This is a genomic window from Anaeroglomus insulsum (assembly GCF_050689095.1).
Taxonomy (GTDB): domain Bacteria; phylum Planctomycetota; class Phycisphaerae; order Sedimentisphaerales; family Anaerohalosphaeraceae; genus Anaeroglomus; species Anaeroglomus insulsum.
Genome location: NZ_JBOGCL010000014.1, coordinates 1 through 57,671, shown reverse-complemented (window position 1 = coordinate 57,671; position 57,671 = coordinate 1). Strand labels below are relative to the sequence as shown.

The following is a 57,671-nucleotide window of genomic DNA, read 5'->3' as shown; positions in this document are numbered from 1 at the left end:
ACCGATGATGGCATGCCGGTTCCAGCGAAACTGACATACCTCTGGACGCAAGTGACCGGACCTCTTTCGGCAGTGATTCATTCTCCTAATACCGAGGACACGACGGTTACCATTACCGAACGCGGCGATTATCGGTTTATGCTGACGGTTAGTGATGGTGAAAAGGACAGTTCCGATTCACTTCGTATTGTGGTTGGGGATACCTCCTGTGATGCATCCCACATCGAGACGGGAGCCGGATACAATATCGGGGATCAGAATCATGACTGCATTGTGGATTTAGCGGATATGATGATACTGATTGCCGCCGATTGGCTCAATTGCACGGACACGCTTGGGCTTTGCGGCAACTGATATGTGGAATCGTGTCGGGAAACGAATCATGTCGGCCCGTTCTGGCTTTCGGTGCGGGTCCGACAACACGGAGTACACCATAAGCGGAGGGTGTAAATAGACAGGTATCCAAAACCTGTGGTGTGTCCATGAAATCAAAGGATTGAACATGAGAACCAAGAAAAGACACGCATTTACACTGATTGAACTGCTGGTGGTTATTGCGATCATTGCATTGCTGCTGTCGATTTTGATCCCGGGTTTGAAAAGGGCCAAAGAGTATTCCAAACGAGTGGTCTGCGGGACCCGTCTTAAGCAGATCGGCACGGCAATGAAGCTGTATGCGGATGCATTCAAAGAGTATCTGCCGGATGAGTTTGATTTGTCCAGCCCGCCCAAGGCGGAGACACATCGCTATACCCTCTATCGCGATAATCTCCGATATGCGGATGGCAGGCTTAAGCCGCTGCGATTTGCCTATTTGTATGAATTGGACTATATTGATGTGCCTGAGATTTTTTACTGTCCGGGGAATCGACTCAGCGGGTATAAGTATGAATCCTATGTTAAGCCCGGACCCTGGGGGTCTCTGCCGCAGGACTACAATACCGCCAGCGGAAGCAACCAATGGGTTCGGATGGGATTTACCTATTATCCTGTCGAACGGAATGCCAAACTCAATTCAGCCACGCATGCTCCACAGGACATGGCGACCAAATATGTCCGCCTGCATCCAAGTCTGCCTTATACCACGGATATTATCCATAATCGTGCTACGATCAGCCATCAGAATAACAAGCTCTATGGACTTAACGGATTATACAGCGACGGACATGTGGCATATTGCAACGATCAGGCTGTATTTACGGATCTCAAAGATCCTGCCGGGCGGGATATCTGGACGACTCTGGATGCCGGAGGGTTCGATTTGGGGTTTTACAGTACTGCCATCTATACAGTATTCCGAGCCATGGGGCCCTGAGCTGAACTTTGGCAGCACCATCCAACGGCAAGCCGTTATTTCATATCCACAGTGGCTGTCTATGAGCTTCGACGAGAACAAACGATAGATTACAGCGATGGGAATCAGGCGATGATAAAATGTTTTTGGTATGTTGCATGGCTGATATTCGGGGGTATTTCAAGCGGGGCAGTATTGGAACATCCTGCCGGGATGTATGAGGATATTCTGTATGGCACGCAAGGGGGGCAATCGCTTTTGCTGGATGCCTGTGTACCGGAGGGAAAAGGGCTGGGCCCAGCGGTAATTCTTATCCATGGGGGAGGATGGTGCGGCGGTGACAAGAAGGATATGGCGTTTCTATATAAGGCATTGTCTGAGGCGGGATTTGTATGGTTTTCCATCAATTACCGACTGGCCCCGCAGCATCGCTGGCCGGCCTGTTTTGAGGATGTGCGTTCGGCAATTCGCTGGGTTCGTGCAAATGCAGCAGCATATCGGGCGGATGCCGAACGAATCGCCCTGATTGGATATTCGGCTGGTGGGCATCTGGCATGTCTGGCCGCAGTTCAGTCTGACCCGGCCGAACGTGTGCAGGCGGTAGTGGGAATAGCACCGCCGACGGATCATGAAGCGGATTCGGAACGACGAGGAGGATTAAGTTCTTCAATGCAAAAACTGCTGGATCGGTCCGCTGAGATGAATGAGGATGCCCGAACAATGCTCCAGCGGATATCACCGATTCAGTATGTCAATGCGGGACTGCCTCCGTTTTTACTACTGCACGGAACGGACGATAACAGTGTACCTTATTCGCAATCTATCAATTTTAAGGCCAAATTGGATCATTATTGTGTCCCGTGTGAAATCATCACGATCGAAGGTGCAGGACATCGCATCAGCGAATGGGATCAGGTTCGTCCCCAGTATGTCAAAGACATTGTGGATTGGCTGACTCAGGCTGTTCAGGCGGGGCGCCGACAGCCAGAGGCGGTTTCGGCAGGAAAGATGCCTGTCGAGTTGACGGTAAGTGCCGATGGCAGGGGCCGGTTTACATCGGTACAGGCGGCGGTGGATGCAGTGCCCGATGGCAATCTTGAGCCGGTGGTGATTCGAATTGCCCCGGGCGTCTATAAAGAGCGGATTGTTGTGCCGCGGTACAAGCGGTTTATTCATTTCAGGGGACTCGATGCCCAGAATACAATTCTGACTTTTGATTTATATGCTGGGATTAAGAATGCCGATGGCAACGAAATTGGCACGTTTCGGACGCCGTCGGTGACAATTGAGGCGGATGATTTCAGCGCCGACAATATAACCTTTGAAAACTCTGCCGGGCCGGTGGGACAGGCGGTTGCGATCGCGGTTTTTGGGGACCGGGTGAGTTTCCGAAACTGCCGTTTTCTGGGCTGGCAGGATACGATTCTCGATCATGTCGGGCGGCATTATTATGAAAAGTGCACCATTCTTGGGCATTGTGATTTTATCTTTGGCGGCGGGACAGCTTTTTTTGAGAAATGCAGGATTATTTGTCTGAAAAATGGGTACATTACCGCGGCATCTACGCCGGAATTTGAGCCGTTTGGGTATGTGTTCTCACATTGTACCATAACTGGCCAGTCGCCGGAGGTCAGGACTTATCTGGGCAGACCCTGGCGGGATTATGCGAATGTGATTTTCCTGAATACAGAGATGACCGAGGTAGTTCGTCCGGATGGCTGGCATAATTGGGATAAACCCTATCGGGAGACTACCTCCCGGTATGCTGAATTCGGGAGTACCGGCCCCGGTGCCAATCCCAAGGGACGTGTTCCATGGGCCAGGAAATTAACTGAGGAACAAGCCCGCGAGATAACGGTACAAAAGGTATTGGCCGGAAAAGATGGATGGAATCCGGCCTTGAATAAGCAATAATAATATTGTTGGATTCAAAAGGGATGTTTATGATCCGAGATAGAGCCGCGATGAATACGTGGATTATTCTGGCATCTGTGTTTATTGGATTGGGCAGTATCTGCTGTTCGGAGCCGATGACGGCTGAGCAGGGCTGGGCGATGCTGCCGGGGATATTGGAACGGATTGTGCCGCCGGTGTTTGCGGATCGGGATTTTCCTGTGACAAAATACGGGGCAGCGGGCGATGGAAACAAGGACTGTACTGAGGCCTTCAAAAAAGCGATTGATGCATGCAGCTTGGCGGGAGGCGGCAGGGTGGTTGTTCCGGCCGGGACGTATTTGACGGGACCGATTCATCTCAAAAGCAATGTGAATTTACATCTTGAGAAGGATGCTGTTATCCACTTTTTTACAACGACGGAGGATTATCTGCCGGTCGTCTTTACGCGTTTTGAAGGGACTGAATGTATGAATTACTCACCGCTGATTTATGCATTTGAACAGGAGAATATCGCCATCACCGGCAGCGGTACACTTGATGGGAATGCGGATATTACCAACTGGTGGCGATGGAAATGGACGCAGAAGGCCGATGTGAGTGCCCTGGTGGAACAGGCTGAAAAGCAGATTCCGGTCGAGCAGAGGATTTATGGCAAAGATCACAAGCTCCGTCCCAATATGATCCAGCCATATCGGTGCAGGAATATTCTGATTGAAGGAGTGACCATCAAAAACAGTCCAATGTGGCATATCCATCCGGTGTTGAGCCAGAATATTACGGTTCGAAAAGTCACTGTTGTCGGTCATGGACCGAATAACGACGGATGCAACCCTGAATCCTGCAGGGACGTTTTGATAGAAGAGTGTTTTTTTGATACAGGCGACGACTGTATTGCGATTAAATCAGGACGCAATGCCGACGGCAGACGGGTGAATACGGCATCAGAAAATATTGTGGTGCGCAAGTGTACGATGAAAGAAGGGCACGGCGGTGTGGTTATCGGCAGTGAGATATCAGGCAGTGCGAGGAATATCTTTGCCGAAGACTGTCTGATGGACAGTCCCAATCTGGAGCGGGGCTTGCGTATCAAAACCAATTCCGTCCGGGGCGGGGTGGTTGAAAATATTTTTTTGCGGAATGTAACTATGCCGCAGGTGCGTGAAGCGGCACTGCTGATTGATTTTTATTATCAGGAAGGCGATACAGGTAAATTCGATCCGATTGTCCGCAATATTTTCATGACCCATGTTCGCTGTCAAAAGAGCAAGTATCCATGGCTGGTCAAGGGGTATCCCCGCAGCCCCATTCAGAATGTTGTCTTGGAAGGGTGTGTATTTGAAGCCATGGAGAAGGAAGGTGTTGCCGAAGCGGTGGTCAATTTTGTGGTTCAGAACAGCAAGGTCAATTTGGCCAAAACACCTGCGAAATGAGGCAGGCACAGATGCTCTAACGCCTTGCAAGAGAATACCTGCAAGGCGTTAGAGGGTTGTGATTAATACGAATCCTGCTTGAAATTTCCCGTTTTGTCACGGCGAAGTACAGCAGCTTTAACCACGTGCTTCTTCTGCTCGCGGAATCATCATACCCGTTGGGAATATCGAGCTTATTCGGCTCAGGCTGACAGAGCGCCGCCCAGAAATATCTCCACACGATCGGAGCCGGTAATGGTATGAAGGTTTTTGACAAATTCCGTACGATTGAAGTCTGCTTTTTTACGGAATTGGTAATGCAGGGAGACCCGTCCGTCCATCACGGAGACAGTTTTGACGCTGACGTTGTCCAGCTGCTGATTCATGAAACGGTTGAGCGCGTCTTCAATGCGGGAATACGTGTCTGATTCAAGAGACAGGATAAGGTTGGTGAATCGCCGCAGTGAAATGCGGTTGCGTATCAAATATTGGACGGTTAACGCCAGCAAAGCTGCGGCAAACAAGACAATCACAATGGCATAGGTCTTGGTTGCGATGCCGATGGAGGAGGCAATCAAAAGCAGCAGAAAGCCGATTTCGGCAGAGTCCTTGACCGGGGTACGAAAACGTACAAAGGACAGGGCTCCCAGCAGACCCAGTGACAGGGGGATAGAACTTTGGATACCGAGAAACAGGGCGGTGATAGCCGGACCGCCGAGAATGAAACAGCGATCCACGCCCGCACCGATATTACGGGAACCATAAAACAAATGATACATCAGATAAACGACGACTGAGGCCGCCAGGGAAATCCCAATAGGAATACACAGACTAAGAAGATTCGTGTCAGGGGTTTGAAAATTCAATTGAGTGGGCATGCTTGTTCTCCTGCAATAACGTGTTGGTTCAGCTATTTTCGCCGCGGCCTGACGGCAACAAACGGCCGAAAGACCCGGTTTTTTCTAATTGAGACTGCATACAGGTGGCGTATTTGGAATATCGGCTCCAGTCGGTGTTCAGCACCTGGAGCGAACGGAGTGTCAGGGGAATCTCATTGGAAGGGCCCTTGATTTCAATGACTGCCCCTTCCATCGTCAGGGACTGTTCGCCGCGATTGAGCAGCGGATACACCAGGGTTGAACGGATATTCCAATCCAGAGAAATCCGCGATCCAGTCAGCGGATCCAGAAAACGAAGCCGCTGATAAGTGATCAGCAGCATCGGGTGAAGTTGATTGTGCGGATGATAGTCAAATTCAGCAAGAGCGTTGACAACGTGCGTGTAAGGTACCGGCCCATGTCGCAGGGCGGACATAGCAAGCCGCTGTGTGGACACAACGTGTTGTTTTCGCTGTTTGCTTCCGGCAAAGCCGTTTTTGGACTTTAATTCGATAAATACCGTCACCGTGTCGGCGTTGTGCGAATCATCGTACCACCGTACCCGAACTTTGTTGCGAATCCGCTGGCCTTGCTCTGATTCATCATAATAATCCAGATTATCGGTGTCATAATAAACCGAATGGATCGTGCCACGGGCATAACGTCGGTCTGCGGGGCAGCAGTGGGCCAGCAAATGAGCCGCAAACGGGACCGCGGATGATGGCAGATAGAATTTGCGTTCAAATCGTTGTGAGCCAGACAAGACAGGCAGGGACTTGCGGATGCCAGACCATGCAATCATTACATCATTCCTCCGGGCCCGAACATCATGGGCCATTGATTATTTTGCTGACGCTGCTGGGCGGTAGGTCGGGAGGGTAATTCTCCATCCAGTTGTTTGCGGACGGAAATGCGGCGTTTGGCGATAAAGGATTTCAGTCCGGGAGCTCCCATACCCATACCGCCAGGACCGCCGCCAAACCCGCCCATTCTGCCCCGATTGTTACCCATTTGGGCACGCTCTTGTCGGCCAAACGGGCCGAAATTGCCGGGACGGATGGTCTGATTTTGCTGGCTGTTGGCGGCAGGCTCCTGGGGTTTTTCGGACATCTCAGGGGCCTTTTCCATCGCCATAGCCGGTCGTCGTTCATTTAAATTGTTCATATTCCCGGGGCCAGGCATTCCCATTCCCATAAAATTCATGTCTGCACTGCCTTCAGTGAGTCCTTTTTCGAATTGCTCCATCGTGAAAAATTTCAATTCGTCTTTCTCCACATACGGGCGGATCAGACTCACCCATTGATCAATACGTTTTTCGAGAACCCCCTCGGCGAAATCTCCAGCCAATAGCTGTTCATGATATTGATGGTAGCGCTCAAGATAAGGGGGGTAGGCCAGCAGGCGTTTGACCAGCGGGCGACTATCCAGGCCGCTGGTAACAGGCTCGTCAATATAAAATTCAGCTATATCGCCCTGTGGGGCCCCCATCCGAAAAGTTCCAAAGGCCATATTCAGATCCCACGGGATGATTGTAAAATATCCGTTGGTTTCGTACAGATAATAGTTATGCCCCATACCGGTGTAATTATCCAGGTGAACCAGCATTGAGGATACAGCCAGATAACGCAAAACCTGATCAACGTTAAGAACCTTTTCAATTTCCGCGGGAAAGCTGTCATCCGGAGTATTGTTCAGTACCTCCAGAAAATGCAGCAGGGCAGAATGGTTCTGATAATTTTCATTGGTCTTAAGGCCCATGGTTTCCAGCAGATTTCCTCCCCGTCCAAATCCAGGCATTCCCGGGCCTCCAGGACCGCCCTGAAAACCGCGTCCTCCCTGACCGCCGCGATTACCATCGGCCATAAATCGCTGAAATTGATTGGGATCAAACGGTCTGCCATCCGGCCCCGGCCCCATCGGGGCAGGCCCGCCGGCTATTCCGGGAGGGAATGGTTGTGGTGAATTGGCAAATAATCCATTTGGATCGCCAGGCCGGCCGGCAAAAGGTTGTCCTCCCGGGGGGATTGACATCGGGCCTCCCATGGGCCCTGCCGGAGGAAATGGCATATTGCCGCCCTGGGGAAACTGGCCTGGATTGGGGGGAAAACCACCCTGCGGGCCGGGGAATGGCGGCATCCCGGGGCCAAACCCCGGACCACCAGGAAACATGCCCCCGCCAAAACCGGGATTTTGTTCCGCCGCAGGGGAATTGCCGGAACGTTCCCGTTCCATAAGACGGAGTAAATCCGCCAGTCGTGTGCCGCCGATGTTTAATGCCAGATTGAGCTGATTTTGCTGCTGTGGCTGTGGCGAAGAATTGCTTTGCTGACTTAAGTCTTTGGCAGTCCAGTTCAGTGTCGCTGCGCCGATTTCCGGCTTATATAGATTGCCGTTGGGATTATCAAAATGCCGAGCCAGAAATGATTTGTCGATCGGTTCCACCTGGGTATAAAGTCCAAGATGAGTGTCGTTGACATACACATCAACGAAAGCCGTTCGAGGGGTAGGCAGCCCCATATTTTTGAATATCTCATAGCCAAGGACTTCGCGAATATATGTTGGGTCGGAAAAGCCATTATTCAGGTTCAGTTTTTTAAGGCCCCGAAAGGTGCGGGCGGAATTGAAGAAATTAAAATCCACCTTCAGACTCAGCCGAGATGACCCGCTGCCTGCTACAGACATTAGCGAAGAATTGCCTTTTGGCCGGACCGCGACATTAGGATATTGATAGCCATCAAACCAAAAATCAGCACGAACATATTGTTCGCTCCTGGCTGAGGAGCGAAGCCACTGCCAGTCTTTTTCATCCATGACGATTCGGACCGTAACAACCCGATCAGGTATAAAAGGCTCCAGTTTTTCTTTATTTAAGAGATCGTATTTGTGATAGGCGCCGCTAATGAGAAAGAGCATTAAACCAGCAGCCAATACACAGATCCCGCTCCATATCCATTTTTCTTGTTTATCCATTTTACAATGCTCAAATAACACAGATGATTTTTAAGTAAATACTGTGTTAGGGGTTAAAAAATTGCAGAAAAGATTAAAATTTTATTAGGAAAGCTTTTGGAACGGGGCGCATAAAAAAACCGCCTGTGGCAGAAGGAGGAGGAAGTCGGTGTACTTCCCAGGGCAACCACAGGCGGCAGAAGGAGCTTAATTATGAATATACTCATTTTGGCCTTATTTGTCAACCCCGATGTTTTGGGGTGCGAAAAAATATTTATAAGTAATTTCATTACATTGGCTTACAGATGATTTGGGTGGCCTGTAAGGGGATGTCAGGAGAAGTGAAGAATGTGGTCATTTTTTTTAAAAATCCAACTCCAATTTTTAAAACATAAGACATTATCTTTACCAAAAGATACTTATTCTGGTATAAATATAGATTAAATATATCTGAAATGAATGACATAAAAGAAGTAAATCTGGATCCCAATGAACAACTTGTCAGTCTGCTTTTGAAGTATCATAAGCGGATTTATGGGTTTATTCTGACTTTAGTCCCCAATCTTTCGGATGCAGAGGATATTTTGCAGGAGTCGGCCCTGGTGATGTGCCGGCGATTTCGGGAATTTCAATCCGGGACCAGTTTTTTGGCCTGGGCTATCACCATTGCCCGCAACCAGATTTACAATTATCGCAAAAAACACTACGGTCACGCCGCACTGCAATTCAATGAGGATGTAACCAGCACGCTGATCTCGTATGCTTCCGAAAAAATCCAATCGATGGATAAGCGGATTCACGCCTTGGAAGAATGTCTGCAAAAACTCAATCAAAATGACAAAAAAATGATCGAACATCGTTATGAAACGGGTGCCAGGATACGGGATATTGCCAGACAAATCGGACGTCCCGAACAGGGAATGTACAAATCCATGGCCCGTATTCATAATCTGCTTCGTTTGTGTGTGGAACGAACGCTGTCTTCCTGGGAGACAATCTAATGGGATCCAAACAAGACGATATTCGCCTGAGTGAGTTGATTCTGGCATCGCTTGAAGGCACAATTCAGCCGGATGCCTTCGAAGAGCTGCAGCATCGAATTCAGTCGAGCCCGGAAGCAGCCAGGGCGTATGTGGATTTTGTATTGAACCATGCCATCATTGCGCCTCGTGCGAAAACACCTTCATTGGGGGCTTCCAGTTCTGATAGCGCCGTAGTCAACTGGCAGTTCTGGAATGAGCTGGCCGAAACTGAAAAGAGTTCACCTGCGGTTGCAGAAACCGAGCCGGCGCCGGAAGAAAACAAGCATTTCTCGGTGCGTGATAGCCAGGTGGAGCGAGTCACCCATTCGGTGAACCGGGTTTTCCTGCTGACTGCTGTTGTATCCTCTGCGGCCTTAATTCTGCTGATTGCCCTGGCATATCTGAATCCTGCCAAATCCCTGCTGCCGGCCGCTACGATTATGGATACCTACCATGCCAAATGGGTTAATTCGGCATCCAGTCTGGCTGAAGGAGATATTCTATACGGCAAAAACGAGCCATTACATCTGCTTTCAGGTGTTGTCAAAATGGAGTTTGCCTATGGAGCCAAAGTCATTCTTGAGGGTCCGGTTACGTTTAAAACAGTTTCGCCCGACAAGCTGGTTCTGGAGTCAGGACGTATGTATGCCAGTGTGCCCGTTAAGGCCACCGGTTTTACTGTGATGACACCGTCATCCAGTATTATTGATTTGGGGACGGAATTTGGTGTCGAAGTGGATTTTGCCGGCTCGACCAATTTGCATATGTTTCACGGCAAGACCTCGCTGCTGGCCGGAGTACTGGGTAATGTTCAAACCAGCTGTATTCTGGAAACGGGGCAGGCCAAGCGGGTCAGTCTCGCTGGCAAGCTTCAGGATATTCCCCTCAATCAAAACGGCTTCGTTCGGGCCCTGGATTCACGTGCCAATTTTGTCTGGCATGGTGAGAAGGTGAATTTGGCGGACATTGTCGGCGGGGGAGATGGCCTGGGTACAGGCACTATCAATCAGGGTATTGATGTCGCAACCGGCAAAGCCAGGCTCTTTGAAAAAGCCACCACATCCCTGCAGGGTAAATCCCAGTATGTGCCGGTGGCGGAGAACCCTCTGATTGATGGGGTTTTCATTCCGATTGTCCAGAACGGAACACTGACCATTTCTTCCAAAGGACATACCGTGGATCATTTTCCGCAATCCGCCGGTGATTACTGGAATGGGATATTTAACGGCGGCTGGCATGAAGCTGCCAATTTTTCCGTCCCCCGTCATCATCTCAAATTGCGGGGAACGGAATATGGAAACACTGAAAATCCCTCTATTTATATGCACGCCAGTCAGGGGATTACGTTCGATTTGAACGCCATCCGGCAGCGTTTTCCTGGGCTTGCTATCCATCGATTTGAAGCGGTCTGCGGGATTTCAGAATCGATTCTCGATTACATTGGCAATATACGCCAAAAAAGGCCCAATGAGCCGCTGCCGATTGCCGGATTCCATGTCTTGCTGGACGGGCAGCTCAAATTTTCCAAAAATATTCCGGCCGGACAAAGTGACGTGGTTCATATCCCCATTTCCAGTCAGGATCGCTATTTGACTCTGATTACGACGGAGGGGCCCGATGGGACGCATTTTAATGACTGGGCATTGTTTGCAGAGCCTTACTTGTATCTTGAACCTTAACCTGTGCGTGTATGCAGACAGGGTTTCATCTTAGCGAAAAAGTGAAATTGAGAAATCTTTAATGTGGAGGATGTAGTATGAGAACATGGCTGCTGGTTGGTTTTATAGTGTCTGTTGTTGTGTCAAACACTCAGGCTGCTGCGGTCGGCCCCTATCCGGTTGACGCAAAGACCCTGCACTTATGGCATTTTGATACTTTAAGCGGATCAAATGTGCCAGACATGGTAACAGTCAACCCACTTCATTTGCCGCTTGTTAACGGGGCGACATTGTCCTTGTCTGTGGATGGATACGGAAATGCCTTGAACACCTACGACGGCAAGACTGGAGTTGCTCCGTATGCCGGCGATGCGGTGAATGCAATCGCCCTTTCACGGCTTATGGGGGCAGATGGTGCTTTCACTTTTGAAGCCATTGTCAGGCCGGATATGGAGCCGGGTGCTGAATTGACCCACATGGAAATTATCTGTGCCGAATCCGATGGCGCCAACGACGTACGGGGATTTCAGTTCCGCATTCAGGATGGCGGCACGATGCTGCGATTCCAAAGTCTGGCAGGAAGCGTGTTGTCATTTGACGCCCCGATTACCTATACCGCAGGCCGATGGTACCATGCTGCGGTTACCTATGATGGCAATGCCAATACCCCGGGCAATCTGAAACTGTATTGGACCGAGCTGGGAACGGCCACGGCAGCCCAGCAGGTGGGAAGCACCACGTTTAATCTGACGGCGGATTTGACCGGTACGGTGATGTCCAAGTTTGCCATTGGCAATGAGCTTCGCACTACCGGAGGGATCGGGACGGAAAACTTTGAAGGCTTAATCGATGAGGTCCGCATCAGTAATATTGCCCGGACTGCTGGTGATATGATGCTCCGCTCCTCCACTCCCTGGGCTCGAAATCCGATTCCAGCCAATAGTCAGAAGTTTGTCAATCCCGCTGTCACAACAAAACTTGTCTGGAATACCGCCGAGCTGGCCGGAGTGACTAAGCACTATCTTTACCTGGTGGAAGGTGAACCGAATATGGCTGTCAATCCGATGGTGATTACAGATACGACGGAACCGATTGAGGCTTCCATTTCAGGCCTCAAGACGGATACAATTTATTATTGGCGGGTTGATGAAAGCATTCACAATTCCACCCCCGCGGATCCTAACACGGTAACAGGTCCTGTCTGGTTTTTTGAAACGGTCAAAAGTGTTCCCGTGATCACGGCTAATCCCCAAAATGTCTCTGTGAAAGTGTCTGAAACGGCCGTGTTTTCGGCTGCCTTTGAGAGCCTGACCATGCCGACGGTGAGCTGGTATAAAGCGGGGACACCGGATATCCTGCTGGTTTCTCAGACGGGCCCCGGTACCAGGACCAGCGGGGATTTGACTGTGACAGTGGCCAGTCTTGGCAGTGGTTCCTTTACGGCCACCCTGTCTGTTGCCAACACCAAAATTTCAGATGAGGCTTATTATTACTGTTCAGTGACCAATAGCAGTGCAGAAACCCAGACCACCCTGTCTGCGGGCTTGACTGTTCAGCGGCTGGTGGCATATTATCCCTTTGATGGGAACGCCAATGACGCTGCGGGAACGGTGCATGGCACACTGAGAGGTGAGCCGAATAATATCTTGCTGCCGGGATTTATTACGGGGGTACCAAATCTTGGCCAGGCAATCCAGTTCAATGGAACACAATATGTGCAGCTAACCACCGAAGCCTACCCCAAGAGCAGTCTGGGAGGGGGGCTGGAAGCCGGCACAATCGCCTGCTGGGTACGCGTAGACAGTATCAATGCCCCTGCAGCCATGATTTTGGGGACCCATAATGATGGTACAGGACCGGGATGTCAGATGTGGCTTTCAGGAACGAATGGGCAGGAGATTCATTTCCGCCTGCGTCAAAACAGTGGTGATGTCGATATGCCTGACGTCAGCGGTACCGCGGCTGCCCCGCTGGCCGGAGACGGCCAATGGCATCTGATTGCGGCAACCTATGAAAAAGGCGCTGTCGCTCAGTTGTATCTGGACGGCAAGCCCCTCGGGGCGACTGATGCCTATACATCCAGTCCGACATTTGAACCGTGGGATTACCCGATGATTATCGGCGCCAACAATAACCGCGGCGTCGTGACGGATTTCCTGACTGGCGCCATTGATGATGTGAAAATATATAATTATCGGTTAACCGGACTGGAAATTGCAGATATGTATCTGGTTGGCAAGCCGGATGCAGCGCTGTGTCTGAAGCCTTATGCGAATGCTTATGATTATGACGGCAACTGCCGCGTTGATCTGGCTGATTTTGCCACGTTTGCTTCCCATTGGCTCAGTTGCGGTCTTTATCCGCAAACCGCCTGCGGCGAGTAACCAGGTTGAATAATAACGCTTTACCGGCAGGTCTCACAGGCCTGCCGGTAAAGACACTATGCCGGGGGACTGGCTAAACATCTCATCCGGCGTCTATCTATTAGGGGGGTGGGTTGGGTGGCCTCAAGACTGGATAATCTACCCCTGTTTCTGAAAGAATTCAAATCCTCGAACTGCCTGACAATGCCCGGTATATGTGTTGTTTTTGCATCGAGGGTCACCAGATGAAGGTCAATTTGATTATGCGGGATTTACGCATCGAAACCGTAGCTCTGAAAGACCGGTGGTATTTGCGGTGGCATAACAATGATCAGACGCCCGATGTGGAGCCGCGTCTTCCTGCACAATAATAGGCTTCCGCAGCGCCTTAAATAATCAGCATTGCATCGCCATAGGAATAAAACCGGTATTTCCTGTCAATAGCGTGGCGATAAGCATTCAGAATCCTATCCAGCCCGGCAAAGGCAGCCACCAGAGATAACAGTGTAGATCGTGGCAAGTGAAAATTGGTGATCATGCCGTCGACCAGTTTGAATCGATATCCGGGAGTGATAAACAGGCGTGTTTGCCCTGAAGAGGGAACTGCTTTGCCTTCACAGGCAACACTTTCAAGGGTACGGACCGACGTTGTACCGACCGCAATAATGCGACCGCCGGCCTGTCGGACAGAGTTGATGGTCTGGGCAGCATCGGAGGGCATATCGAAAAATTCAGAATGCATGGGGTGATCTTCGAGTATGGCTGTCTGGACGGGCTTGAATGTGCCGGTGCCGACATGCAGGGTGCAGTGGGCACGATAGATAGGTATCGCTGAAATTTTATCCAGAAGGGCCCGATCAAAATGCAGCCCTGCGGTGGGGGCAGCAATAGCACCCGGTTTTTCCGCGAAGACGGTTTGATAACGGGATAAATCATCCATGATAGGATCGTGTTGTCCATCACGCTTAATATAAGGCGGCAAAGGTGCAAAACCGATGGTTTGCAGGACATTTTCGGCCGGCGCCGTCTGGTGTAATTGCAGTCGCCAGTGTCCCTCTTCAACACGCTCCAGGGCCGTACAGGTCGGGCCGGGGGTATTGTCGCGATTCAGGAATACCAGGGTTTCGCCAGTTTTGATACGGCGGGCATTTTTGATCATGACCACCCATTGCCCGGATTGGACCTCACTGAGAAACAGGGCTTCCATACGCGTCCCGGTGGAACGCTGGAAATAGAAACGGGCGGGAAGTACTTTGGTATTGTTAAATACCATACAATCCCCTGGCCGCAGGTATTCCGGCAGATCACTGAACATTCGGTCTTCCAATCGACCATCGGTCCGATGCAAAACCAGCAGCCGGGAAGCAGTCCTCTTTTCAGCGGGGGTTTGTGCTATCAACTCCGGCGGCAAATGATAATCAAGCCATTCTGTTTTCATCAGTCCAAATGATCCGGATCCAGCCGTCCCATGGCTGCCAGGGCGATTTTCACATTTCCAAACGGGGCGCTGACCGCAAAGCCGGCTACATGGGGGGCCAGACGTTCCATCATTTCGCGGGCGATTTGTATCCCAATTCTGCGGCCCTGGTCCTGCGTGGCGGCCCGAGACATCCGTTCAAGCAGTTTTGGCGGTACGACAACCCCAGGGACTTCGTTGGCCATAAATTCCGCATTCTTATAACTGGTAAACGGCCAGATGCCGGCAATCAGCGGGATAGGATAATCCTTCACTGCGGCCTGAAATGCAAAAAACATATCGATATCAAATACCGGCTGGGTAATGGCATATTCTGCGCCTGCAGCCACTTTCTGTTTAAACCGATTGATTTCACGAGACAGTTCGGACGCCACGGGATTGGCTCCGACGCCAATAGTCAGTGTCAGCGGGGCAGGCAGGGCGTTGCCGGCAATATCCAGCCCCCGATTCAGGTTGCTGACGACACGAGTCAATGCAACCGAATCCAGATCAAAGACTGCCGTTGCATCCGGGTATTCGCCCAGCTTTGGCGGATCACCTGTAATCAACAGAGTATTTTTGATACCCATCGCATCAATCCCCAGCAGATCCGATTGCAGGCCGATGATATTTTTGTCCCGGCAGCACACATGAAGGATGGTTTCGATGGGAGCGGCCTGCTGGATTTTTACTGCTGAGACCAAAGGACTCAGACGGGCGCTGGCACGCGGGCCGTCGGGAATATTAACAGCATCAATTCCGTAATCGGCACAGATTTTGGCGTTTTGTACCAATTTGGCACTGTCGGTACCACGGGGAGGGGTCAATTCCACGCAGAAAACCGGAACACCTTCGGCGATTTTTTTACCCAGAAGACTTTTTTGTGCCAGCGGCTTGGCTTCGAATTCAGGCTTCTTTTTGTGGGGAACAGCGGAAATAGAGACCGGGACAGGGCCGGCAGTCGATATGCGGGCCAGGGGACGGACGGCCTTGGCAATCTCACGGATATGGGCCGGGGTGGTGCCACAGCAGCCGCCGATGACTTTGACGCCGATTTCAAGAAACCGTTTGGCATATTCGGCCATATACTCCGGCGTACACATATACAGCATGCGTCCTTCCACCTGACGCGGAAAACCAGCATTGGGCTGGACGATAATCGGTTTGGAGGTTATACGGTGGATTTTGCGAATCGCCTCCAGCATATCCGACGGACCGATCGAACAATTCAAACCGACCGCAATTACGGCTGGGTGTGCAGCGATAGGGGCAATGGCATCCTGAATGGGTACGCCATATCGTGTTTCCTGCTTGGGACCGCAGGTCATCTGGGCAAAAATCGGTTTTGTACAGACATCAGCGGCCGCCTGGATGGCTAAAAGCAGTTCGTCGGAGCTGGAAAACGTTTCCATCAAAAGGAAATCGGCCCCGGCCGAATCCAGTGAACGAACCTCAGACACGAACGCTTCATAAGCTGCGTTTCGCAGATGCTCAGGAATCTGCGGCAAATCCACACCAAGCGGCCCCACTGCCCCGGCCACCAGAGCCTTATCGTTTGCTGCCTGTCGTGCAATTTCCACTGCGGCATGAATGATCTGATCGCTGCGGTCACTCAGACCAAACCGGGCCAGCTTGAATGCATTGGCTCCATAGGTGTTGGTTTCGATGAAATCCGCACCGGCTTCGATATATTCGCTATGGATACGCCCGACCAGTTCCGGGCGTGTCAGGTTCAGCTCTTCAAAACAGGTATTGAGAAACGCCCCGTGCTGGTAGAGCATCGTCCCCATGGCCCCATCGGCAATCACAACGGCCTGTTGCAGAAGTTCAGTTATTGTTTTCATCGATCAAATTGTCCTGCTGAATGTAGTGCTTAAAAAGAACAGTATTATGGCGATTTCTGAAAAAAAAGCAATAATCAGATAAAAACATAATTCCTATAAAGACAAATTGGATATGTTATAGCCTTCTAATTTGCATAAAATGCTTGAATTATTAAGCGGGCTGGGTATACTATCCGACTAAACTTTTGGGCTGGAAAATGGACTCCCTAAGAATAATGTAAAATTAAGGAAGAACCCCCATGGCTGAAAAGCAGGAACAGGATTTACAGAAAGTAAAAGAGCTGGTCGCACTGATGAAAGACAATGACCTGGTCGAAATCGAGATTGTTGATGGCGATTCCAGGATTCATCTAAAGCGTCCCGGTGCGGATGCTCGTTTAATTCAATATCAACCCATGGGTGGACCGATGCCTGTGCCATCCTATCCGGCTCCTGCCCCCGTTACGCCGCCTGCAGCCCCTGCGCCCGCGGCCGCATCAGCACCGGCAGCGGTCGATTCTGGCCTCCAGCTGATCAAGTCCCCCATCGTTGGCACATTTTATATGGCCCCCAGTCCTGATGCAGCACCCTTTGTCAAGGTTGGCGACCAGGTTAATCCGGAAACGGTTGTTTGCATCATCGAAGCAATGAAGGTAATGAATGAAATCAAGGCTGAGATGAACGGTACAGTTGTTGAGGTCTGCTGTAAAGATGGGCAAGCGGTCGAGTACGGCCAGGCTCTCTTCAAAGTGCGACCCTAAGTGCATCAGTCACTTCCTTATATAATAGGAATCAAGATATGTTTTCACGAGTTTTAATTGCCAACCGGGGTGAGATTGCGCTTCGAGTTATTCGTGCCTGTCATGAATTGGGAATCGAAGCGGTTGCGGTTTATTCTGAGGCCGATCGAGAGGCATCCTATGTTAAACTGGCCGATGAAGCCATTTGTATTGGGCCTGCAGCGGGTGCGAAAAGTTATCTCAATATTCCTGCTATTATCAGTGCTGCGGAAGTGGCGGATGTGGATGCAATTCATCCGGGATACGGTTTTCTCGCGGAAAATGCCCATTTTGCTGAAATTTGCAACGAATGCGGAATTACCTTTATTGGTCCTAGTCCTGCGGCGATGCGGAAACTGGGAGATAAAGTTGCAGCCAAGCAGTTGGCACAGGAGGCCCGTGTGCCTCTGGTGCCCGGTTCAGATGGGCCGATAGCTAACGAAGCGGAAGCAGTCAAGATCGCCAATAAAATCGGCTATCCGGTGATTATCAAGGCGGCGGCCGGCGGTGGCGGACGCGGGATGCGTGTGGCCCACAATGATATCAGTCTGCACAAGGCTTTTGCGGCAGCCAAGGCGGAGGCAGAAGCAGCTTTTAAAAATGGAACGTTGTATGTCGAGAAATACGTCCTTGAGCCGCGGCATGTTGAAGTTCAGGTCATGGCCGACAAAAGCGGCAATGCAGTGCATTTTTACGAACGCGACTGTACCATTCAGCGTCGGCATCAAAAATTAATTGAAGAGTCGCCGTGTCCTGTCCTGGATGAGCGGACGCGGGAGGAGCTTTGCAAGTCGGCTCTTCGTCTGATTAAGCATGCCGAGTACTACAATGCGGCGACGGTGGAATTTTTGCTGGATAAGGACAAGAATTTTTATTTTATCGAAGTCAATACGCGTATTCAGGTGGAACATCCGGTTACAGAAATGGTGACTGGACAGGATTTGATCAAGTGGCAGATTAAGATAGCCGCTGGACTGCCGCTGGATTTGCGTCAGCGTGATATCAAGCATTCCGGCGTCGCCATGGAATGCCGCATCAATGCCGAGGACCCGGATCGTAATTTTGCACCGTGTCCGGGCAAAATTACCAAGTTCTTTACTCCCGGCGGACCCGGTGTGCGGGTGGATACGTATTTGTGTCAGGATGCGGTCATTTCGCCGTATTATGACTCAATGGTCAGTAAACTCATTGTCCATCAGCCGACGCGCGAAGAGGCGATTGCTACTATGAAACGGGCACTGCGGGAATTCAAGATTGAGCCGATCAAGACGACGATTCCGGCATGCCTGAAGATTCTCTCGCATAATCTATATGTAAAAAATCAAGTGGATACGAGCTTTATTGAGCGGCATCTGACCATGTAAAATACCATTTCCAAGAAGGAGTAGACATATGGGGTCGGGCGGACAATGCCATTCGGAAGGCATTGAGGATTATCTGCGGCTAACCCATGCAGACGGGGTCGGGCCGATATTATTTGGCCGGCTGGTTCAACAGTTTGGTTCGGTTGAAAACGCACTGCAGACCTCGGTGTCCGAGATGATGCGGGTAGAAGGTATTGGTCATGCGACCGCTGAAAAAATTGCCCGCTCCCGTTTGAGTTATGACGTTTCCAAAGAAATCGGGCTTGCCGACAAGCACGGCGTGACCCTGATTCACTGGAATGATGTCCGCTATCCAGCCGCATTGAAAAGTGTGTATGATCCGCCGCCGGTCCTGTATGTTCGGGGGACGCTGGACCGCAGTGATGCGTTGTCGGTTGCGATTGTCGGCTCACGTCGATGCAGTGCCTACGGTTCAGAGCAGGCGTCGCGATTTGCCCATCTTCTGGCATCATCCGGTTTTACCATCGTCAGCGGACTGGCCCGCGGAATAGATACGGCTGCGCATCGGGGGGCATTGTCTGCCAAAGGACGAACGCTGGCTGTGCAAGGCTGCGGACTGGCAACGGTTTTTCCGTCTGAAAATGCCAAGCTGGCCCAGATGATTGCCGAATCCGGTGCGGTGGTTAGTGAGCTGCCGATGGAATATGAACCGCTGTCTGAAAATTTTCCGGCGCGCAACCGTATTATTGCGGCATTGTCACTGGGGACCCTGGTGGTTGAAGCGCCGCACAACAGCGGATCTCTGCTGACGGCCAGAGCCGCCCTTGAATACGACCGGGATGTGATGGCTATTCCCGGCAAGATTGATTCACCGTTGTCCGGCGGGTGTCACAAGCTGATCAAAGAAGGGGCCCGGCTGGTTGATTCACTCGATGATATCCTCGATACGCTGGGCTGTGTAGGGCAGGGACTCAAAGAGCATGTTGCTGATGCCGCGGTACAGGCCGAACAGAAAGCCCGGGCGACCTTATTTGATATGACCAGGATCACCCTATCGGCAGTTGAAAAGGCAATCCTGGACAGCTTTGATGGAGACCCACTGCATACCGAACAGGTGATTGCCAAATCCGGCTTAACGGCAGGCCAGGTTCATGCTTCGATGATCAGCCTGCAGCTGAAGGGATTGATTAAACAATTGCCCGGCGGACTGTATCTCAGGCGTTAAACCGGGGGCTTCTTTACTTGGCCTGCTGGAGGGCATAGACTGTGCCGTCTTCACAGGCAATCAGGATGCAGTTGTCTGCAACTGCGGGGCCGGACAGGATAGCGCTGGCTGCATCAAAAGAGCAGATGAGTCTGCCGTCGGCAGCAGATAGGCAATAGAGTTTGCCGTCGCTGCTGCCGATTAGAATTTGGTCGCCGCATAGAACGGGACTGCTGTCCACTTCATCACCTGTCAAAAAGGTCCAGAGGAGTTTTCCTGTCATGGCCTCGAAACAATATACTTTTTTGTCCCGACAGCCGACGACGACATAGTTGCCATTCACAGCAGGACTGGAAAAAAAAGCCTGTTTGGCCTCTTGATAGACCCACACGTCTTTTCCGGTTTCGATATCTACACAGAAAAACCGGCCGTCAAAATTGCCGACATAAATCCTGCCGTTGGCAATCGCAGGACTGGCTGCAATATAAGACCCACTGTCAAAGGTCCTGGTGCTGTTGGGGTCGTCCAGCGGAACCAGATACAGATTGGCATCGCAGGAACCAAAGACGGCCAGGCCGTCGTCGATGGCAGGTGAGCCATTGATGTAATTGTGAGCTTCATACGACCATTTTTTTGTGCCGGTTTGGGCATCAAGGCAGGTAAGCAGGCCGTCATAACTGCCGGCAAAAAGCTCTGTTGCGCCGTTGACCGTACGATAATTAACCGACCCGGTAATTTTGCCGCCGGTTTTACAGGTCCAGACAAGCCGCCCCCGTTCGGCATCAATTGCATACAAAGTACGGTCCTGGGAACCCACATAGACCCGGTTGTCGATGATTAGAGCACTGGCTTCAATGTCATCGCCCGCTGTGAACGTCCAGATGAGTTCACCCTTGTCCAATGAGAGACAATAGATATTGTTATCGCTGGAGGTTACAACGACTTTTCCATCTTTGACAACAGGTGTGGACTTGACGGCGTCTTTGGCATGGAATGTCCATTGGATTGATAGCCGGGCTGGTAATGGGCCTTCTGAAGTGCCGGTCTGGGCGGGATTGCCGCGAAAGCTTTCCCAGTTTTGGGTGCCGAAAGACACCAGGGCAGTGTGCGGTTGGGTCCGTTCCATACGATGCCGTTTGGCTTTTTGATAATACAGCGTATAAGCAATCATGGCCGAAATCGGCATACTGATAATTAATATGGGAATCAAGACTCGTCTGATCATTGCTTGCATAGAAGATGCCTTTTCCGTATTTGAGACTCAGAATGGATGCAGTACTGTTCTGGTATACTCATTATCCAGCAGAGCCGATATTTTGACGTCCTGTTCAACGGGGGCGATTTTTACATCGCAAAGCTTTTGCATTGCTAATGTATTCATAGCTGAGGTTATGTCCGCGGTCCCATCCTTCCCCAGCAGCATTGGGGCGATGTATACACACAGTTCATCGGCCAGATTCAGACTAAAAAAAGAGGATAAGACCTTCGGGCCGCCCTCGACCAGAAGCTGTTGAATGCCGCGCCGCCCCAGTTCAGCCAGCAGGTGGGATAAATCCGGATGCTGATTGCTTTGACATAGAGGCAAGACCTCCACACCCGCCTTGCGAAAAGCAGCGGTTTTTTCTGGATTTGTTTGTATGGCAGAGTCGGAGGTTGCGATCACTGTCGGGGCCTCGGTTGTTGTTGTCATATGACAGTCCAGCGGAGTTCTCAGATGTGTGTCCAGCACGACCCGCAACGGCGGGCGTTCAACAGCGTGTCCGGGAATGCGGATAGTCAGGCGAGGATTATCTGCAAGTACCGTATTGACACCGACCAGAATGGCCTGACATCGCTTGCGGAGCTGATGAACGTCCTGCCGGCTTTGAGGGCCGGAAATCCAGTTGCCCTCGGCGGGGGGATTGTGCCAGGCTAACTTGCTGTCGATACTTTGAGCCCATTTGGCTATCACCCAGGGGCGGCCGGTTTTGGCAAGTTTGAAAAAGGGGGCATTGAGACGACGCGCCTGAGCATCGCATACTCCTACCGTGATATCGATTCCGGCCTGGCGCAGCTGGGCAAACCCCTTGCCTGCGACTTTATCCGAAGGATCCTGAACCGCTGCAACAACAGCACCGACCTGGGCTTCTATTAAGGCTCTGGTACAGGGACCGGTCTTGCCGGTGTGGCAGCAGGGTTCCAGCGTGACATAGACTGTGGCCCCTGTCGGGTCAAGCCCACGATTGCGGCAATCTGCCAGGGCGTTGATTTCTGCATGAGGTCCGCCGAAACGCTGATGGAACCCCTGCCCGATGATCCGCCCGTCTTTGACAATCACACAGCCGACGGCGGGATTGGGTTCCACCGAGCCGATTCCCTGTGCTGCCAGCTCAAGGGCACGCCGCATATATTCCATGTGCCGGGGTGTGGTCATTGGATTCGCCTCTGAAATTCGTCTTCGTCGATGATTTCGATGCCCAGTTGGCGGGCTTTGTCCAGTTTGCTGCCGGCATTTTCGCCTGCGAGCACAAACGAGGTTTTTTTACTGACCGAACCTGACGTTTTCCCCCCATGGTCTTTGATGGTTTGTTCGATGGATTGACGCGAATAGTGTTTCAGCGTACCCGTGACCACAACAGTCTGGCCTTTGAGCTTATCGCTGGCTTTCTTTGCTGTGGCAGCAGGCTGGACACCGGCGTCCAGCATATCGCGAATCGCCTGAATATTGTCCGGATCATGGAGATAATCGTACACACTCTGAGCGACAATCGGACCAATCTGCTCGATGGACTGTAACCGTTGGACATCCGCTTTCATCAGAGCATCCAGGGACCCGAATTCATCCGCCAGAATCTGAGCTGTCTGGCCGCCGATATTACGAATACCCAGCGAGGCAATCACCCGCCATAATGGTCGGGTTTTGCTTTGTTCAATGCTTTCCATCACGTTGGCTGCGCTTTTATCACCTATGCGTTCCATCTGTACCAGTTGTCCGAACGTGAGTCTGTATAGGTCGGCAAAGGTTCTGACCAGCTTTTTATCGACCAGCTGTTCAATGAGTGCAGGGCCGAGATTGTCAATATCCATCTGCCCTTTGCCGGCAAAATAAATCAGCCGTTCTTTCAGGATGGCGGGACATTGAGCATTGACGCAGCGGATAAAAACGCCATTGTCATCTTTCCGAACGGGTTGTCCGCAGGCAGGGCAGTGTGTGGGGGTTGCAAACGGTTTGCTGTCGAACAAGTTCCGCTGTTTGTGTTTGACAGACACCACTTGCGGAATTATTTCGCCGGCTTTTTCAATAATGACGGTGTCGCCGCAGCGGACATCCAGTCTGCTTAGCATATCGAAGTTATGCAGACTGGCCCGTTTCACTGTCGTTCCGGCCAGTTTGACGGGTTTCAGGTTGGCTACCGGAGTGAGCGTGCCAGTCTTGCCAACCTGAACCTCAATGGATTCCACAATTGTTTCTGCCTGCTCGGCAGGAAATTTATAAGCAATACACCATCGCGGACTGCGGCCGGTCATGCCCAGTATATCCTGCTGGTCATAGCGGTTCAGCTTGATGACCATGCCATCCACTGCATAGTCCAGTTTGTCTTTTTTATCTGCCCAGGAGTTGCAAATCCGTATGACCTCGTCGATATTGTTGGCTTTTGAGGCATGGGGATTCGTTGGCAGGCCAAAGGTCTTCAATTGTTCGAGTGAATCCCAGTGGGTTTGTGCCAGCGGAGTACTGACCTTGCCCAGCGAATACGCAAAAAACGACAGCTTGCGCGTTGCGGTAATTCGGGCATCCAGCAGCTTCAGGGAACCGGCGGCGGCATTACGGGGGTTGGCAAACTCCGGTTCGCCCGCCTCCATCTTTGCCTTATTCAGTTCGTAAAAGGCCTTTTTGGGCATATAGACCTCCCCGCGTACCTCCAATACAGCAGGGCAATGTTGAGGATTCATCAGCTCCAGCGGAATGGCCCGGATAGTTCGAATATTGGCCGTCACATCATCACCCGTCCGCCCATCGCCGCGCGTGGCAGCCGTAACGAGCCGGCCGGATTCATAATGCAGGCTGATGGCCAGTCCATCGATTTTCAATTCAACGACGTACTCGAAATCGTCCGACTCCAGCCCCTTGCGAATGCGTTTATCAAATTCCCGCAACTCCTGTTCGCTATAGGTGTTATCGATACTGAGCATTGGTACACTGTGTGAAACCTGAGCAAAGCCTTCAATGGGATGTTCCGAGACACGCTGGGTGGGGGAGTCAGCCGTGATCAATTCCGGATATTCGGTTTCGAGTTGTTTCAGTTCAGCAAATAACTGGTCATACTGCTGGTCGGAAATCTCTGGCTGGTTCAAGACATAATACAAATAATCGTGCCGGCGAAGCGTTGCGCGGAGCTGCTCAATCTGGTCTTTGATCTTTGTCTTCATAGTGGAGTATTATTGTCTTGTAATTGAATAATCACATTGTTCAAGTCTCATTCAAAAAATAAATTATACCTGAATTGATATTCTGTTACAGCCTTTTCTTGACAGGAATCAAGACTTTAGTCGACTGGGGACTTGCCTCCGATGAGAAATGCGGTATACTACCCCATTCTATCAAGATGGACCAATTAAAGGATTATTTATGGATTATTTCGGATATAAACAAGGTAAATTGTACGCAGAAAACGTGGCTGTTGAAAAAATCGCCGAAGTCGTCGGTACGCCGGTGTATATTTACAGCAAGGCGACCTTTCTGAACCATTTTAATCGAATTAAGGATGCCTTTTCGGGTCTGGATACGCTGATATGCTATTCCATCAAAGCCTGTTCGAATATTCATATCCTTAAAGTGCTGGCGGAGGCCGGCAGCGGTTTTGATATTGTCAGCGGCGGGGAATTATTCAGGGCCAAGCAAACCGGGGTTGATACGACGAAAATTGTCTATGCAGGCGTTGGTAAAACCGACAAGGAAATCATCGAAGCCCTGAATGCTCCGATTGGTTATTTCAATATCGAATCTGAAGCTGAACTGGAAAATCTGATTGCGATTTCCCGCAACCTTGGCAAATCTCCCAAGGCCGCCTTACGGATCAATCCCGATGTGGACCCCCGTACCCATACTTATACCACCACCGGCAAGAAAGAGTCCAAGTTTGGTGTGGATATTGAACGGGCCCGCCAGGTTTTCAACAAATATGGCAAGAATGGTACTGTCCAGCTTTGTGCGGTACACGTGCATCTGGGTTCTGCCGGCAAATCCGTGCAGCCCTATGCCGAGGCGTTGCAGAAGACGGTCAAATTGATTGACGAACTGCGGGCGGATGGGTTTACCATCGAGGCGCTGGATATGGGAGGGGGCTATGGTGCCGATTATGAAACCTCAACTGCACCTTCTGCCAGTGATTATGCCAGCGTAATTGTTCCTCTGATTAAGGATAAAGGACTAAGACTCATTCTTGAACCGGGAGCCAGCATTGCTGCCAATTCCGCCATTTTGCTGACGCGGGTGTTGTATCTGAAGCAGGGCGGCAAAAAGAAATTTGTCATTGTGGATGCGGGCATGAATGACCTGATTCGTCCGCCGCTGTATGATGCCTTCCATTTTATCTGGCCTGCACAGGTGGATCCTTCTCTGGTACCCCCGAAGAAATTCCGGTATCTTAATCCGGAAGGATGCGAACAAGTGGATATTGTCGGTCCAATTTGTGAGGGGGCTGATTTCTTCGCCAAAGAACGTCCGCTGCCTGCGGTGAAGCGCGGGGATTTGATTTCGATCTTCACGGCCGGAGCTTACGGTTATACCATGAGCAGTAATTACAATGCTCGCCCACTGCTGCCCGAAGTGCTGGTGGATGGGGATCAGTACACCGTCATTCGTCGCCGTCAGACCTATGACGATCTGATTGCCCACGAAAAATAATCAACAAAGACGTTAAGACACTCCTCAAACGCCCGGCAGAGTCATATCAAAGTAATGCCGGGCGTTATGATAACAGATATTCTCGACAATTTGGCCGAGCCATTTTTTGTCGTTGGGCCAGAATCCTTTTTCGACTTCATCTCCCAGAAGATTGCACAGGATTCGTCGGAAATATTCATGCCGCGAATAAGACAGAAAACTGCGAGAATCTGTCAGCATCCCCACAAAACGGCTTAATAATCCCAGATTGGACAAGGCATTCATCTGCTTGATCATGCCATCCATTTGGTCAAGGAACCACCAGCCCGATCCATACTGCATCTTGCCGGGACAGGAGCCATCCTGGAAATTGCCCAGCATGGTGGCCATGACCTCATTATCCTTGGGGTTAATGTTATACAGGATAGTTTTGCACAGATTGCCGTGCCTGTCGAGCCGGTCGAAGAGCTTGACCATCGGGGCAGCCAGGTTAAAATCGCCGATGGAATCGAAGCCGGTATCTGGCCCAAGTTTGGCAAACATCCGGCTGTTGTTATTGCGAAGAACGCCCAAGTGGAACTGCTGGACCCAGCCTTTTTCGGCATTCATCAGGCATAATTCATACAGCATAGCGGATTTGAACAGCTCCACCTGATGAGCAGAAACAGAGTGCCCGCTGCGGACTTTGATAAAGATATTCCTGATCTCTGTTTCGGTATAGTCAGAGACGTATATTTGATCGAGGCCGTGATCGGACAGGCGGCAGCCATTGGCATGGAAGTATTCCTGCCGCTTGCGAATTGCCGACAGGAAGCTGTCAAAGTCTTTGATGTTGGTGTCCGTTAAGGCCGCCAGTTTATCCGTCCAGGCATTGAACAGGACAGGATTGTCCACCGACATAGCCTTATCAGGCCGCCATGCGGTGTGCACGGCGATTTCAAAACCGCTTTTGCGGATGGCCTGATGATAATCGAGCGTATCAGTGGGGTCTTCGGTGGTGCAGACCAGCTTGACATTCCAGCTTCGCATAATATTGCGGACGCTGAATGCAGCGGTCTGAAGCTTCTCGCCGCAGGTGTCATAGATGATTTTGGCGGTGTCTGGATTCAGGACTTTATCGGTGATACCGAAGGGTTTTTTCAGCTCCAGATGGGTCCAGTGATACAGCGGATTGCGGAGGCAGTAAGGTACAGTTTCAGCCCATTTTTGAAATTTTTCAAAATCGCAGGCATTGCCGGTGATATATTTTTCATCAATCCCATTGGTGCGCATCGCACGCCATTTATAGTGATCTCCGGCCAGCCAGATTGCCGTCAGATTCTCGAATCGCTTGTCTTCAGCAATTTGGGCCGCGGGCAAGTGGCAATGATAATCGTAAATGGGCATTTTCACGGCGTGTTCGTGATACAGGTATTCTGCCGTTTTATTGTGCAGCAGAAAATTGTCATGCATATAGATCATGGTTATGCTCCGCAATGGGCTATTCGACCTCTAAAAGAAATAAATAAAAGGCCCCGCACTCCGGGGCCTTGTCGAGTTCCATTTAGACAGAATAGGTTGACGCTGCCGTATTCCCGCCGCGACCGGTCCAATTGGTATGGAAAAACTGACCTCTGGGCTTGTCCGTGCGTTCATAGGTGTGGGCGCCGAAATAATCGCGCTGGGCCTGCAGCAGATTGGCCGGCAGGACCGCACTGCGATATCCGTCATAGTAGGACAGTGCCGAACTGATGGCAGGTATGGCAATTCCCATCCGGACCGCTTCAGTAACCACCCGGCGCCAACTGGACTGGGCCTTTTCCACCGCCTCTTTGAAGAAGGGATCCAGCAGGAGATTAGTCAAGTTCGGATTGCGGTCAAACGCCTCCTTGATTTTGCCCAGGAAGACGGAACGAATGATGCAGCCGCCGCGCCACATCAGGGCAATGCCGCCGTAGTTTAAATTCCATTTGTATTCGACTGCCGCAGCACGCATCAGTTGATATCCCTGGGCATAGCTGACAATCTTGGAGGCATACAGGGCCTGACGCAGGTCATTGATAAAAGTGGTCTTGTCGCCGAGGAATTTTTCTTTGGGGCCATTGAGGACTTTAGCCGCGGCAACGCGTTCGTCTTTCATGGCTGACAGACAGCGGGCAAATACCGCCTCGGCGATCAGTGTCAGCGGCTGACCGCTGTCGAGAGCCGCAAGGACGGTCCACTTGCCGGTGCCTTTTTGGCCTGCCGTGTCCAGGATCGTATCGACGGTGTAGTGGCCCGTCTCATCCTTGTGGCCAAGGATATCTCGGGTAATTTCAATAAGATAAGATCCCAGTTCGCCCTTGTTCCACTCAGCAAAGACTTCATGCATCTGGGCATTGGTCATCCCCAGACCCTGCCGCATCATCTGGTAGGTTTCGCAAATCATCTGCATATCGCCGTATTCAATACCGTTGTGCACCATCTTGACAAAATGTCCGGCACCATTTTCGCCAACCCAGTCACAACAGGGTTCACCCTTGTCGGTTTTGGCGCAGATTTTCTGAAAGATGGGCTTGACGTAAGTCCATGCCGCAGCCGAACCGCCTGGCATAATTGAGGGGCCAAGCAGGGCACCTTCTTCGCCGCCGGAGACGCCGGTACCGATATACAGTTTGCCTTTGCTTTCCACATACTGCGTGCGACGGGTGGTGTCGGGGAAGTGGCTGTTGCCGCCGTCGATGATGATATCCCCGTTTTCCAGATGGGGTAAAATCAGATCGATAAACTCATCCACCGCCGCTCCGGCCTTGACCATCAGCATGATTTTGCGGGGGCGTTTGAGATTGGCCACCAGCTCTTCGATAGATTTGCATCCGATGATATTTTTGCCTTTGGCTCGGCCATTGATAAAATCATCTACTTTGGAAACGGTACGATTGAAACAGGCCACTGTGAAGCCCTTGCTTTCCATGTTCAGGATGAGGTTTTCACCCATCACGGCCAGTCCCACGACTGCGATATCTGCTTTTGACATGGTATCACTCCTGAAATAAGGATTATTGTTGATTATACTGATTCTGCTTAATACTTTCTGTTTCGTCGCGGCTCAAGAGCCTGCGGACGCCAGCTTCTGCCTGCAGCGGTATCACCGCGACTGCCTGGGGCAACATAACCCCGTGAATGCGCGCGGCATAACACGGCCTGAGCCCTTGCGGAGTAATCATACCCCTTGGGTATTTGTAAATCGGTTTTTCCATGACCACAATCCCATGCCGGGGTTGGAAATATAGAAAACCGTTTCTCCGTGGATGGTATTATATCCATTTTTCATCTGTTCGGGATTATATTTTTTCAGCATATCGTTTAAGTTCGCGTAACGGAAATTGACCGATTCGATTTCCGTTTGGGTAATCTGACCCGGGCAATAAGTGATGCTGAATCGGCCTTCCGAGGAGCCATGAATCAGATGTGCCGCAGCACTGAGATTGTTCTGTAAATCGGCGTTTTCGCGTGTCAGTGTCAAGACCCGGTCCGTGCCAACATAGCCGTATTTGCGAATCAGCCGGTCGATTTCCGGGTCTTCACCGAATTCCTTGAGGCCGGGAGCCAGGACGATCAGTTCACCGCCGTCGGCCATGGCCATTCGGGTACGATAGATGCTTTTGTTGCCCAGCCAGGTGCTCTTGAATTCATGCGGATCCAGATAAACGACGACTTTTTTAAGCGGCTCGTCCAGCATCTGAAAATTGACTTTCAGCGACAGGGCTGCAGCCCGGTTAAAACATTCAACATCGTCCCCGATAAATAACCCTCGAACAATCGGCCCTGTACCAGTGGCTTCAACGACGGTCTGGATGTAAACAATCGGAAGATGTTTGGCAAAGTGGTCGGAAGCATAATTGAGCACCCGGCGAACCGGTGTGTCGGCCCGGCCCATAATGCGTTCCATGCCATAGACAGCGCCCAGAAAATGGCTCTTATTGATTCCTTCCGAGCCGCCGGTACCAACAAAAATGTTTTTATTATAATTGGCCATCCCGATGACTTCGTGCGGAACAACCTGCCCTGGCGATAAAATCAAATCGAATCCCCCCTCGACCAGCAGACGATTGACCTGTGCCGGCCAGGGAAAATCCAGCTTTCCTTCGCTGACTTGTTTGACGAATTCAGCGGGCACCTGTCCCAGGGTGACGATATCATTACGCCAGTCGTGTTTGCGGAACAGCGTCAGAGGAATATCCCCAAACATCCGCTTGATTTCGGCTTCGGTCATGGCAAAATGGGTACCCAGCGCCGGCAGAATATCGGTCATTTTGTCGCCGTAATACTGCCAGGCCAGCCGGGTCAGATCCCCGGCTCGGGAATAAAATCGTGTGCCATCCGGCGGGACTGCCAATATTTTGCGTTTTGGTCCCAGTTTATGCAAGGCCTCATAAAGACCTTGCTGGAGATCTTGACTATTGAGTTGGTCTGTTTCGCTTCCGCGTGCATAATACAGCATATTTTATCTTCTTTAACAGGGCTGCGCAACAATAATACAGTTAAACACCGCTGAAGGCGCTGAATCCGCCATCAATCGGTACAACAATACCGGTTACGAATCGAGATGCATCACTGATCAGCCAACGGACAGCACCATACAGTTCGTCGGGATTGCCGAATCGGCCCATCGGAGTATGATCCAGAATGGTCTTGCCGCGGGGGGTCAATTGGCCGGTTGTCTCATCGGTCAGCAGGAAGCGGTTTTGTTCGGTCAGGAAAAACCCCGGCGCAATGGCATTCACCCGGATATCGGTTGAATAATTCTGGCATAAATGGACTGCCAGCCACTGTGTAAAATTACTGACCGCAGCTTTTGCCGCCGAGTAGCCGCAAATCTTAGTCAGTGGCCGAAAGGCATTCATGCTGGAAATATTCAGGATGATGCCCTTTTTCTGCTGGGCAAAATACCTTCCAAAAACCTGCGAGGGCAGTAGCGTACCCATAAAATTCAGATCAATCACAGCCTTCATCGCCTCGGCCGGCATATCAAAAAACTTCAGCGTATCGGAGGTGGTAGCCTCTTTCTTATTCCCGCCGGCTCCGTTGATCAAGACGTCAATCCGGCCCATACTGTCAAGGGCACATTGAAAGGCATCGGCAACCTCATTTTTGTCCAGCACATTGATTTTGATTGGCAGGGCAAAGCCGCCCTGGGCGGTAATTTTCTGGGCCACCTGATTGGCCCGTTTGTCATCATAATCAGCAATACAGACCTTTGCCCCAGCACTGGCCAGGTCTTCAGCAATCCCACCGCACAGCACACCCGCTCCGCCAGTGATAACAACACATTTATCTTTTACACTGAATAAATCACTCATTTGGATATCCTTAATTTTAGAACTTCGTCTCGCTATATTTGATGGAACAAGATACAATTGCTCCGAATTGCGTCATTAATTCTCCACGACTTGAGATTATTCTACCGCAACAAGGTACAAATGCAAGTAAGAAAGACGCTATTTATCGTATGGCTATTCCCTATCCGGTGACATCAAACTGATGAATCCTTTTATATAAATATAGATATAATAGAATTTCTAATACTTGATATAAAATTCTTGAAAATTACAATAATCTGAAATATTGTGAGTTTAAAACGAGTATCAGGGTCCACGATCATGAAAAATACTCCAATTGATTCCAAACTTGCTGGCCAGCGAAATGAACGGCTGATTCTATCTCTGTTACGAGAGCATGGTGAATTATCACAAACCCAGCTTTGCCGTATGATTGCTCTGGGCAGTTCGACAGCCAGCAGCATTGTATCACGATTGCGTGACAAGGGGCTTGTCATCGAAACACAGGGGCATAGTGACAAACGCGGACCAAAACCTATTTTACTGAAAATCAATCCCTCTGCGCGATACGTCGCAGGTATCGAAATCAATCCCAGTTATATTCATATCGGAGTGTTTGATTTCACAGCAGGGCTGTTGGTAAAAAGCAAACTTCAACTTGCTGCCAGTCATACTGTGGATTATGTATTGGATACGATTGAGCGGCAATTTCCGTCAATTTTCAACAAAACAAATGGGGATTGGGATAAAATCCTGGGAATTGGGGTTACCTTGAGCGGTTCTGTGTCGCCCCAGGGGACTGTTCAGCTATCCAGCCCCTTGGGCTGGAAGCAGGTTCCATTAAAGGAGATGCTGGAATTACGTCTGAAAAACAAGGTGTTAATCTATGGAACTCGTGTTCGGCTGATGGCTGAAATCGCTCAAGAACCGGAATTGCAATCTCGCAATATCTTGTATATCAATATCGCAAATGGTGTCGGAGCCAATGTATACCTGGATGGCAAGCTGATGACCGGCGCAACAGGGCGCTGCGGGGAAATTGGTCACATTATATACGACCCCGATGGGCCTGTTTGTGGGTGTGGGCATAAAGGGTGTCTGGAATCTCTGATATCAGGACCAATCCTGGCGGATAAAATACGAAAAGATGTCCGCAATGGTGCTCAATCCATCCTGTCGGATTGGCTGGCCAAACAGCCCTCTGAGATGCCGGAGGATGTGATAGACTTGTGGGGAAAGGCGATCGAAAAGCAAGATAAATATGCTCTGCAGCTGCGAGATTATGTCGCAGAACATTTAAATCGTGCCGCCGCAGCTGCAATCAATACCTTTGATCCGGATACGATTATCCTTGCAGGTTATGTCTGTCGTCAATGTACCGGCTATTTTGCTGAGAGTATCCGTCTGGCAATGAACAAGCTTGTTTATGATTCACCCTGGAGGGATATTCGTATCATGGCGGCTCGGTGCGGCGAAGAATCGCTGATTAAGGGAGTTGCAATGAGCATTTTGCAGGATATTCATCCGATTTAGCAGCAGAATCAGGCCAAAAAGCTTGCAAAATTAACCAAAAATAATACACTTCACATTAAGCACCCGTAGCTCAGTAGGATAGAGCAACGGTTTCCTAAACCGTAGGTCGTGCGTTCGAATCGCGCCGGGTGCAGTGAGTCGCCCTTTACTGTTAGCCACAGGATGATACCAGTCTTCTTGCAAAGCATTGAAAAATGTCCATCCCTGAATCAGCTCCCCTGCGGATCAAGTGATATTCCAGCATCGTTACATCGACCGGGTTTGTTTTTGCAAATTGGGTCTGAGTTTTTTTCCTTCATAAAAGCAGACAGTCTCTACCGGCAAAAAAGAATAAAAATGCTATCCCTACACCACCTGGTTTTTCATAGCAGGAAAGAGCCATATCAACGATGTTACTTTCTGCGTGCGGCAGAAGAAGGGGTGCCTATTGTCCGCCCTGGAGTGCCATGTGGTAGGCTTTCAGATAACCTTCGACCATGCCGCTGACGCTATGGCGGGTACGCAGATAGAGGCGTGCCTGTTCGGCGAGGCTGCGGGCCTGTTCCGGAAACGACAGCAGGTGTTTGAGGCCGGCATAGGTGCTCATCGGGTCGGAGGGGTCAAAGACCAGGCCTGTTTTTTCATGCTGGAGCAGGCCGGTCATGGTATCCATGCATCCACCGACGGCCAGGCCGACACTCATGGCTTCCATCAGGGCCAGGTTGCAGCGTTTGCGGTCTTTGATATGAATGAAGATATCCATTCCCTGAAATACGGGGCGAACCGGACGCAGCGGGGGGACAATCGTGACGGTTGACGTCAGTCCCAGTTCCCGGACTCGTTTGCGAATGGGACGTTCAGCAGGGCCTTCGCCCATAATACCCACCGACAGGTCGAATCCGTCGGCCAGCAGGTGGCGGACGGCATTGAGCAGCGGCTCAAAATCCAGGACCTGGTTGAGCGATTCGCAGATGACGATGCTGGGCATCTGGCCCGGGACGGCAAAACAGGCGGTATCATCCTCCACAAAGGTGCCCAGAGGAATATGGATAACCCGGGTAGGTTGTACGGGGCCTGTCATCAGACTGCCGTAAATAGGGTCTGATGAGGCAGCCAGAACACTATTACGGGGAATCTGGCCCAGAGCCGTCCGCGACGGTGATTCAAATAGCGTAGTTACGGTCGGGATATTCAGTCCCCGGCAGAGATATTGCGCCAGATGGCCATCGCAAGGCCAGAAACAATGCAGCAGAGTAGGTTTAAAGCGGGCCAGTTTATCGAGCAGAATTTGGCGGTTCTTGAAATTGAGCAATTTCAGTTGAAATTCAGGATAGCGGACAAACTCCACCGATGGATAGAGCACGTTGTGGGTATCCTGGCCTTCCGGTCCCACCAGAACCGCGCCATATGCCGAACCGGTCAGTCCGACCAGAATCCGCCGCACGCAGCTACCGTAATAGCGTAGGATCCACTCATCGACCAGAATGACTGGCCGGATGAGGGTGCGATCCGCATGCAGGGTGTTGATGTTTTCAGTCATACTCAATAATGCAGTCTATTTGCCATTGCTGTCGGCCAGCATGGTCTTGAGCAGGTCCAGCTGTCCGGGCTTGATATGATAGCTGTGGGCATCGTCGGGGAATCGGCCTGCGGCGACCTGCCGGGCGTATTTTTCGAGGGCCTTGCTCATCACGGGAGCCAGGCCGGCAAAGGCTTTGGCAAATTTCGGCGGCTGTTGACTGAGGCCCAGAATATCGTGAATAATCAGGATTTGCCCGTCGCAATCGGGGCCGGAGCCGCAACTGACGACAGGAACGGGTACTCGCTGGGTGACCAGTGCGGCGACCTCGCGGGCGGTGCCTTCCAGTAGGAGCATGGATGCCCCGGCCCGCACCATCTCGTCGGCCAGAGTAATCAGTTCATAGGCCTGCTCGGCGGTGGTACCTTCAGCCCGCAGTGCGCCCTTCATTACGGAGCTTTGCGGCCGGATGCCCAGGTGAGCCATGACGGGGATGTCGGCGTCGCTGACAGCCCGGACGATATCCAACTGCGAGCGCTTGACCTCCAGCTTGACGATCTGGGCACCGGCTTGCTGGATGAACCGTCCGGCGTTGCGGACGGCATCGGCAATGCAGGTCTGATAGGACAAGAACGGCATATCCGCCACCAGATAAGTCTGCGGTGCCGCCCGCCGGACGGCCTCCGTCAGCGTGACCATAAAGTCCATCGTTACCGGCAGGGTCGAATCGTGCCCCAGCATCATCTGGGCGACTGAGTCCCCGACCAGAATCATCTCTATTCCTGCTGCCGCAACCAGACGGGCTGTGGCGTAATCGTAGCAGCTGACCGCCGAAAACGGCTTGTGCTGCTGCTTGGCCGCCATAAAATCCATAATTGTCATTCGTTCTTTCATAGCCGGCAATTATACCCGATTCCACTCCACTATACAATAGATTGCCTTGCGGCAATTACGGGGCACTCTATAAAGCTGTTTTTTTGTTGACGAATTTGCTCTGAAAAGGTACTTTTTGGAACAACCCTGGCTCTGGGAAAGTCTTGTTTTCAGGAAAAGAAAGGGGCTCATATGCGGTTTTTGTTTGGATTGGTGATTCTGGGAATAGTGATTCTGGGATCGATTGTTCTGTTGCCGGTACTGATGTACAACAGTCTGGTCGGCAAACGCAACCAGGTAGATAATATTTTTGGCACCATGAATGCGATGTTGAAAAAACGCTGGGACCTGGTGCCGAATCTGGTGGAGACGGTCAAGGGGTATGCCCAGCACGAAAAGTCGCTGTTTGAGAACGTGACCGCGGCCCGCAGCCGGGCAATGAGCGGGCAGATGAGCGCTGACGAGATGGTGCAGTATGACAATGCTGTGTCGAAGCTGGTAGGAGTCATGCGGGCGACGGTCGAGAACTATCCGCAGTTGAAGGCCAGCGAGAATTTTCTGCATCTGCAGCGGACGCTCAATGAACTGGAAGAGCAGATTTCCGCGGCCCGCCGTGCATTCAACGCGGCGGTGACCGATTATAACAATTCCGTCGATATGTTCCCGACCAATATTATTGCCTCGATCTTCGGATTTCAGCGCAAGGGCCTGCTGGAGTTTGAGACCCAGGCACGTCAGAATCCAACGATTGGCTTCTAAGGCAGACAAGGGCTACGGCCATGAAAACACTGGAACAAATACAGGAGTTTTATGAGTCGGAGCTGAAGCAATCTCTTGCGGCGATGGAACAGGATCGCCAAAAGATGATTTCCAAAGCCATGATCGTTGCCGGGATTATCGGAGTGGTTGGATTGGTGGGCGGATTGTTCATGATGCAGCAGGGGGTGTCGCCCAGGGTGCTGATTGTTGTTCTTGTGATTTGTGTGGCAATTGCTGGGGGGGCATTTTCTGTTGCCAATAAGAATTACGAAACAAGGTATAAATCACGGATTATCCATAAGCTGATAACCTTTGCTGAGCCGGGGTTGGAGTATTGGCCCGAGGGGGGCATCAGTGAAGAGGTTTTTACGGGTTCAAAGCTCTTCACGCATTCCATTGACCGTTATCACTGTGAGGATTTGGTGCGGGGCAAGGTGGATAAGACGGAGATTATGTTTTCGGAGGTTCATGCTGAGAATAAAACAACCTCGGGGACGGGCAAGAACCGGCGGACGGAATGGCATACTATTTTCAAGGGGCTGTTTGTCGTAGCCGATTTTAACAAACATTTTCGCGGGCGGACAGTGGTCCTGCCGGATACGGCCCAGAAGGCCTTCGGATTGTTTGGCCAGACACTGCAATCGTGGAATCCTTCGCGGGATGAACTGATTCGGCTGGAGGATGTCGAATTTGAGAAGGAGTTTGTGGTTTATGGCACCGATCAGGTGGAGTCGCGGTATATCCTGTCGCCGGCCCTGATGGAGCGGATTCTGGAGTTCCGCCGGCGGTTGCGAAACGGGCTGTACCTGTCGTTTGTCGGCTCGAAGGTGCATGTGGCGATTCCGCTGGACACCAACCTGTTTGAGCCAAAGTTCTTTTCTTCCGCAGCGGGCTTTGAATCCATCAAGGAGTATTATGACCAGCTTCGGTTTGGTCTGTCGATTGTGGATGAGCTGAATCTGAACACGCGGATCTGGACAAAGGAATAAGAAGGAAATTCAAAAGGTAAAACTGAACCAGATTGTTGACATTCCCGTTCGCTTAAATGAATCGTTTGTGATTGCTTCAACTGTATTTACTATCGGATAATAGCTAAAGGCGCTCTTGTTTGCGGAAAAATGCAGGCCAAAATCCTCTTTCTGACTTTTGTGAAAAATCGACACTTTGAGTTGAGAAAATCCGCATTGGTGGTATAATCTGCGGCCATGACGATCGATCCGAACAACCTGACGCCGGCGATGCGGCAATATTTGGAATTCAAGAAGAAATATCCCGATGCCATCCTGTTTTTCCGGATGGGGGATTTCTACGAGACATTCTATGAGGATGCCGAGACGTGCTCGCGGGTACTGGGGCTGGTGCTGACCAGCCGGAACAAGGGCAGCGATAACCCGGTCCCGCTGGCGGGGCTGCCGTTTCATGCGGTGGACGGCTATCTCAAGAAGATGATTCAGGCCGGCTATAAGGTGGCCGTCTGCGAGCAGATTGAGGATCCCAAACTGGCCAAGGGGGTGGTCAAGCGGGATGTGGTGCGGATTGTGACGCCCGGGACGCTGACGGATGATATGCTGCTCAACGAGCGTGAGGATAATTTTCTGGCTGCGGTCTATCTGGGGCGAAAAGAGGCGGTCATAAGCTGGGTGGATATTTCGACAGGGCATTTCTTTATCCAGTCGATGCGGGATTCTCAGGTGGTGGATGAGTTAATACGGCTGGGAGTGCGGGAGGTGCTGCTGGCTGAGCGGCGGGCGGAATTGTTCGCTGGCGAGCAAAAGAAGCTGGCCGAACAGATTCGTCAGCTTTCCGGGGCGATTGTCAGCGAGCGGCCGGGCTGGTATTTTGACCCGTATGGTGCCCGGCAGAAACTGCTCAAGCATTTTGGCGTTTCGACGCTGGAAGGATTTGGGATTGCCGATGATTTCGAGGGCATCGCGGCGGCGGGGGCCATTTTGGAATATCTCGATGAGACGCAAAAGATTTCGCTAAGGCATATCCAGTCGATTAAGAAAATTAGCCGTACGGCATATTTGCAGATAGACCAGACAACGCTGCGGTCGCTGGAAGTCCTGCGGACGATGCGAAGTGAGACAACCAAAGGGACATTGTTGGACTGTATTGACAAGACGCTGACGGGGATGGGGTCTCGGCTGATGCGGTATTGGATTTGTATGCCGCTGTGTGATGTGGCGGCGATTATCCGGCGGCAGGAGGCGATTGGAGAACTGGTTGAAGAGGATCAGATTTGTGCAGACTTGCGCGGACAGCTGAAGGGGATTTTTGACCTGGAACGAATTGTCGCACGGATTACAACCGGCCGGGCGGTGCCGCGAGACATGGTGGCACTGGCTGCGACATTGCGAACGATACCGGCCCTGCGGCAGCGATTGGCAGGCTGTCGGTCAGAACTGCTGGGAACGCTTGCCGGCGGCTGTGACAGTATGGATGAACTGGCGGATTTGCTGGAGCGGGCGATTGAGCCGGAGCCGCCGGCGCATCTGCGGGATGGCGGTGTGATTCGTGATGGGTTTGATGAGCGTCTGGATAAATATCGGTCGATTTCGCGCAATGGGCAAAGCTGGCTGGCTCAGTACCAGCAGCAGGAAATTGAGCGGACGGGTATTGCCAATCTGAAAGTTGGTTTTAACAAGGTTTTTGGCTATTATATTGAAATCAATCATTCACAGGCTGATAAGGTTCCGGTTGATTATGTCCGCAAGCAGACGGTCAAAAATGCCGAGCGGTATATTACCGAGCGGCTTAAAGAATATGAAAATGAGGCGCTTGGGGCTGCGGAAAAAGCGGTTGATCTGGAAGCCAGGCTGTTCGAGCAGCTTCGGATGCACGCAGCAGGCTTTACCGGACGGCTTCAGGCTCTGGCTCAGGTGATTGCTCAGACCGATTGCCTGACAGCGCTGGCATACTTGGCCCGCCAGAATCGCTGGATTCGTCCGACGATAACCGAGGGACGCGAGCTGATAATCCGTGATGGCAAGCATCCGGTACTGGCTCAGATGTTGGGGGCGGAGTTTGTGCCCAATGATGTTCAGCTTGGCGTTGATGGGGCGGATGTGATGATTATCACGGGGCCGAATATGGCGGGCAAAAGCACCTATATCCGCCAGACGGCGCTGCTGACACTGCTGGCCCAGACCGGATCGTTTATCCCGGCGGCTGACGCGACCATCGGCATCGTGGATCGGATTTTCACGCGTGTCGGGGCGGCTGATGAACTGGCCCGCGGACAGAGTACCTTTATGGTCGAAATGACCGAAACCGCTAATATCCTGAATAATGCCACCGACCGGTCGCTGGTGATTCTGGATGAGGTGGGACGCGGCACCAGCACGCACGACGGCCTGAGCCTGGCCTGGGCGATTACCGAACATATCGCCAACCGGATCAAGTGTCGGACGCTGTTTGCCACACATTATCACGAACTGACGGCGCTGGCGGAACTGCTGGCCAATGTCCGCAATTATAATGTGGCCGTGCGGGAGTGGGCCGGTGAAGTGGTTTTTCTGCATAAAATTATCCCCGGCGGGGCGGATAAGAGCTATGGGATTCACGTGGCCAAGCTGGCCGGGCTGCCCAAGGAGATTATCAAACGCAGCACTGAGATTCTGGCCGATCTGGAGAGCACCTTTACGCGAGAGGCTCATGGCACCCAATTGGCCAAGCACAAGACTGCCGCAGATGAGGATCTGCTGTTTATCCGCAAACACAAGACCGTGCTGGATAAGCTCAAAGAAATTGACGTCAACCGCCTGACGCCGATTGAGGCGATTAATCTGCTGGGGGAAATAAAGGAGCAGATGGAAGGCGAGTAAGGAGGTCTTTGATGTCGTGTCGATGAAGCGATAGGAAGACATAGCTCTCTGTGAAATTGGGGTATTCTCAACCCACTCATACAGAAAAAAGATGGGTAGGGTGTATATGTAATGCGACACTCAAGACCTTGAATCTTTGTATTTGTCATTTCCCTGATTATCCGTTCATCTGTTAAACAAAAAGAGATTTGGTTTGTCCATTACCTGGGATGAGCGGATGATTTTTGTTGACAAGTTGTATGATTGGTATAAACTATGCGGTCTTATTTTTGTGAAAGAAAGAACTATAATATAGGAACTATGGAGGCTGTACGTGGCATATCATTGCGTAGTACTGGTCAAACAGGTGCCTGATACCAAACGGATTACGGGTCAGGCGATGAACGAAGACGGCACGGTCAACCGCGCAGCGCTTCCGGCGATATTCAATCCGGAAGACCTCAATGCGCTGGAACTGGCTCTGAACATCAAAGACCAATATGGCGGCACGGTGACAGTGATGACGATGGGGTTGCCGGCTGCGGCAGAAGTGCTTCGCCAGGGTCTTTATCGCGGGGCTGACAGGGCGATCCTGATTACGGACCGTCGCTGTGCGGCCAGCGATACGCTGGCCACCAGCTATATTCTGTCCTGTGGTGTCAGGAAGCTTAATCCGGATATTGTGTTGTGCGGTCGTCAGGCGATTGACGGGGATACGGCCCAGGTTGGTCCGCAGTGTGCTGAAAAACTTGGCATTCCGCAGATTACCTATGTCGAGCAATTAATCAAGCTCGACGGCAAGACGATCGTGGCCAGGCGTAATCTTGGCAATGGCTGGCAGGAAGTCAAAGGCAAGCTGCCCGTGCTGCTGACGGTGATTGATACCGCTAATGAACCCCGCGTCGGATGTGCCAAGCGGCTGATGAAGTGTAAAACCGCTGCCTGTGGTTTGGAAGTGGAGGCCCAGATTCGTGCCGCCAATCCCGGAGCATCGGACGAACAGATCCAGGCGATGGCCAAAGACAAATGTGCCCAGCTTAAGCAGAAAGGCCTGCTGATTGAGCAATGGGATCTGGATATGCTGGGAGCAGACTTGCAGTGGTGCGGCCGTGACGGTTCCCCGACCAAGGTGCATCGGATTCAGAGTGTGGTGCTGACTGCCAAGGAAAGCAAAACCGTTGAACCCACCCAGGCGGGAGTGGATGCCATGATTCACGAACTGATTGTGGACCATACGCTCGGCTAAGATGGACTTGTGCCGGTCTGATGTTTAACATCCAGGCCGACGCAGTGAATAAAAAAGATCAAAACGCCCGACGGGCTGTCTGATATTAAGGAATAGACGATGATTGAAGTCAATAAGCAGGGAGAAGTGTGGGTATTTGCCGAACAGCATCACGGCAAACTTGAGGATACACCGCTGGAGTTGATTAGCAAGGCGCGTGAACTGGCCGATACGCTCAAGGTCAAGCTGGGCGCGGTCTTGCTGGGCGACCGTGTTGGGGAACTGGCCGTCAAACTCGGTCATTTTGGTGTTGACAAGGTTTACCTGGTCGAGCATCCGCTTTTGGCGCATTACCAGACCAGCAGCTACAGTAAAGTCATTGATGACTTGATTCACAAATATAAACCCCAGATTGTGCTGTATGGTGCAACTCCCACGGGCCGGGATTTGGCTCCGCGGATTGCCAGTGCGGTCAAGGCGGGACTGACGGCAGACTGCACGGACCTGCAGATCGGCACCCACGAAATCAAGAAGACCAATGAAGTCTATGACAATCTGCTGTTCCAGATCCGTCCGGCCTTTGGCGGCAATATCATTGCGACGATTATCAATTATGACCGCTGGCCGCAGATGGCGACGGTACGCGAAGGCGTGATGCCGATGCCGGTGGCCGATGGAAACCGCAGGGCTCAGATCGTAACCGAGAAAGTTCAGCTGACCCAGACGGATCTGGCTCTGGAAATTCTGAGCGAACATGTCCAGCAAAAGAAAGTCAACCTGAAGGCCTCTCGCATCATTGTGGCTGGCGGTGCCGGGGTGGGCAGCAAGGACAATTTCAAATTAATCTGGGATCTGGCCCATTGCCTGGGGGGGGCTCCTGGAGCAACCCGAGCTGCCGTCGACCTGGGCTTTATTGACCGGGATCACCAGATTGGTCAGACCGGTACGACCGTTCGCCCCAGCCTGTATGTGGCCATTGGCATCAGTGGAGCGATTCAGCATCAGGCCGGTATGGTGGAAAGCCAGAAAATTATCGCCATCAACAATGACCCATCTGCCCCGATTTTCAACGTGGCGCATTATAAGATTGTCGGCGATCTGAACCAGGTTGTTCCGATGATGATCAAAGCTCTCAAGGAAAAGACGATTAAATAACGCTGACCCGTAGCGGACAAGGAAAATAATTATGGCTAATTTCTTTCGTGATAACGACGATATACAGTTTCTGTTTAAGCATTTGGACCTGGAAACCATAGCTGGCTATTCGGAAGAAGGGTTCAAATACGCCGGCCAGTGTGATTATGCCCCCGCCGATGCCGCCGAAGCCCGGAAAAACTATGAAATGGTGCTGGATGCCCTGGGCCAGGTTAGCGGTGATTTCATTGCTCCCCGCAGCGAGGGAATCGACCGCGAAGGCAACACGCTTAACCCGGATGGCACGGTCAGTTATGCCAAGGGCATTGCCGAGTCGCTGAATGCTCTGGCAAAAATGGATGTGATGGGCTTTACCTTGCCCTATCGATTTGGCGGGCTGAATTTTCCGAATACAATTTACTCCATGGCCATTGAAATTGTCTCGCGAGCTGATGCATCGCTGATGAATATCTTTGGTCTGCAGGGGATTGCCGAAACGATCAATTTCTTTGCCGACGAAGACATCAAAAAGCATTATCTGCCCGATTTTGCCTCCGGCAAGGTGACCGGTGCCATGGTGTTGACTGAGCCGGATGCGGGGTCTGACCTGCAGGCGGTCAAACTCAGAGCTTTCCAGGATGACAACGGCCAATGGTATCTGCATGGCGTCAAGCGTTTCATCACCAACGGCTGCGGCGAAGTGCTTCTGGTGCTGGCTCGCAGTGAAATGGATCGCAGCGGCGGCCTGGGCCTGAGTCTGTTTGTCTGCGACCGCGGGCCGACTGTGCATGTCCGTCGTCTCGAAGACAAGCTGGGCATTCACGGCTCGCCGACCTGCGAATTATTCTTTGACAATACGCCGTGTCGGTTAATTGGCGAACGGCAGCGAGGTCTGGTCACGTATGTGATGAGCCTGATGAACGGTGCCCGTATCGGGATCGCCGGCCAGTCCATGGGGATTGCCGAAGCGGCCTATCGGATCGCCCGTGATTATGCCCACAGTCGCGAACAGTTTGGCGGGCCGATTGAAAAGCTGCCGGCCGTGCGTGACCTGGTGATCAAGATGAAGATGGATATCGAGGCCGGCCGGGCATTGCTCTATGAGACCAGCCGGATTGTGGATTTCGAACTGGGGCTTAGTAAGATTGCCGAAGGCCCCGATGCCGAAAAGAATAAGGATGCGGCCAGGGAAGCCAAACAGCAGCTCAAGAAGATTAAACGTCTGGCGGCAATGCTGACCCCGATGAGCAAGGGCTTCTGCTCTGAGATGTGCAATCGCGTAACCTACGATGCCATTCAAGTACTTGGCGGCAGTGGTTATATGCGGGATTATGCCAGTGAACGGCTGGCTCGCGATGCCCGCATCACGACGATTTACGAAGGCACAACCCAGCTGCAGGTGGTCGCGGCGGTTCGCGGTGTCTGTGCCGGTACGGCCGAAAAATACCTCGAAGAACTGGCCGCGATGCCGTATTGCGATGAAGTCAAAGATCTGATTGCACTGCTGGACGAAGGTCGCAAGACCATGGTTGAATGTGCTGCGTTTGTCAAAGAGCAGGGCGTGGACTATATGGACTTGTATGGTCGGCAGCTGGTGGATATTGCCATGTGGCTGATCATTGGGTATTTATTCTGTGGTCAGGCCTCCAGCCGGGTTGAGTATCTTGCTCCCGTGGCTGACAGCGGTCAGGCCGATGCTATCAAGGCCATCCCGATGACCGACCGCAAAAAGATGCTGGCTCGCCGCTGGATAACTCGCAATGCCCCGATGATTCGGGCATTGGCCGAGGAAATCAAATCCGGCGACCGGTCATCCTTCCGCCAGTATGAAATCCTGGCCGGTCCCATCCCGGAACTGGGATAATGCCCAACGGGCATAATTGTGCCGCGTGAACCAGCTGGTAACTTGACCAAGTAAATAGCCGCGAGCAGGGCACAATAAAACCGCAATCGCAAAAGATTTAAAAAGCCCCCACCCGACAGTGCGGGGCTTTTTTATTGAAACAGGGGTTCGCCAAAGCTCTGGAATGAATACCCGATCTCAGAAATAGGGTAAGATAGTTCAATCGCACATAAAAATTCCGGGTGCCCCTGGGGACACCCGGAATCTGTTCTTGTATCTCAATGACACGACACAAAGGGATTCAATCTTACTTTGCCGGATAGATACGGTCGTCTTCCAGCCATCGTGCGGCCATGCTGGCAAAGTCGTACAAATCCAGCAGGCAGTTGCCGTTGGTATCATAGTTGCCCAGGTCGTAGATGAGCCGGTTGCAGACATAGTCTTTGAGCGTATCTGCCAGATAATCCTGTCCAATCTGGACGGTCGAACGGGCATAGTTGTAAATCATCAATTGATCGAGCTTTCCATTGAAGTATCCATCACCGGCGCCCCATTGACTGCGCCCGATCCAGTTGTTCACAGACGGCCCATAGGAGATCGGATCATTGGTCATGGAAGTACTGGTCGCAGCCAGCTCCCCGTTGATATAAATACGGGCGGTAGTGCCTGTCAGGGTTGCGGCCACATGGGTCCACTGCCCCACTGGAAGTGCCTCAGCGGCTGTAGTAACGGTTTGCTCGGTACCGGTGACCTTAACCGCGAAACGCACAGCATTATTGACGCTTCCGGGATTGACGCACAGGAACATATAGTTGTTCGTGTCGTTGCCGTAGTCCAGGATTCGGTTCCAGTTGGAACCGCCGCTGTTATAAACCCAGGCGCTAATGGTAATGTCCTTATAAGCGCCGGCCCATCCCTGTGAAACCGCCCCATACTGAGTATCGCCATTGTTCGGGTCTGCCGGTGAGGAACGCGGATTATGGAACTTCAATGAAAACGCGTTGCCTGCAATACCCGGAGCCGGCGGTATTCCTGCATCCAGAGACGGCACATCAGGTCCCGTGTCATTGCTCAGCAGTTTCATATCATAGCCGCTGATCAGGTCCGGCGTAACCTTAACACCGTCCACGACATTGACGGTCTCGAAGGGGTACAAATTCATTAAACGCGGAGCCCAGAACCAGCGTGCCGCGGAAGGAGCCGAAGCCTGTGTGCCTGTTGCATTGGGAACACCATTGTAGGCAATGGCATAGACTCGGGCATCATCGGACCCGTCCGCTGCGGCGCCGGTAATAACCAGCGTTTTCGTTGTGGTGCCGGAATAAATACCGCTATCTGTTAGCATGATATCATTGGTTTCTCCGTTTGCAGCGGTATCCGGATTGCCGACTACTTTAAACCAGCGGAAGTTGTTGGCAACATTGGTGGCTGTGATGGTGAAGGATGTATTTCCATTAACCAGCAGCATATGATCCGAAATGGCTGTGATGGCAGGAACAGCATTCGCGGTTTTAAACGACCAGACGGATCCCCAGATGTTGTCAGGACTATCGGTGGGGAAAGGAACACCATTGGGATCCTGCAGGACCATTTGGACCTGCCAATTGTAGGTCGTACCCTGTTTGAGTTTGATCGGAGGGACCAGGTCGGCCAGGGCAAATGACTGCTGCGGATCGGTCAGTGATACCTGCGGAAGGGACTTGATCAAAATCATGTTTGCATCGTTTGGAAGCCCGGATTGCAGGTAGACATTGTGGTGATGAATCGCAGGATTGACCACATTGGCTCCGGTGAGGTCACGACCAGCTTTAAAGCTAAGTACAATATCATTAACGGAATAGACGCCGGGGCTGACCTCAATGGGAGTTCCTGCTGATCCGTCCACATTCTCAGGAGTCACTTGAGGATCATAAGGCAGACCGAGCAGTTCATCATCCTGGCCCAGAGAGGCATCATCAACATAGATTTCGCAGGATGCGGACCCTGGAGCTTCAATGTAAAAGGTTATTTCTGTGGGATCGGAGGGGCAGGTATAGTTGCCTGATACCAGATACCATTGACTATTGTCTGCCTGAACGGTGCCCACATTAATATATCTTGGTGTGGGATTGCCGCCATTTTCCTGCATGGTCAAGGCCACTGTGACTTTTTCGTTGGTGTTGGTTCGAACCCACGCGGATGCCGGATATACCTGTCCGGGAGTGAGTTTACCCACCCAGTTGGTCGTCTGCCAGATGCCATGCCATGTGGCAGATCGGTTGTAGTCGCGGACACAGTAGTTGCCGCTGTGAGGTGTGGGATTGCTGGTGATGACCTGGATAGCACCGGCGCCAAAGCGGGGGCCCCAGCCTTCTGTAGTTCCCGTCTCAAATCCGGGATTGACCAGCAAATTGACAGCAAACAGGGGAGATACAAAACACAAACACATCAGAACAAAACATAGCCTTTTCATTTCTGCTCTCCTTAAAACAAAAAATTATTCAACACTACCCAAGACCAGTACGCCTGACCTTGCTAATGGCATTTTTTGTTTTAGTCCGTGCTGTGCAATCGTGATGCTTGAATCATTACAAAACCGCGCTTACCGATTTCCCAATACTAACCTGGTAAAAAAGTACCGGCGGATAAAAACCCAAAAAAGCTCGGTAGCCAACCGACGAATCGTGTAATATCCATGGTTTGAGCATCAGAAATGTGATGTGAATCCAGGCTGGTGTCTGAATTAGGCCAATCCGCCCCGCAGCCATTAGAAAAAATGGTTACAAGCAGCGCAAGCACACTCGGCCCTCTCCAGCGTGCGATTGGCTGTATTGTAAACAAAAATTGACCTCTTAAACGTTTACAATACATAAGTTTCTCCTAAAGATATTATTAATTTACTAAATTTGCTGTCTTGAAGTCAAGAAAAATCTATCCGGCGTCCTGTTGTCCTGAAAAATGTAGATTTGCGGATGATACAGGACATAGCAAGGCTGGATTTGCCACTATTTTGGCGGGGCAGATTGATTCAATTTTGACAAAGAAGACTGGCAAAGCAAAATAATTATTTTATACTGTCGATGTAATCAAGACCAAACGAACACAAAAATTAGGGTGAAAATCTCATGCTTAAGGCGGTAATATTCGATTTTGATGGGGTGGTGGCGGATTCCGAGCGGCTCCATTACAAGGCCTTAAACCAGGTCTTTGCGGCAAAAGGGGTTCATGTCCCTGAACAGGTACATTGGCAGAAGTATCTGGGGTATACCGATCTGGAAAATGTGCTGGCGGTGAATGACGATTATAAAATGAACTGGTCGTCACAGGAGATTCAGCAGATTATCGAGCTGAAAACGGCTCAATTTCACGCCTTGGCTCGGACTGAAGCCCCCATTATCGATGGTGTTGAGGAATTTGTCGAAATGCTGTCCGATCACGGCTACCCGCTGGCGATCTGTTCAGGGGCGATGCGGGAGGATATCCGTATTATGCTGGAACATAGCGGTTTTGCCAGTGCCTTTAGTGTGATGGTAACCGCTGAAGACGTCGAAAAAGGCAAACCCGACCCGCAAGGTTATCTTTTGGCCCTAAAAAGGCTCAATGAGAAGGTGGGCCGCAAGATTGAAGCCTCCAGCTGTATTGTTATTGAGGATTCTCATTGGGGTTTGCAGGCTGCTGCAGCAGCTGGAATGCGGCGAATTGCTGTAACCAATACCTATCCCCGAGAGCATCTTGCCCAATTTGCGGATTTTGTTATCGACCGACTCGACAAATTGGCTATTTCGGATCTAAAAAAAATATGTAATTCCAATGGACTGTAGGCCCTCAAGTGTTTGCAACCTTACAGGGTCTGATAATCTATTTGTATATATGGCTAAGTGTCCATTATAACAAAAAAATAGTTTTTTTAATATCAAAATCCCATTTTGTTCTCAAAAATTTGACTTTTTGACTTTTTCATCTATACTATAATATCTGCCTCTTTTATTCATTCGGAGCAAATGAAATCCAAAAGCCGGGTGAAAGAAGGGCTTTGGTAATGTGATGGGCTTTGTTTCCAACAATCGGCCCCGAATCAGGATGCCATGGATAGATTTCGAGCCAAGGGAACGGGTTTGCCGATGCAGTTTGATGCCAGTCTAATCAGCCGGATACAGCAGGCCAATGATATCGTTGACGTGATATCGGAACATTTGAGCCTGACCAAAAAGGGCAAAGAATGGGTGGGTCTGTGTCCATTCCATACCGACCATAAGCCGAGTCTGTATGTTAATCCGGCCAAACAGATATTTAAATGCTTTGCGTGCGGGGCGGGCGGGGATGTTCTGAAGTTTGTGCAAATGAAAGAAAACCTTTCGTTTACGCAAACCCTGGAGCGGCTCGCTCAGCGGGCCGGAATTCGCTTGGAACGCCCCAACAGTCTTTCGCAGGGAGCAACGACTGTGTCGGCAATCGATGCGAATCGACTGGCAAAATTGAATGAGTGGGCTGGGAAATTGTGGATTAAGAATCTCTGGGATGAACAAAAGGGCATTCAGGCTCGAAGTTATCTGGAACAGAGAAAAATCAGTCAAGCCACGGCAAAAGTCTGGCAGTTGGGCCTGGCGGTCGATAGCTGGGATGATTTGGCCCAAAAGGCCTTGTCGTCCAGGATCAGTGAGCAAATTTTAGTCGATGCGGGACTTGTTGTACGACGTGAAAACGGCGGTTGTTATGACAAGTTCCGGAATCGTTTGATGTTTCCAATACACGACGTAACAGGTCGTGTAATTGCTTTTGGCGGACGGACACTGGCCAATGACCCGGCCAAGTATATGAATTCTCCGTCCACAGTGCTATTTGACAAGAGTCATTCGCTGTTTGGGCTGGACAAGGCCCGCCAGGCCATCTCTGAAAGCGAGACGGCGGTGATTGTGGAAGGCTATACTGATGTCATTATGGCCCATCAGTATGGCGTCTGTAATGTGGTGGCGGCTTTGGGGACCAGTTTTACGACTGGTCATGCCCGGATTTTGCGTCGGTACGGCAAGCGTGTCATTTTAGTTTTTGACAGTGATGTGGCAGGGATGTCGGCAGCGGAGCGTGCGCTGGAAGTCTGCCTGGCTGAGAAGCTGGACTTGCGTCTGGCTTTTGTTCCGGAAGGCAAGGATCCCTGCGATTTTCTCATTGCTGCGGGTGCGGATGCCTTCAGGCAGGTTTTAGATAAAGCCGTCGATGTGATGGAATACGCATGGAAGGGTTTGTCTGAAAATCTTGCCGGGGACAGGGCCTTGACAGAAAAATCGCAGAGGATTGAAAAATTTCTGGCCACGATAGCATCCGCCATGGTTGCCGGCCATGTTGACAGCATCAGCCGGGCGGTTTTGACTGCCCGACTCAGTGAAATGATTGGCATTTCGCAGAGTCGAATTGACAGTGAACTGGCCAGGCTGGTTCGGCGCAAGCAAAAAGGTCCTGATGCTCAGGCCCAGCCGATGGTGTCCGCGACCAACCAGGAGCTGCTGCAAAGCGATATTTTTGTTCAATCGCAGTCGGAAATCATTGAAGTGCTTTTGCGGCAGCCCGATCTGTTTGGCCGGATTCAGGGACGCGTTAGCCCGGATCTGTTTGAGGGGCATCTTCGGACTATCGCCCAGGCGTTGTTTGCACTGCTTGAAGCAGGGCATGAGCCGTCCCTGACGATGCTTCTGGGACAGATTGAACAGGTGCAAGCGGCCCAGGCATTAATGCGTCTGGATGAGCTGGCTGGACAAAAAGGCGATTTCGCACGGCGTTTAAATGATGCTGTCGAAACGTTTGAGTACTGTTTGATGCGCCGGCAGACCCAGGATATCAGTAAAACGCTCAGTGATGATGATGTGGAATCACTTGAAAAAATAAATCAGATGCTTTTGCAGAGAAAGGATAATCTCAGAAGCCCGGGAGTTCGAAAATAAGGCAGCCTACCGGTGCATGGACGTGTTTTGTGTCGGCGTGGTGCTGCATCAGTAATCGTAAGGTAATAACGGAATATGTCGGAAAAGAAGAAGAAAAACGAGAGTAACACCCCAACACCTGTGAAAAAGGAACTGGCCGGAGAGCCGGAGATGGATATTGACGACAAAGATTATGCCTCAGAGCCCAATCCGCTGGATACCCCCTTACTCAGTGGTGCGGACCCTTTTGAAACGGACGAAACCGCCCGTCAGAGAGTGGACCAGGCGATTCAGTCCATTATCGAAAAGGGCAAAAAGAAGGGCTTCCTGACCTATGAGGAGCTCAACGATGATTTGCCTGATGAGGTGATCAGTCCCAATCAATTGGACAGCCTGCTGATGACGCTGGATGAAATGGGCGTTCAGCTACTGGATGAAGCCAACGTCAAAAAGGCTCCTGAAGAAGAGGAATTCGAAGAGCCTGTTCAGATTGGCCCGGAAGACGAGATTGCTGTCGAAGACCTGACCCTCGAAGAAGAGCTGGCCGAGACCGAAGGACGCAAGATCGATGACCCCGTGCGGATGTATCTGACGCAGATGGGCGAAATACCGCTGCTGACGCGCGATCAGGAAATCAGCCTGGCCAAGAAGATTGAATTGACGCGAATGGCCTTCCGCCGCAAGGTGCTGGAATGCGATTATTGTGCGCGGACTGCTGTTGAAATCCTCCAGCAGGTGGATGAAGGGGCGTTGCCGTTTGATCGGACGATGAAGATGGGATCCAGCGAAATGCCCGTCCGGACGACGCTGAAAAACCGGATGCCGATGAATCTGGCGACTGTAACCAAATTGCTGGATAAAAACAGCATGTATTTTGAGCAGTCTGTTACGGCCAAGACGATTGAAGAAGCCCGCCAGCCGCTCAAGCAGATGCATCGCAATCGCCGCAAAATTGCCACGCTGCTGGAAGAACTGGGCCTGCGGACCAGCCGCATTCAGCCGATGATGAAGAAACTGCAGAGTATTCAGCAGAAGATGCACCAATTGGAACAGGTGATTCAGGCCGGCCCCGGCAGAGACTACACTGTCGAGGACATCGATGCGATGCGGCAGGAATTGATGGGGCTTCAGGAACTGGTATTGGAGACGCCTCGGTTGCTGGATAAACGCCTGCGAGCAATTGAAGCGGTATTCAGTCAGTACGAGCAGGCCAAGCGGGAGTTGTCCGGCGGCAACCTGCGACTGGTTGTGTCCATTGCCAAGAAATATCGCAACCGCGGTCTGAGTTTTCTGGATATTATTCAGGAAGGCAATACCGGCCTGATGCGTGCGGTTGATAAGTATGAATATCGCCGCGGCTATAAATTCAGTACCTATGCGACCTGGTGGATTCGCCAGGCGATTACCCGTGCCATTGCCGACCATGCCCGGACGATTCGTATTCCGGTACACATGATCGAGACGATGAGCAAGTTGCGTACTGTCAGTAAAAACCTGATGCAGGAACTGGGCCGGGAGGCGACGCTGGAAGAAATTGCTGAAGCGGCCGGAATGAGTCTGGCCGAGACCCGTCGCGTGATGAAAATCAGCAAGCATCCGTTCAGTCTGGATCGGCCCATCGGCGAAAGCGAAGACAGTTATTTCGGCGACTTCATCGAAGATGAACGCGCCGAGTCGCCCGTGCAGTCGGCCACCCAGGAAATGCTTAAGGAACGCATCGATCAGGTGCTCAAAACCCTGACCTACCGGGAACGCGAAATCATCAAGCTGCGTTATGGTATCGGCGACGGCTATACCTACACGCTGGAAGAAGTCGGGCGAATCTTTAAGGTCACCCGTGAGCGTGTCCGCCAGGTGGAAGCCAAGGCCATCCGCAAGCTTCAGCATCCCGTCCGGGCACGGAAGCTGGAAGGCTTTTTGGACCATAAATCTGTATAGCAAATGGAGTTAAAGCAAACCCCGCCTCACCAGAGTGAGACGGGGTTTGTTGTTGCGTGGACAGGTATTTTTTTCTCGAAATTTAGTTACAAGGCCTGTATAGTGTCGTTTCTTTAGATAATGAGAAATGGACAATGAAGAATCATAAACTATATTATACAGGTATTATATCGATAGCATTGCTGGCAGGTCTTTGCGGTTGGAGTTGGGCAGCCGGGGATTTGCCTGCCCGTCCGTCCGAACCCATTGCCTCGATATGTCTCCAAATCGAACAGGGGCGATTTGAACAGGCACAAAAAGCCATCCAGGCGATTTCACCCGTCACGCCGGAGAGTGAATGGCTGGCCAGGATGATTGATGATTATCTTAACCTCCAGAAAGAATTAGCCAGCCAGAGACAATCTGTTTATCAAACCCAGACTCGGCAGTTGTTCGAGCTGCTGGAGCGTACCGATCCCAATCGCAGTGATAAAGAGGTACTGGATCGGTTATTAAAGGCATATGAATATGCCGCGGATGACACTCAAAAAAAAGAGCTTCTGGGTCATCAAAAGATTCAATCATTTTTGGATGGCATTCGTGAGAAAAGCCGGGCTTTTTATGAACAGGGGAAACTGATTGAAGCCATGCAGGGCTATGCCTATTTGCAAATTTTTGAACCGAACGATATTTTTCTTTCGCAAGTTGCCGAAGAAGCCGAATCTTTCAGGATTGTATCAGGCGGGATAAAGAAAAGTATTTGTCGCGACATCAGCCGCTTTGACACCATTCGCCCCGACATCTTTTTGGAGGTGGTAAAAACCCTGGACGGCGGTTATGTAACGCCTCCGGATTATGGGCAGATGGCCCGAAAAGCCCTGCTGCGATGTCTGATGCTGGGGCAGGTCTTTCGCGAAAGCAATACGGAGTATATGTTTTCAGCCGATTCCAAACAGGTGGATGACTGGATGCTTGAAATCGAATTGCTGATGGAACAGTACCGGGAGAAGACAACGCCTGTGACGCGCGAGCAGTTCGAAACGACCTTTCAATCGGTTTTGACGCATAATCAAAATACGCTGAAGCTGCCTCCGGGGGTCATTGTGGAGCAATTTGCAGATGCCGCGCTGGGAGCCCTGGATCCTTATACCGATATTGTCTGGCCGGATAAGGTGGCGGATTTTGAAAAGGAGCTGACCGGCAAGTTCTCCGGCGTGGGGATTCAATTGGCCCGGGATGAGAAATATATCAAAGCTGTCAGCATTATTCCGGATTCACCGGCATGGAAATCCGATATTCTTGCCGGGGATCTGATTATCGCGGTTAACGGGCAAAGCACCCAGGGTGTCCCGGTCGATTGTGTGGTCAAGCAGATTTCCGGCCCAAAGGATTCCCAGGTGACACTGACCATTCAGCGGGGGCAGGAGCAGCCCCGGGATATTCAACTGACACGAGGCGACATCGTCGTGCCGTCAGTGCAGGGAACCGTGCGGAGCAACGGGGATACGGCCGGAAATCAATGGGATTATCTGTTGAACGCAGACCTGGGTATTGGCTATATCCAGGTGCAAAGCTTCACCGAAGGCATTTCCAAGAAGACGCTGGATATTCTGACTCAGCTTGAACAGAAAAAGCTGCATGGATTGATACTGGATTTGCGAGGTGACGGCGGGGGGCTGCTCAATGAAGCAGCGGAGTTAGCGGGCTTGTTTCTCGATGAGGGAGCCATCGTGGCCAGTCGAAACCGCAAGGGACAGACAGCACTCTGGTCGGCCAAGGGACAGGGCAAAGGGCGTCAATACCCCGTCGTTATTCTGATGGATTCGGGCACTGCCAGTGCTGCTGAGATTGTCGCCGGGGCGCTGGGGTGCAAGTTATATGATCGGGCCATTCTGGTGGGAACACGCAGCTACGGCAAAGGCTCTGTTCAGGAGATTGTTCAGGGCAAGTGGGAGGGTTGCGAATTAAAATACACCACGGCATTTTATTATCTGCCGGATGGAAGCCCGGTCAAAAACCGGTATCAGGCCGAGCGTGAAAATCGGACCGACTGGGGAATTACGCCGGCTGTGGAGGTGGAATTAAAAAGCGGTGAGATTAAATCGCTGCTGGAGTTTCGGCGAAAACTGGGCGAAAAGGCCGGACCGGATTTCCAGCATGGAGATTTATTTGCGGCAGACCCGCAGCTTTCGGCGGCAGTGACGGTGCTAAAGGCACGTATGCTGCGTCAGGGACGAATCAGTCTGCCTGCGGCGGGTTCCTCTGCGGCCTCTGCCCAGTCGACGACTCAGATGTCAGACCCCAATCAGAAATAAAGACGAATGGATGGAACAATCACTTCGTGAATTGATACACATTTCACGCACACTCGGCTCAGACCGGAAACTGGTCTGGAAGGGCGGCGGCAACATTTCCATTAAAACCAACAAGGGGGAGATGTTGATCAAAGCCAGTGGTTCAGAGCTGGGCAGGATGACGCGAACCCGAGGCTGGCGAAAAGTGGATGTTGCCAAAGTCAAGGTGCTGCTGACTCATCTGCTTCAATCAAAAACAACATCTGCCAGGATCACCCAAGGCCTGCTGGCGTGCTGTTGTGATGGATTGAATTCCACCGCGATGCCTTCCATCGAAACTTTTTTTCATGCTTTACTGGGACGATGTGTTGTTCACCTGCACCCCGTTTACCTGCTGCCGTATCTGTGTTCACAGGCAGGAAAAGAGTTGCTTCAGGCAGCTCTTGGCTGGCTGTATGCGTTCCAATGGATTCCCTTCCGCGGACTGGGAGTCGTCACTGCCGGCCAAATTCAACGGCATCTTCGATCAGGGCGATTAGATCATCAAGCCCCCACCTTGGTATTGCTGTCTAATCATGGCCTGATTGTCAGTTGTGATTCAGCCGAACAAGCCCGACAAGTGGTTGGTACTGTCATTCAGCTGTGCCGAAAAAATCTGCCTGTGTTGAAGCCCGCGTGTTTGCCTCAACGCAACCAGTTGTCCATAGCCTCTGCCAGGATATGTGACAGCCTGGGCGTGCAGAGTGCTTCGATGGTTGTCAAGCCGATTTCAGGAAATCGGATACATACCCCCGATGGTTTATCGCCCCAAAGAGAATGGTTCAAGGGAATCATTACTCCGGAAGAAATTACGTATCTGGCCGGCGGCATCGTGTGGATTGAGCAGCCGGACAGGACAGTAATTCAGAAGGCAATCACCCGGCATCAAAATAAAACAGGCCGGACACCGATGGCTTTTTATGTGAATCAACAGGGTCTTGTTCTGGCAGCAGACAAAAAGCATCTCTCTTTATATCAAGAGGTTTTTTTGTTTTATCTGCAAATTCGCGGCTGGGCAATGCGGATGAATGGGCTTAAGCCGCTGCCTGCGAAATATTTAACGCCTGAAGGGATGATTTAAAGCAAGGATGTCCCCGCAGGGCATCTGAACAGGGGATGGATTTTCAGCGTATAATATCCTGATAAAATTGTATGTTTACAGCTGAATAATATGTGGGAATCGATCCAATTAGTATTGAGTAATTTCTGGGCGACGCTGACTCAAATGTCGCCTTATTTGTTATTTGGTTTTCTGGTGGCCGGAATCATGAGTGTTTTTGTTTCCTCTGCGACTGTTGAACGTCATCTTGGCTCAAAAGGATTCTGGTCGATTTTGAAAGCCTCGCTGTTCGGCGTGCCCATGCCGTTGTGTTCCTGCGGCGTAATCCCTGTGTCGATGTCACTGTATAAAAACGGTGCCAGCAAAGGGGCGACCGTTTCCTTTCTCATTTCGACTCCTCAAACCGGCTTGGATAACATTTTTATCGTCTATAGTTTGCTGGGGCCGATCTTTGCGATTTTCAGTCCCATCGTGGCCATGCTCAGCGGCCTTTTTGGCGGAACCGTAGTGAGTCTGTTTGACCGCCATGAGAGACATTCAAGTCAGCTTGTATCCGGCAGCGGAGAAAAGCAGGCGAAGAAAGGAAATCCCGTCTTCAAAGCATTACGCTATGCCTTGTTTGTGCTCCCTGCTGACATCGGCAAAGCCATGCTGGTGGGGTTGGTAATCGCGGCTGTGATTTCCATTCTGGTGCCGGATGATTTCTTTTCCACCTATTTGGCTTTTGGTGGCGGAATCCTGGCGATGATTCTGATGATGTTGATTGGAATTCCGATGTATGTCTGTTCCGCTGCCTCGGTTCCGATTGCAGCTGCATTGATTGCCAAAGGGCTTAATCCGGGGGCGGCGATGGTCTTTTTGATGACCGGCCCGGCGACCAATGCCGCGGCCTTTACAACATTATGGTCGGTATTGGGCAAAAAGACTGCCGTACTATATCTGGTATCTGTTGTAATTGCGTCCTTTACTGCCGGATTTTTGATTGATCTGTTCTTCCGCAGCGTCCCCCAAGAGACTATCTGTGCACACAGTGCTATGTTTCCCGCCTGGTTTGGCAACCTTTGTGCTGTTTTGCTTCTGCTGGTTCTTGGCAGGGCAATTATCATTAAAAGCCTTAAAAAGTAAACAGTTGTACGTTGGACATTATAAAAATATATATTACGAAATAGATTATCCAATATTAGGCAAACAGGATAATAATCTTGACAAAAACAGGGGTAATTTGATATAATTCATTTTATATGAGGGGTATTTGTTTTCCAGCACAGGAGCATTCTGCTTAGTGAAAGGATTTTACAATGTTAAAGCGAGTTTGTTTGTCTTTATTTAGTTTAATACTGGTATTTGCCGGCATTGCTTTGGGTGTGCCTGTCATTTTGAATGAATACAACGCAGTCGATGATGCTGAATATTTAGGGGGTGGAACAGCCTTGGTTGATGAAGCCGGCGGAAGAGCTTCTGATATCTATTTCGGCAGAGTGGCTGGCAATGGCGGAGACTGGTTTGAATTAGTGGTCATTACGGATCATCTGGATATGCGGTATTGGAAATTCGACATTTATACCGATGGTTTGCTTGATGAAACACTCGACTTGACCGGCCACAGCATCTGGTCCGACCTGCGAAGCGGAACCATCATTACGGTCTCCGAAAATGTTCCCAGTGATATCAGTTATAATCCCGCAGCGGGTGATTGGTGGATCAATGTTCAGGCTAATAATGAATCCGATGGATTATATATTGAGGCCTCCAGTTTTCCTGTCAACAGCAGCAATTGGCAGCTTCGTATCCGAAATGCCTCCGGTGTTATTGTCTATGGTCCTGCAGGTGAAGGAGTCAGTCCCGCATCCGGAATTGGCAGCAATGAAGTTTTTAAACTGGAAGCGACACCTTCGGCAGCAACCACAGCTAATTCTGCAGATTATGATGGTGCCAAAAATCTGAGCACATTCGGTGCTCCCAATCAATGGGGAATACAAAACCTGGAAACCCTGCGCAAAATAGCTCCCGGCACGTCATCGCTGACATTGCTTTCTCCCAACGGAATGGAAATGCTTAAGGCTGGTACTGTTCAGACGATTACCTGGAGTTCCACCGGTACGATTGATGCAGTATTGATTGAGTTTTCGATTGACAACGGCCTGTCCTGGTCACAGGTTTATCCTGCTAATGTTGGCAACAGCGGTTCTTACGCATGGCTTGTGCCTCTGATTGATGCGCAGCAGTGCCGCATCAGAGTATCCAATATGGCCAATCCCGGTGTTTACGATATCAGCAATGCCGCATTTGCAGTGTACCAATGTGCCCTGGATGGGGATGTCACGGGGGATTGCATTGTGGATATGAATGATCTGGCCCAGATGGCGGCTGCATGGCTGGAATGTGCCAATCCTGTTTGTCCTTAACCGGGCTGTAACAAAGTAACGACCGGGACTATGTACTGACAAAAAGGAATACTAACCCTCTGATACATCAGGACTGCATACAAACAGCCCGATAGCCGGGCTGACTGTAAAATACAAAATCTAATTAGGCTGACGAGGGGTCAGGTAGGTAGAAGCCATTTCATAACCT

The 57,671-nt window shown here is 51.1% G+C and carries 41 protein-coding genes and 1 tRNA gene (1 of these 42 running past the window's edge); 27 read left to right on the top strand and 15 right to left on the bottom strand.

Features of this window, described 5'->3' with window-relative positions; genetic code table 11:
- The 4 genes from ACQ9LF_RS12175 to ACQ9LF_RS12160 form a co-directional block, all read left to right on the top strand.
- A protein-coding gene (locus ACQ9LF_RS12175) for a PKD domain-containing protein (protein WP_462489684.1) crosses the window boundary here: on the top strand, positions 1-354 show its 3' portion. Its footprint begins 1,023 nt before the window's first position; the window shows 354 of its 1,377 coding nt (coding positions 1,024-1,377); its start codon lies beyond the left edge, outside the window; the stop codon is at positions 352-354.
- A gap of 148 nt (positions 355-502) precedes the next feature.
- Entirely contained in the window at positions 503-1,315 is an 813-nt protein-coding gene (locus ACQ9LF_RS12170; protein ID WP_462489683.1) for a type II secretion system protein, read from the top strand.
- A 111-nt stretch (positions 1,316-1,426) separates the two neighbouring features.
- Entirely contained in the window at positions 1,427-3,208 is a 1,782-nt protein-coding gene (locus ACQ9LF_RS12165) for a pectinesterase family protein (RefSeq protein WP_462489682.1), read from the top strand.
- Positions 3,209-3,237: 29 nt separating this feature from the next.
- Positions 3,238-4,620 carry a glycoside hydrolase family 28 protein gene (locus tag ACQ9LF_RS12160; RefSeq protein WP_462489681.1) on the top strand — a complete coding sequence of 461 codons (1,383 nt, stop codon included), beginning with the start codon at positions 3,238-3,240 and terminating at the stop codon, positions 4,618-4,620.
- A gap of 182 nt (positions 4,621-4,802) precedes the next feature.
- Here ACQ9LF_RS12160 and ACQ9LF_RS12155 read toward each other — a convergent pair whose 3' ends face one another.
- Genes ACQ9LF_RS12155 through ACQ9LF_RS12145 form a run of 3 tightly spaced genes read right to left on the bottom strand, consistent with a single transcriptional unit; the run spans position 4,803 to position 8,447 of the window.
- Positions 4,803-5,477, bottom strand: coding sequence for a DUF4956 domain-containing protein (locus tag ACQ9LF_RS12155; protein WP_462489680.1), 675 nt, complete (start codon positions 5,475-5,477; stop codon positions 4,803-4,805).
- Positions 5,478-5,505: 28 nt separating this feature from the next.
- A complete protein-coding gene (locus ACQ9LF_RS12150; protein ID WP_462489679.1) occupies positions 5,506-6,279 on the bottom strand; it encodes a polyphosphate polymerase domain-containing protein in 774 nt (257 codons plus the stop codon).
- Positions 6,279-8,447 carry a CotH kinase family protein gene (locus tag ACQ9LF_RS12145; protein ID WP_462489678.1) on the bottom strand — a complete coding sequence of 723 codons (2,169 nt, stop codon included), beginning with the start codon at positions 8,445-8,447 and terminating at the stop codon, positions 6,279-6,281. Before ACQ9LF_RS12145 ends, ACQ9LF_RS12150 begins: the two co-directional genes overlap by 1 nt.
- Positions 8,448-8,881: 434 nt before the next feature.
- Here ACQ9LF_RS12145 and ACQ9LF_RS12140 point away from each other — a divergent pair, with 434 nt between their 5' ends.
- From ACQ9LF_RS12140 to ACQ9LF_RS12125, 4 genes are all read left to right on the top strand, one after another.
- Positions 8,882-9,427, top strand: a complete 546-nt coding sequence (locus ACQ9LF_RS12140) for a sigma-70 family RNA polymerase sigma factor (protein WP_462489677.1) — start codon at positions 8,882-8,884, stop codon at positions 9,425-9,427.
- Positions 9,427-11,127, top strand: coding sequence for an NPCBM/NEW2 domain-containing protein (locus tag ACQ9LF_RS12135; RefSeq protein WP_462489676.1), 1,701 nt, complete (start codon positions 9,427-9,429; stop codon positions 11,125-11,127). Before ACQ9LF_RS12140 ends, ACQ9LF_RS12135 begins: the two co-directional genes overlap by 1 nt.
- A gap of 77 nt (positions 11,128-11,204) precedes the next feature.
- A complete protein-coding gene (locus ACQ9LF_RS12130) occupies positions 11,205-13,490 on the top strand; it encodes a LamG-like jellyroll fold domain-containing protein (protein ID WP_462489675.1) in 2,286 nt (761 codons plus the stop codon).
- A 224-nt stretch (positions 13,491-13,714) separates the two neighbouring features.
- Positions 13,715-13,840 (top strand): hypothetical protein, encoded by a 126-nt coding sequence (locus ACQ9LF_RS12125; protein WP_462489674.1) that lies wholly within the window; start codon positions 13,715-13,717, stop codon positions 13,838-13,840.
- Between the two features lie 17 nt (positions 13,841-13,857).
- Here ACQ9LF_RS12125 and queA read toward each other — a convergent pair whose 3' ends face one another.
- Together queA and ACQ9LF_RS12115 are read right to left on the bottom strand one after the other, a co-directional pair.
- On the bottom strand, positions 13,858-14,907 hold the full coding sequence (queA, locus tag ACQ9LF_RS12120) for a tRNA preQ1(34) S-adenosylmethionine ribosyltransferase-isomerase QueA (protein WP_462489673.1): 1,050 nt from the start codon (positions 14,905-14,907) through the stop codon (positions 13,858-13,860).
- Positions 14,907-16,769 (bottom strand): bifunctional homocysteine S-methyltransferase/methylenetetrahydrofolate reductase, encoded by a 1,863-nt coding sequence (locus tag ACQ9LF_RS12115; protein ID WP_462489672.1) that lies wholly within the window; start codon positions 16,767-16,769, stop codon positions 14,907-14,909. Before ACQ9LF_RS12115 ends, queA begins: the two co-directional genes overlap by 1 nt.
- A 239-nt stretch (positions 16,770-17,008) precedes the next feature.
- On the opposite strand from ACQ9LF_RS12115, the gene accB reads away from it, so the two are divergent.
- From accB to dprA, 3 genes are read left to right on the top strand one after another with little or no spacing between them, the layout of a single operon-like run.
- Positions 17,009-17,509 carry an acetyl-CoA carboxylase biotin carboxyl carrier protein gene (accB, locus tag ACQ9LF_RS12110; protein WP_462489671.1) on the top strand — a complete coding sequence of 167 codons (501 nt, stop codon included), beginning with the start codon at positions 17,009-17,011 and terminating at the stop codon, positions 17,507-17,509.
- Positions 17,510-17,547: 38 nt separating this feature from the next.
- Positions 17,548-18,891 (top strand): acetyl-CoA carboxylase biotin carboxylase subunit, encoded by a 1,344-nt coding sequence (gene accC / locus ACQ9LF_RS12105; protein WP_462489670.1) that lies wholly within the window; start codon positions 17,548-17,550, stop codon positions 18,889-18,891.
- Between the two features lie 28 nt (positions 18,892-18,919).
- A complete protein-coding gene (gene dprA / locus ACQ9LF_RS12100) occupies positions 18,920-20,077 on the top strand; it encodes a DNA-processing protein DprA (RefSeq protein WP_462489669.1) in 1,158 nt (385 codons plus the stop codon).
- A gap of 13 nt (positions 20,078-20,090) precedes the next feature.
- Here the strand turns inward: dprA and ACQ9LF_RS12095 are convergent, their stop codons facing one another.
- The 3 genes from ACQ9LF_RS12095 to ligA are packed head-to-tail and all read right to left on the bottom strand — an operon-like array spanning position 20,091 to position 24,466.
- The gene (locus tag ACQ9LF_RS12095; RefSeq protein WP_462489668.1) at positions 20,091-21,290 is read right to left on the bottom strand and encodes an outer membrane protein assembly factor BamB family protein; all 1,200 of its coding nucleotides are present in this window, start codon (positions 21,288-21,290) and stop codon (positions 20,091-20,093) included.
- Between the two features lie 27 nt (positions 21,291-21,317).
- The gene (gene ribD / locus ACQ9LF_RS12090) at positions 21,318-22,469 is read right to left on the bottom strand and encodes a bifunctional diaminohydroxyphosphoribosylaminopyrimidine deaminase/5-amino-6-(5-phosphoribosylamino)uracil reductase RibD (RefSeq protein WP_462489667.1); all 1,152 of its coding nucleotides are present in this window, start codon (positions 22,467-22,469) and stop codon (positions 21,318-21,320) included.
- Positions 22,466-24,466: an NAD-dependent DNA ligase LigA gene (gene ligA, locus ACQ9LF_RS12085; protein ID WP_462489666.1), complete on the bottom strand. Its 2,001-nt coding sequence runs from the start codon at positions 24,464-24,466 to the stop codon at positions 22,466-22,468. Before ligA ends, ribD begins: the two co-directional genes overlap by 4 nt.
- Positions 24,467-24,665: 199 nt before the next feature.
- Between ligA and lysA the strand changes: the two genes are divergently transcribed.
- Positions 24,666-25,943 (top strand): diaminopimelate decarboxylase, encoded by a 1,278-nt coding sequence (gene lysA / locus ACQ9LF_RS12080; RefSeq protein ID WP_462489665.1) that lies wholly within the window; start codon positions 24,666-24,668, stop codon positions 25,941-25,943.
- A 24-nt stretch (positions 25,944-25,967) separates the two neighbouring features.
- Here the strand turns inward: lysA and uxaC are convergent, their stop codons facing one another.
- From uxaC to ACQ9LF_RS12060, 4 genes are all read right to left on the bottom strand, one after another.
- Positions 25,968-27,383: a glucuronate isomerase gene (gene uxaC, locus ACQ9LF_RS12075; RefSeq protein WP_462489664.1), complete on the bottom strand. Its 1,416-nt coding sequence runs from the start codon at positions 27,381-27,383 to the stop codon at positions 25,968-25,970.
- An 82-nt stretch (positions 27,384-27,465) separates the two neighbouring features.
- Complete coding sequence (gene gnd, locus ACQ9LF_RS12070) at positions 27,466-28,917, bottom strand: decarboxylating NADP(+)-dependent phosphogluconate dehydrogenase (RefSeq protein ID WP_462489663.1); 1,452 nt, start codon at positions 28,915-28,917, stop codon at positions 27,466-27,468.
- 186 nt (positions 28,918-29,103) lie between these two features.
- Positions 29,104-30,384, bottom strand: a complete 1,281-nt coding sequence (locus tag ACQ9LF_RS12065) for a nickel-dependent putative hexonate epimerase (RefSeq protein ID WP_462489662.1) — start codon at positions 30,382-30,384, stop codon at positions 29,104-29,106.
- Positions 30,385-30,424: 40 nt separating this feature from the next.
- Positions 30,425-31,243 carry an SDR family oxidoreductase gene (locus ACQ9LF_RS12060; RefSeq protein ID WP_462489661.1) on the bottom strand — a complete coding sequence of 273 codons (819 nt, stop codon included), beginning with the start codon at positions 31,241-31,243 and terminating at the stop codon, positions 30,425-30,427.
- Between the two features lie 300 nt (positions 31,244-31,543).
- Here ACQ9LF_RS12060 and ACQ9LF_RS12055 point away from each other — a divergent pair, with 300 nt between their 5' ends.
- The gene (locus tag ACQ9LF_RS12055; protein ID WP_462489660.1) at positions 31,544-32,755 is read left to right on the top strand and encodes an ROK family transcriptional regulator; all 1,212 of its coding nucleotides are present in this window, start codon (positions 31,544-31,546) and stop codon (positions 32,753-32,755) included.
- 59 nt (positions 32,756-32,814) lie between these two features.
- A tRNA-Arg gene (locus tag ACQ9LF_RS12050) sits at positions 32,815-32,888 on the top strand.
- Positions 32,889-33,179: 291 nt separating this feature from the next.
- Here the strand turns inward: ACQ9LF_RS12050 and ACQ9LF_RS12045 are convergent.
- Positions 33,180-34,274 carry a glycosyltransferase family 4 protein gene (locus ACQ9LF_RS12045; protein WP_462489659.1) on the bottom strand — a complete coding sequence of 365 codons (1,095 nt, stop codon included), beginning with the start codon at positions 34,272-34,274 and terminating at the stop codon, positions 33,180-33,182.
- A 15-nt stretch (positions 34,275-34,289) separates the two neighbouring features.
- Positions 34,290-35,147, bottom strand: coding sequence for a 3-methyl-2-oxobutanoate hydroxymethyltransferase (gene panB, locus ACQ9LF_RS12040; protein WP_462489658.1), 858 nt, complete (start codon positions 35,145-35,147; stop codon positions 34,290-34,292).
- 171 nt (positions 35,148-35,318) lie between these two features.
- On the opposite strand from panB, the gene ACQ9LF_RS12035 reads away from it, so the two are divergent.
- The 6 genes from ACQ9LF_RS12035 (at position 35,319) to ACQ9LF_RS12010 (ending at position 43,914) form a co-directional block, all read left to right on the top strand.
- A complete protein-coding gene (locus ACQ9LF_RS12035) occupies positions 35,319-35,885 on the top strand; it encodes a LemA family protein (protein WP_462489657.1) in 567 nt (188 codons plus the stop codon).
- 20 nt (positions 35,886-35,905) lie between these two features.
- Positions 35,906-36,874, top strand: a complete 969-nt coding sequence (locus ACQ9LF_RS12030; protein WP_462489656.1) for a DUF3137 domain-containing protein — start codon at positions 35,906-35,908, stop codon at positions 36,872-36,874.
- 237 nt (positions 36,875-37,111) lie between these two features.
- The gene (gene mutS, locus ACQ9LF_RS12025) at positions 37,112-39,712 is read left to right on the top strand and encodes a DNA mismatch repair protein MutS (protein WP_462489685.1); all 2,601 of its coding nucleotides are present in this window, start codon (positions 37,112-37,114) and stop codon (positions 39,710-39,712) included.
- A gap of 313 nt (positions 39,713-40,025) precedes the next feature.
- Complete coding sequence (locus tag ACQ9LF_RS12020) at positions 40,026-40,937, top strand: electron transfer flavoprotein subunit beta/FixA family protein (protein WP_462489655.1); 912 nt, start codon at positions 40,026-40,028, stop codon at positions 40,935-40,937.
- A gap of 99 nt (positions 40,938-41,036) precedes the next feature.
- A complete protein-coding gene (locus ACQ9LF_RS12015; protein WP_462489654.1) occupies positions 41,037-42,071 on the top strand; it encodes an electron transfer flavoprotein subunit alpha/FixB family protein in 1,035 nt (344 codons plus the stop codon).
- A gap of 31 nt (positions 42,072-42,102) precedes the next feature.
- Entirely contained in the window at positions 42,103-43,914 is a 1,812-nt protein-coding gene (locus ACQ9LF_RS12010; RefSeq protein ID WP_462489653.1) for an acyl-CoA dehydrogenase family protein, read from the top strand.
- Between the two features lie 286 nt (positions 43,915-44,200).
- Here the strand turns inward: ACQ9LF_RS12010 and ACQ9LF_RS12005 are convergent, their stop codons facing one another.
- Positions 44,201-46,345, bottom strand: coding sequence for a LamG-like jellyroll fold domain-containing protein (locus tag ACQ9LF_RS12005; protein WP_462489652.1), 2,145 nt, complete (start codon positions 46,343-46,345; stop codon positions 44,201-44,203).
- Positions 46,346-46,997: 652 nt separating this feature from the next.
- On the opposite strand from ACQ9LF_RS12005, the gene ACQ9LF_RS12000 reads away from it, so the two are divergent.
- The 7 genes from ACQ9LF_RS12000 (at position 46,998) to ACQ9LF_RS11970 (ending at position 57,502) form a co-directional block, all read left to right on the top strand.
- Positions 46,998-47,693 (top strand): HAD family hydrolase, encoded by a 696-nt coding sequence (locus tag ACQ9LF_RS12000; RefSeq protein ID WP_462489651.1) that lies wholly within the window; start codon positions 46,998-47,000, stop codon positions 47,691-47,693.
- Between the two features lie 264 nt (positions 47,694-47,957).
- Positions 47,958-49,808 carry a DNA primase gene (gene dnaG / locus ACQ9LF_RS11995; RefSeq protein WP_462489650.1) on the top strand — a complete coding sequence of 617 codons (1,851 nt, stop codon included), beginning with the start codon at positions 47,958-47,960 and terminating at the stop codon, positions 49,806-49,808.
- 75 nt (positions 49,809-49,883) lie between these two features.
- Positions 49,884-51,725: an RNA polymerase sigma factor RpoD gene (gene rpoD, locus ACQ9LF_RS11990; RefSeq protein WP_462489649.1), complete on the top strand. Its 1,842-nt coding sequence runs from the start codon at positions 49,884-49,886 to the stop codon at positions 51,723-51,725.
- 134 nt (positions 51,726-51,859) lie between these two features.
- Entirely contained in the window at positions 51,860-54,019 is a 2,160-nt protein-coding gene (locus ACQ9LF_RS11985) for a S41 family peptidase (RefSeq protein WP_462489648.1), read from the top strand.
- Positions 54,020-54,029: 10 nt separating this feature from the next.
- Entirely contained in the window at positions 54,030-55,118 is a 1,089-nt protein-coding gene (locus ACQ9LF_RS11980; RefSeq protein WP_462489647.1) for a class II aldolase/adducin family protein, read from the top strand.
- A gap of 90 nt (positions 55,119-55,208) precedes the next feature.
- Positions 55,209-56,222: a permease gene (locus ACQ9LF_RS11975; RefSeq protein WP_462489646.1), complete on the top strand. Its 1,014-nt coding sequence runs from the start codon at positions 55,209-55,211 to the stop codon at positions 56,220-56,222.
- 173 nt (positions 56,223-56,395) lie between these two features.
- On the top strand, positions 56,396-57,502 hold the full coding sequence (locus ACQ9LF_RS11970) for a hypothetical protein (protein ID WP_462489645.1): 1,107 nt from the start codon (positions 56,396-56,398) through the stop codon (positions 57,500-57,502).
- Positions 57,503-57,671: the final 169 nt, after the last annotated feature.

Excerpts from the sequence above, each read along its gene's own strand:
- ACQ9LF_RS12170 (WP_462489683.1), top strand. The coding sequence starts at position 503 with ATGAGAACCAAGAAAAGACACGCATTTACACTGATTGAACTGCTGGTG.
- ACQ9LF_RS12165 (WP_462489682.1), top strand. The coding sequence starts at position 1,427 with ATGATAAAATGTTTTTGGTATGTTGCATGGCTGATATTCGGGGGTATT.
- ACQ9LF_RS12160 (WP_462489681.1), top strand. The coding sequence starts at position 3,238 with ATGATCCGAGATAGAGCCGCGATGAATACGTGGATTATTCTGGCATCT.
- ACQ9LF_RS12155 (WP_462489680.1), bottom strand. The coding sequence starts at position 5,477 with ATGCCCACTCAATTGAATTTTCAAACCCCTGACACGAATCTTCTTAGT.
- ACQ9LF_RS12150 (WP_462489679.1), bottom strand. The coding sequence starts at position 6,279 with ATGATTGCATGGTCTGGCATCCGCAAGTCCCTGCCTGTCTTGTCTGGC.
- ACQ9LF_RS12145 (WP_462489678.1), bottom strand. The coding sequence starts at position 8,447 with ATGGATAAACAAGAAAAATGGATATGGAGCGGGATCTGTGTATTGGCT.
- ACQ9LF_RS12140 (WP_462489677.1), top strand. The coding sequence starts at position 8,882 with ATGAATGACATAAAAGAAGTAAATCTGGATCCCAATGAACAACTTGTC.
- ACQ9LF_RS12135 (WP_462489676.1), top strand. The coding sequence starts at position 9,427 with ATGGGATCCAAACAAGACGATATTCGCCTGAGTGAGTTGATTCTGGCA.
- ACQ9LF_RS12130 (WP_462489675.1), top strand. The coding sequence starts at position 11,205 with ATGAGAACATGGCTGCTGGTTGGTTTTATAGTGTCTGTTGTTGTGTCA.
- ACQ9LF_RS12125 (WP_462489674.1), top strand. The coding sequence starts at position 13,715 with ATGAAGGTCAATTTGATTATGCGGGATTTACGCATCGAAACCGTAGCT.
- queA (WP_462489673.1), bottom strand. The coding sequence starts at position 14,907 with ATGAAAACAGAATGGCTTGATTATCATTTGCCGCCGGAGTTGATAGCA.
- ACQ9LF_RS12115 (WP_462489672.1), bottom strand. The coding sequence starts at position 16,769 with ATGAAAACAATAACTGAACTTCTGCAACAGGCCGTTGTGATTGCCGAT.
- accB (WP_462489671.1), top strand. The coding sequence starts at position 17,009 with ATGGCTGAAAAGCAGGAACAGGATTTACAGAAAGTAAAAGAGCTGGTC.
- accC (WP_462489670.1), top strand. The coding sequence starts at position 17,548 with ATGTTTTCACGAGTTTTAATTGCCAACCGGGGTGAGATTGCGCTTCGA.
- dprA (WP_462489669.1), top strand. The coding sequence starts at position 18,920 with ATGGGGTCGGGCGGACAATGCCATTCGGAAGGCATTGAGGATTATCTG.
- ACQ9LF_RS12095 (WP_462489668.1), bottom strand. The coding sequence starts at position 21,290 with ATGCAAGCAATGATCAGACGAGTCTTGATTCCCATATTAATTATCAGT.
- ribD (WP_462489667.1), bottom strand. The coding sequence starts at position 22,469 with ATGACCACACCCCGGCACATGGAATATATGCGGCGTGCCCTTGAGCTG.
- ligA (WP_462489666.1), bottom strand. The coding sequence starts at position 24,466 with ATGAAGACAAAGATCAAAGACCAGATTGAGCAGCTCCGCGCAACGCTT.
- lysA (WP_462489665.1), top strand. The coding sequence starts at position 24,666 with ATGGATTATTTCGGATATAAACAAGGTAAATTGTACGCAGAAAACGTG.
- uxaC (WP_462489664.1), bottom strand. The coding sequence starts at position 27,383 with ATGATCTATATGCATGACAATTTTCTGCTGCACAATAAAACGGCAGAA.
- gnd (WP_462489663.1), bottom strand. The coding sequence starts at position 28,917 with ATGTCAAAAGCAGATATCGCAGTCGTGGGACTGGCCGTGATGGGTGAA.
- ACQ9LF_RS12065 (WP_462489662.1), bottom strand. The coding sequence starts at position 30,384 with ATGCTGTATTATGCACGCGGAAGCGAAACAGACCAACTCAATAGTCAA.
- ACQ9LF_RS12060 (WP_462489661.1), bottom strand. The coding sequence starts at position 31,243 with ATGAGTGATTTATTCAGTGTAAAAGATAAATGTGTTGTTATCACTGGC.
- ACQ9LF_RS12055 (WP_462489660.1), top strand. The coding sequence starts at position 31,544 with ATGAAAAATACTCCAATTGATTCCAAACTTGCTGGCCAGCGAAATGAA.
- ACQ9LF_RS12045 (WP_462489659.1), bottom strand. The coding sequence starts at position 34,274 with ATGACTGAAAACATCAACACCCTGCATGCGGATCGCACCCTCATCCGG.
- panB (WP_462489658.1), bottom strand. The coding sequence starts at position 35,147 with ATGAAAGAACGAATGACAATTATGGATTTTATGGCGGCCAAGCAGCAG.
- ACQ9LF_RS12035 (WP_462489657.1), top strand. The coding sequence starts at position 35,319 with ATGCGGTTTTTGTTTGGATTGGTGATTCTGGGAATAGTGATTCTGGGA.
- ACQ9LF_RS12030 (WP_462489656.1), top strand. The coding sequence starts at position 35,906 with ATGAAAACACTGGAACAAATACAGGAGTTTTATGAGTCGGAGCTGAAG.
- ACQ9LF_RS12015 (WP_462489654.1), top strand. The coding sequence starts at position 41,037 with ATGATTGAAGTCAATAAGCAGGGAGAAGTGTGGGTATTTGCCGAACAG.
- ACQ9LF_RS12010 (WP_462489653.1), top strand. The coding sequence starts at position 42,103 with ATGGCTAATTTCTTTCGTGATAACGACGATATACAGTTTCTGTTTAAG.
- ACQ9LF_RS12005 (WP_462489652.1), bottom strand. The coding sequence starts at position 46,345 with ATGAAAAGGCTATGTTTTGTTCTGATGTGTTTGTGTTTTGTATCTCCC.
- ACQ9LF_RS12000 (WP_462489651.1), top strand. The coding sequence starts at position 46,998 with ATGCTTAAGGCGGTAATATTCGATTTTGATGGGGTGGTGGCGGATTCC.
- dnaG (WP_462489650.1), top strand. The coding sequence starts at position 47,958 with ATGGATAGATTTCGAGCCAAGGGAACGGGTTTGCCGATGCAGTTTGAT.
- rpoD (WP_462489649.1), top strand. The coding sequence starts at position 49,884 with ATGTCGGAAAAGAAGAAGAAAAACGAGAGTAACACCCCAACACCTGTG.
- ACQ9LF_RS11985 (WP_462489648.1), top strand. The coding sequence starts at position 51,860 with ATGAAGAATCATAAACTATATTATACAGGTATTATATCGATAGCATTG.
- ACQ9LF_RS11980 (WP_462489647.1), top strand. The coding sequence starts at position 54,030 with ATGGAACAATCACTTCGTGAATTGATACACATTTCACGCACACTCGGC.
- ACQ9LF_RS11975 (WP_462489646.1), top strand. The coding sequence starts at position 55,209 with ATGTGGGAATCGATCCAATTAGTATTGAGTAATTTCTGGGCGACGCTG.
- ACQ9LF_RS11970 (WP_462489645.1), top strand. The coding sequence starts at position 56,396 with ATGTTAAAGCGAGTTTGTTTGTCTTTATTTAGTTTAATACTGGTATTT.